This is a genomic window from Ruegeria sp. H8 (assembly GCF_056532905.1).
On record NZ_JBQFNY010000001.1, the window covers coordinates 1,187,483 to 1,245,153 of the forward strand.

A 57,671-nucleotide genomic window follows, 5' to 3' on the forward strand; every position below is an offset into this window, starting at 1 on the left:
CATGCATCGCGGGCAATGCCATCAAGGTATCCGCGCGCTGTTCTGACGGCTTCATGACAAAACGGTCATTTTCGTCTATTATAGAAGTCTCTCATTACAAAGACCCTCCGATTCCATCGGAGTTGATATTTGAACGACACGTTTTTCCACAGGCGGTCCCAAGTCGACTATTCGACCACCTCAGATTCCGGAGAGAGAAATGAGTGCTGACGAAAACGACAATCGCAAAGAACACGATTATACTGAAAGCGAAAAGACAGATCCGGAATGCCGGTCTGTCGATGACAGGCTGACCGCGATCGAGCAGCGCCTCGACCAGTTGATGCGCGTCATGGAACCAGGCCCGGAAGACAGGCTGGAAACCGTCGAACATCGCGTGGACGCGCTTTTGACATCCATCGAATCCCTGGGCGAGCTGGGTAATCATTCTTCTGATTTCAATCCCACGTCCACCGGTCCTGCCTTCGGCTTCGTTGACGCCGGCAGCATTGGCGCTCCGACGCGCCGCACGTTCAGCTGGGCCAAGAATTGCTGCAAGAATTGGTGCAGCATCCGTGCCAGCAGCAAAGGGTGCCATCCAAACGCCTGCTGAATGACAAATCCCGTTTGGCGGGGAAAATTGTTTTGTTCCATGTCTATTTCGACAACGCGGATTGAAGCGGCAATACAGTCCATTGCAGGGTCGATTGTTGCGGCCCCGATCAGAACTGATGCAATCGGACTAGGAAGCGCCGTCGCCGGAGAGGCGCTGGCATTGCTGGCGGCGGACAAGTTTCTGAAAGATGATCGCGTGCGACCCGCCGCGTCACGTCGCCTTGCGACCATCTGGGCTTGCGACCGAGACCTGCGCGGAGCCCCTGTTTCACTGTTCGATGGCCGCGCCGGCCTTGGGTTGCTGGCCTGCCATGCTCTGGACGCCAATCCAAACGATCCCGAAGCGCAACTGGCGCTTGACCGTGCCCTGCGTTCGGTTGCGCAACGCCTTCTCGAAGCCCCTTGGATGGGGCACTTCGATCACGTGTCCGGTCTTGCGGGCATATCCGTATTTCTGTGCGAACCAAAATCCCGGACGGCCCGTCTTGGGGGAAAGTCGCTGTGCCTGCGTTTGGCAGAGGAGCTTTGGAGGCACTCGGCGCGCACAGAACGGGGGCTTGCGTGGACAGAACCTTTTTCCTCTCCGGAAGACGAGACCGGCCCCCGGAAAACAACGCGGTACCTCGTCAACATGGGGCTGGCGCATGGTTCTCCCGGCGCCGTTCTGGCTCTGGTCCGCCTGGGTCGGCGGCACGCGTTCACGCCACGACAAATCGAAGACCTCAAAGACGCGGTCCTGTTTCTGCTTTCGCACCGGGGCGCGTTTTCAGACAGCGGTCTGTCATCCTGCTTTCCCTGCATGTCAGCGCTCAGTCATGCCTGGGAGGTACCGTCACGTCTTGCGTGGTGTTATGGCGACCTTGGTATCATATACACCGCGCTGGCGGCGGCGAGGCTGGTGGGTATGGAGGACGAAATACGCGATGTCGCATCGCGGGTTCTGGTATCCTGCGTCGAAAGACCTTTTAATGAGACGGGTATCAATGATGGCGGGCTGTGCCATGGCGATGCCGGAATTGTGGTGATGGCCCTTGCCATTCGATCGCTTTTTCCCAAAGCAAACGTCGATCCCCTGATCGAAAAGCACGCCGAACGGCTTTTATCCCTCGTTGAACGGGAATTGAGCCCGGACGGGCTTCCCGCGATCGGCGCAGGCTGGAAGACGTTTCAATCGACGGACCTTCTGACCGGGTCGAGCGGCGTTTTGTTGGCACTGCTTGCCCTAAGGGACACGGATTGCCTCGGATATCTGAAGTTCATGGGGCTGGATGTTGAACAGAATGTCCACTGTCCGTCCCATCCGGAACCGCACAGCGCTCGTCCGTTCCTTGGAATTCGTGTTTGTACGCGTTCACCGAAGCACGATCTTGGCGGAGTCACAAAAAGCACCCGAAAAAAGGATCTGGAAAAGCGTGCTTCAGATTTAATTCGCGATCCGTCCTTTGCCTTGTCGTTGTTCATAGCACGACCCGGTTTTTTCTCGAAGGTCATGCGGGAAATCGAGAAAGGCGAAGGCCTCTCCCCCGCAGTCCTCGGCACATTGTATCGGTTTGTTTACCGAATGTGTTTTCGCCCGACGCCGTTCGGCGCATTCGCGGCAGTGGGCACGGCAGTACCTGTTGCAGGCAAGGACATCGTAACCGTGGCAGACCACCATCTGGATATGGATCTGGACTGTGGGTTTTTGTCTCATATTGCCGCCGGACTCGCCGAAACGCAAAGCACGAGGGTGCGGTGCAATCCATCGGCCTGGTGGGAACAGGACGTTCTGCACTGGATAACCAACGGTGATCTCGACGGGCCCTGGAACCACGAACAGATCATTGCAGCGGCGGATTCCGATCTGGCAGAGTTCATCTTTGATGTCGATTCCGTCCCGATTTCCGATCTGGAAACGGCCCTCAAAGACCGCCTTTTCAAATCTGCCGTGACAATCTCGGATCTCTGTCGGTCCGAGGCTCTGATTCCACAGAAAGACCCAATACTTCTGGGGCATGACGCAACCGCCAGATCCCTGAAGCGGCTGGAAAGAGATATGACCGCCCGTCAAAAGAGAGGCTTGGCGGCGCTCGGGCGTGCTCTTGATGCCGCGCGTGAAACCCCTTCGATGATCGCGTTAAAGCAACTGGGGCGAACAGCTGACTCTTTCGCCCCGGGTTGGAGAGGTGATTTTCTGCATGTCGATGCGCATTGCGTCGGCACGTTGGAAACTCCACTGCGCGCGGTGCAGGCACTGACCGACGCATGGAATATTTTGGAAAAGATCGGCTTTCGCGTGCCAAAGCCAAACCGTTTTCTGGAATTTGAACGGCGTTTCCTTGACCGTTACGGTGACCGCGCCGTATTGCTGGGTCAGGCCGTGGATGCCGAAAGCGGGCTTGCATATCTCGGCATGCCGCTGCGAATGGATTTCGTTACAGGTACGGAGTCGTCAAGTGATGCCCCTAGGCAAAACCTTCAGGAATTTCCGCTGGAACCCGATTGGGACGCGCGCAAGTGGGTGCTTTGCGCGCAGGATATCGAGATCCTGCATGCCCGCAACACGGATCAGGCCCCTTTCGCCATCCAGGATGGCGTTCTTCTGAGCAAGGTAGGACGCAGCTCCGGGCACAACCCCGTCTGGACGGCCTATCCCGAAGGTATTTTCCCGGGCGGGCCCAAGGCGATTTTCGGCCGTTTCTCAAGGCGAAATCAGTTGATCGCAGACGCGTTGATGCAACACAGCCCCACGCGTGAAGAGGATTCGACAATTGTCGAAGCAGACATCCTGTGCGCCACGGACCCCCGGTCATCAAACATCCTCAGACGCGCCAGCCTTTCCCGGTATGTCATCGAGATCCTCGGCGACAGCGGGTTACCGCCCGAACTGAGGATTCCGCTGCACGATCTGTGGATTCGTTACGATGGCAGTCGGTTCCGACTGTTCTGGGGCAACCAAGGCGTCGAGGTCATTCCACAACTGCACGCTGCCCACCAAAGCCCTCCCGGGGCGCCGGCTGTCTATCTTCTGCTCATCGACATCGCCACGCACATGCGGCAACCGTCGGTGATCTGGTCGTGGCAATCGCAAAGCAATCGGAACCGGCTGCCCAGGGTCTGTGCTGGAAATGTGGTCCTTGCGCCGCAACGGTGGCGTCTTTGCATCCCGACACAGGTGGTCAGGTCGGGCAAAGCGGAATTCTGGCTGGAAGCCAACCGACAAAAACTGGAATTGCCGCGATACGTGGCCCCTACGGATGAGGCCAGCGACATGGCCACGCCATGGGATCTGGACAACCCCTTTTCCACTGCGAACCTGATCAAGACGTTGAAAAAAGGGCCGCTTTCGATCTGCGAGTACCTTCCAACGCCCAAGGATTGGTGGATCGACTCGCCGCATGGTCGATTGGCCTCTGAACTGGTTTATGCCCCAGCAAAGCCAGTTGATACGCCCTTTGTCGAATACGATGCCAACCCGACCGCATGGCAACCGCTGGGGCACGGCACTGAAGAGGCCGGGTCATGGTTGTATCTGCGGCTTTTCGGGGATGCCATGAAGCTGGAACAGTTCCTGAAACTGCAATCGAACAGGTTGGCGCTGTGGCAGAAACGCAATCTGATCGAGAACTGGTTCTTCGTAAGATATGCAGACCCGGAGCTTGAACTGCGCCTCCGCATCAAGTTTTCAAACGATCATGACAGAGTTCTGAGGAACCGGGTGCTTGTTCACTTGCAGAAAACGGCCGGTGGATTGGTGGACAGGTTTCTTGTTGACGAATACCTGCCTGAAACGGCGCGCTACGGCGGAGAACTGGGGCTCGGCGCATGCGAGAGGATATTCGGCGCCGACTCGATCACTGCGCTTGATGTGCTCAACGATCCGAAGATCAGCCGGTCCAGACGGTGGATGGCGTCGGCCGCCAGTATCGACGCCCTGTTCGAAGATTTGGAATTGCCTACAGGTGTTCGGCTGGCGATCTCCGAGCGCTGTTCGCAAAACTACGGCGGCGGCCCGGCGTCGTGCCGGATTGCGCGTCGTGCTATTGGAAAGGAATGGAAAAGTGCGTGTGTTGTTCTGAGTGAGCTCGGGGTGGGCAAAGGCATTCATTCGCGGCCATCGCGCTGGAACGCACGTGCGGCCAGGCTTCATCCGGATCTTGGACGCCTTCAGCGAGAAGAACAGGATGGCCGGTTGGGAAGCAGCTTGGCCGACGTTCTGGGAAGCCTCGCTCATATGTCCATCAACCGGATCCTCCACTGGGGAACCGCCGCGGAAGAGGCGGTCATCCACGAGGCGCTGTGTCGACATTATCGAACCAAATTGAGCCACGGGTGGAAATCGTCCTAAGCGGCATGCTCACGGCAGCGGGTTGGAACCTGAACCGTCCGCCCGAAACATGGGCTGTCCACACATACCCCCCCTGCCCCCGAATGAAGCACCCGGCGCATGGGGCAAGGCAACGCGAACGGTTGCGCTTTTGACCTACAGCGGGACACCACTGAACCTGGATCGCACTTTTACAGCACGCGGCGTTTTGGGACGTGTCGACTTACCGCGTAACCTGCAAGCGCCGAAAGCGATTTTGCTACGCCGCCCCGTGGCACGGGGCTTAGCGCTGCTATTGCCTGATCGCGGTATTCTTCAGGCAATTTCTGCCTCTTTATATGGCGCGCGGCCGGAGAAAGCTCTGCCAAAAACCGCGCAGGGTCGCGGTGACTGAGGAAAGCACGGACTGCCGCGCCCCCGGTTTGCCGCTGGGCTGCCTCGAGAACAGGCACGCTGAACAGGCCGCTCGAGAGGTCTGACGCAAATGGGGTGCTGCCCGGGGGGCGGTCCAGGGCCAGTTCATCCTCGGTCAGCAGGTAAGCCAGGCCAAGATTCTCGCCATAGTCGCGAAGGGCGTCTGACAGATCGTTTTGTTCGGCAAGCATCGCACCGAGTTCACAAGGCAGTCGGAAGAATGCAGCCATGCATTGCCGCATCTGCGCGATGCGCTTTTCGACCGCCAGATCCGGTTGCCATGCGGTCCGAAGCTCGGACACCCGGCCTTCACAGGCCGAGGCCATGGCACTCAGGATTGATGGCACCAGATCCGGGCAGTCCCGTGCGCCGACTTCATGCGCCTTCGCCAGAAGATAATCACCTGTGAGTATCCCAAGCTTGTCGCCCCAATTGGCCTTGGCGTCGGCTGCTACCGCCGCAGACTCGATCCCTCGAATGCCGCTTTGGGCAAGAAACCCCAGATACGCAAGTTCCAGCGCCGTGGCCGCGGCACGACGCCTTTTTGCCTCAACATCACCCAGATAGGACGTCAGCAAAAGCAACAGCGAAGGTCGAAACGCAACCATGTCAGCCCGCTTGCCCGCGAAGGACATGCGCGTCAGAAACGGCCAATCGGTGCGCACGATGTGATTGAGGCGTGCGCCCACATCGCGCAGGTCGTCCCCAAGCGGCATCTCGGGCACGCGTACAAGGGGCGACACGTCATCCAACATGGCGCTTTCCACATCACCGCCCGTGCCTTCAGGCACCAAAACGGCGCGGCGCAGCATGTTGTGGACCGGCTTTTCGCTTTCAAACGTATCGTCCAACACGCGCCAGATGAACTCGTATCGGCGGCTTGCGCGGTTCCCGAGCGTGAAGTACCCGGCAAAGCGATCCCCCAACAAAAGCGCATAGTCGTCTGCCGCCACCCAAGGGCCTGCCCCTGTGCGGAGACATCGATCAGTGGTTTGCGCCGCAAGCGCACCGGATTCCAGCGCAAAGCTAATTCCTTCGCCTGTAAACGGGCTGATAAGACCGGCGGCGTCCCCTACCAGCAACAGACCTGAATGGGCGGCGCGTTCCGGTGCGAAATCGAACCTCAGCGGTGCCCCCAAGGTCGTACCGGACAACTGAATGCCCGAATATTCCGGATAATCCTTTCGGAGCACGTCCAGAAATTGGTCGAACAATGTTCTGACATTGGTGTCAAACGCCCTGCAGAACAGCCCGACACCGACATTTGCAGTTCCCTTCCCCGTTGGGAATGCCCAGCCATAGGACGGCAACAAGTACCGGTCCGTAACATCAGTCAACGGCAGCATTATTTCCAGCAGTGGCGGAGTGTCTCCGCAGCCATCGACATAACCGCGAAGCGCGGTGCCATAGCCTTGTTCCGGTGTTTCCCGCAATCCCGCTGCTTTCGCCAATCGAGACGCGGCCCCGTCTGCGGCGATGACCATGTACCCGGTCAGAACCACTGTCGTGCCATCCTGCATCCGAGCGGTGACACCTGTGACAGTCCCGCTTTCATCCGTTACCAGATCGTCGGCACGGCATTTCGGCAAGAAAGCCGCTCCTTCCGCGCGGGCCTGACGCAAAAGACAGTCATCCAGTATCAAACGGGGTACAACCAGCCCATAGTCGTCTTCGCCCTCGTATCGAAAATCCCGGTGGCCCCTGTTGCGCATATGGACACGCACGCCTTCGACCTCCTGTTGATCTGTAAGCGCGGACAGGATGCCGAGGCGTTTCAGCTGAGAGATACCGGACCGGGTGATTCCGTCTCCACAGCTTTTGTCCCGAGGGAAATCCTCACGATCGATCAGAATGACCTTTCGACCTCTCCGCGTCAGCTCGATGGCGGCAGCGCTGCCGCCGGGCCCCGCACCGACAATGACGGCGTCCCATGTCTCGGCCGCGGCCTCCGCAGGTGTCGCAAGCGGCAGATCCTCGGCAAGAGGGCCGTAACCGTCCATGTCAGGCCCTCCTTTCGACCGAAAGCCGGGCGAGGTTTGCCAGCGAGGCGCGCAGCACATGATCGTCAAGCCCCGAGATGACCTGTACGGCCGCTTCGGATTTGTCCCGCGCCAACTGTTCCGTGGCTTCCACCGCGCCCGAATTGCGAATGATCTCTACAGCGCGCGAAATATCCGCATCCTGCATTTCAGCCAGCCTCAACCTGGCTCGCAATTCATCGGCGGCCTGACCGTTCTGACCCAGGCACAGGAGCACCGGCATCGTATAGGCCCCTTCGCGCAGATCAGAGGCGGACCCCTTTCCAAGTTCCGCGCTGCTTGCAATGTAGTCCAGAACATCGTCGCGCAGTTGAAACGCAAGGCCCAGGCACTTTGAATAGGTGATCAGTGCGTCTCGATCCTGATCACTTACGTCCGCCAACATCGCCCCCAACGATGCGGCGAGAACAAACAGCTCGGCCGTCTTGTCCTCGAGCATTTCAAGATGCTCTTCAATGGTCCAATCGGCGTTGTAGGCGTTTTCGGCTTCGCGCAACTGCCCCAGACACAGCGCAGCGCAGTGTTTGCCAGCCAGCTCAGAGGCCTTTGGGCTGATGGACTCCAACAGGTTTATTGCACGGGCCAGAATGAATGTTCCGGCGAAGCTGGCGATGGGCGAAGACCAGCGACGGTTCACGCTTTCCGCTCCACGCCGAAGTTCGGCCCGGTCCATGACGTCGTCATGATAGAGCGACGCCACATGGATCATTTCGACAGCCGCCGCCGCCTGAATTGCGCGGTTGCGGCCTTCTGTGTCGGTGAGGCTTCGCGCGGTAAGCAGCAGAAGAATTGGCCGCAACCGTTTCCCGCCAGCCCCGATAAGCCAGTGGGCTATCTCTTCGAATCCCGGCTGGTCCGAGGCGACGGCATCCAACATGGATGCTTCAACCTGGGGTATCGTGGCCCGGACCTGTTCGTCTTGCAACCAGTCAGACATCCGCAATCTTGCGGAACTGCGCCAGCGTCTTCTGCAAACGCTTCGACCTGAGCGCCGCTTCGGAGTTCCTGATGAAACTGTCGTAGCCCTCGTGCAATGCTGCGGACTCGGCGCGAACGACAATCTCACCACGGTGGAAAGCGTCCATTACGGTCATCCTGCCTTCGGATATGGCCACAAGTGCTTCCGGTGAAATCGCGCCGACGCCCCGGCCTTTCCCTTTGCGCTTTTGGCTCGGGTTGATGAGAACTTCACCGCTCATCACCGAAACTTCGACCGACCCCATACCAAAAACACCAACCGTTGCACTGGCGCCCTCGTACTGCTTGACCAGTTCAGCATATTCCTTCTTGGCGTCCGCCTTGAAACCCGCCAAAGCATCTTCGGCCAGTTTTTCAACTGCCTTTGCACCCTCTTCCGGCTGCATCCGCTGTTCATAGTCTGCCACGTTCGTATCCTCCGTTCCAAAATATCCAAATCAAACCGAGCCGACCGCCGCCCGAGCATCCACACGCCCGGCGCCCTGCTGCGTGGTCGGTGCGCCGATATCGACGGCGGTGGCCATGAGAACTGCCTTGATGTCAGCCGGCAGAAGTGTCGGGTTTCGCTGCAACATCAGCGCCGCGACCCCGGCGACATGAGGACAGGCCATCGAGGTGCCGCTGGCCTCGAGATGAAGCGGATCTATCACCGTCGCGCCGCCATTCATATCATTGCCGGTCGCCGATCGCGATGCCACGATATCCACGCCGGGGGCGGTGACATCCGGTTTGTCGCGTCCATCCGGCGTTGGTCCAGGACTGGAGAAACCGGCCATGTTGTCGCTGTCATCGCTTGCGCCGACGGTAATCACGCTCTGCGCAATACCCGGACAGCGAATGCGTGTGTCATAGGTGCCGCAACTGTCATTTCCCTCGTTGCCCGCGGCCACCACAAAGGTCACCCCGGCGGTCGAAGCCGCATCAGCGGCGACACATAAAACGCATGTTCCGTCCGGATCGACCCAATTGCCGTTTCTGTGGGAAAAGCCCCAGGAATTGGAAAGAACATCCATCCCGTCCGCGACGGCCTGTTGGATTGCCGCAACGCAGTTGGGAGCGTTCCCGCTGCCAAACTGATCCAGCAGCTTGTAGTCGTGGATCACCGCCCCCGTGGCGACACCACGGAACGTCGCGCCATTGCTGGCGACAACACCCGCACAATGCGTACCGTGCCCGTTCAGGTCGCCTAAGCCCTCGCCGGTAAAATCCTGTTGGGTGCCGAAATTTCCGGCAAGTTCGGGATGTGTCTGGTCCACGCCCGTATCCAGAACGGCAACATCCACTTCGGCACCGTTGATCCCGCTGGCTTCCACGACATCGGCATTGATCAGCGGACGACTGTTGTCCAGGTCGATCAGGATCTGGTTTTTGCAATGAGCCATCTTTAGGACATCGGCGCGCCCCGCGATATCCGTAAGGCGCTGGTCATCGGCAAGGACAACCAAACTGTGAGTCAGCCAAAACGACCGTTCGACCTCAATCCCCCGCTCTTCAAAGCTTTTGGCGATTTTGCCCACCACGTCTTCACCATGGCGTCGGTGTTGCATGATCGAACGGCGGCGCTGGCGCCGGTCGAACGCACGGGGCGGGCGATCCGGCGATGCCCTGCCGCTGCGCAGCGAGACCAGCACGCGATGCCGGGGGAGCTGGGCGGTTTCCGTTTGACCAAGCAGGGCGTTCAGGCGCGCCTCTTTTCGGTTGGCCAAGAGGTCGCGCAAGATAATGCTGTCCATCTTCGAAATGGACTCGCTGCCAAACTCGGCACGAAGCTTCTCGATTTCACGACGTTCCGCTCTTTCGAAGCGATCAACGTGTTCCCGGCTTAACTCGGACATTTCGTGCTCCTTTAGATCATGGTCTTGTGGGGTTTTCAGGAATGGCCTGACGTTTAGTGGAATGGGTGATCATCACCACGGAAGGATCGTTGGCCATTGTCGCGATGGCCCCGGGCGAAAGTTCAACGGCAACACTGTCTATCAGCCACAGTTCGGCAATCCCGTCACCGCCCAGGTTTTCCAGGGTACCGACCAGGGGCCGTGTGCGTCGGCGGAAATAATCTTCGCGTGCCTTCGTTTCGGCGCGCCGGAAAGAGGGCGCATTGCCTTCGGTGCCTGGCGCCAAGCGCAATATGACCTGCACCGAGTTCCCATCATCGCCGTCTGTTGCGGCCTTCGCCAATTCCGATTGCAGCTGCGTGTCCAGCTTGCCCCAAGCCGCCTCGGACAGGCCGAACGGATGGGGGCTGTTGGTTTCGGTCAAGGTTCTGTCCTCCGTGGTCGTCTCTGCACTGAACATGGCCGGTGCGACGGCACGGTCGAAGCGCGGGTTCACGACAATGCCGGGCCCCGGTTCAGGCTCTGCCGAAGGCGTACTGCGCGGGTGTTCCGGCCGGAAACACAGCTCGATCAACGCTGCTTCCTGCGCACGCATTGCGAGGGTCGCCATACCGCTCGCCTGAACCTCGATGACCTGTACCCCCTGCTGCTGCGTTCCTGTCTGGGTCGTCAGGACATTGCCCGCCGCATCAAGCGCGATGATCGTTATGGGCTTTCCGCCAGCAAAGCTCAACTTGAGGCGGGCCCAGTCAGCAACGACCGGCAGATGGGCAAAGACACCGGCGATGGAAAGCAACAGTTTGGGTGTGCCTTGCGGCTGGAACCCGCCAATGATCTGAAGAACGCTGCCCTTCGTCGGCAGGAACCGCACACCGCCGACGTTCAATACCGGATGGCGGGAAGGCAGTTTCTGGTCGCGAAAATCAATGCAACGTTCACGCGGGGGAATTTCCGGATCGGGCTTCGGCTGCTCCGGACAATGCGGCTGAATCGCGATGAAAGCGCAATCATCAACATAGCCAAGCGCATCGTTGCGCGGATCATCTCCGCTGAACTCCAGAAATACTGTCACGGCTTCGGCTTCCGCTGTCACGCGGCCCCGCAATTGCCGCCAGGCACCGTCCAGATCGCCTGTCCACCATTCCACCCAGGGCGCCCGCGGATCATCACCACCGCGCGGGTCCAACCCCAAAGCATAGCCGCCTGCGTTGCCAGCCTCCTTCGCGAACCAACACGAGAACTCATAATCCCATCCCGGGTTTGAGCCCAGCGATTGCCACAGCCCGACACGAAGGCCGCGCTGCGCGATGACCCGCTGGGACCTGTCCCCGGTCCGGACGATGCAACCTTCGCAGTCAAAGGCATCGGCGGGGATCGGGGCCAATTGCGGAACGGGATTTCCCTTTCCGGCGTGAAAGGCTGCCAAGTCGGTCAGCCATGCATAGGGTGTCCAGAACCGACCGACATTGCCCGCTGGAAGCGAACGGAAACCATCTTCGAAACCGGGGTTCAGCAAATGCACGACCCGGACGGTCAGGTCGTCCTGACCAAAGGCGCCATCGTCATCCATGACGGTACAGATGGCCCGGAAGTCACCACACTTTTCATAGATATGCGAGGCGGTCGCCGTGCCTTCGGCTGCCGGTGGTTCGTTCGTTTCCTCGATCAGGGCGGTGCGGGGTTCACTGCAATCGCCGAAATCCCACTTGGCCGTATGCGTGTCGCACCAGCCGGGATCCCGGAAATCGGCGACAAGCGTAATCGGTGTGCAGACATATGCATAAAGGTCAGGGCCAGCTTCGACCTCGGGCGGAACATTGGTAACGGTGACACGCAGGGTGTCGATGGCCTCGCCGCCGTTGACGTCGCGAATACGCACCGTGACGGTGTATTCGCCATTGTCGCACCAGGCATGGGTCACGGTCGACGTGCCTGTCGCCGCAGGAGGAGCATTGGTTTCAGAAATCACGCCGGGTTTGGGCGCGTGGTGATCACCGAAATACCACATGGACTCGTGGGTGTCGGGGTATTCGACATCTCGGAACCGTGCGACCAGAGTGACCTCTTCACCCTCCTGCACCGTCAGATCAGGGCCGGCATCCACTGTCGGCGGCACATTTTCGACGGTAACAAGCGAGAAACTGCGACTGCGCGCTCCGCCCGGCTGGTTGATCGTCAGCGCATGTTTTGCGGTGTAGACACCGCTTGCAGCATAGACATGCTGAATCGAGGGCAAGACCGCGGCCGGTGTTCCGTCACCCGGCAACCACTCGTACCCCGCGTCAGGATGTTCATTCGCAGCCGCAAGCGACATGGCCGATGCGGCCGCACCCGACCGTGCCCCGCCCGAATCCGCCGGGACGACATCCGTGGCTTCGCAACTGCTTATGACAGTGAAGTCTCCGGCAATTTCAAGACCGTCGGTATCAATCACGATGGGGTCCGAGAATACCGCTTCGACCCGCCCGATCCTGGCAAGGTTCTCCGGCCAGCCGGTGATACCCGTGACCGTATTCGTAACTTCATCTGACAGGATTTCACTGCCCATGCTTTCGGCAATTCCCCGGACGACAAGGGCCACGATCACAACGACCAATGCGCCCAGAATTCCGAAAGCGCCGAATGACAATATCGCGGCGATTGCCGTCAGCACCCAAAGCAGCACGGATTCTTCGGGATCGACATCGCTGTCGATTTCAAAGTGATCCATTTGCTGTCCACCGGTTGGGCCCAGCGAACCATTCGGCTGCCAGCGCAATCCGACATCATTAAAAAAGTCGGCATCCACATCAATGCTGCCCAGGATCGCGTCTACGACCGTCACCTTGCCCGATATTCTGATCGCCCCTGCCCTGAGGCTGACGTCCAAATCGGTCAGCCGGACTTCGCGCCCGTCAGGTGTAAAGGTCTTCGGAAGGTCATCATCCGACAATTCGGCTTCGATGCGCGCCGTTTCAATCGATGCTTCAACCTGGGCCGCGCTGATGGCAATTGCAAAATCCCTGTCAGCAGGAATGAAATTGGCAAGCCCGCCTACGTCACCGCCGCCATCATCGTTCAAGGCGATCGCCAGAAACTCGTTTGTCACGCCGACGGTGATGCTGTCGACTTCAAACTCTTCGTCCGTTGCCTCTGGTCCCCAGATGTAAACGAAATCGCGGGCCTCAAGATCCTGATGAAAAAAGTCGCCGATGAATTCTTCGATCTCGGCCACTGTCGGGGCCGCAATTGAAATCTCGCCCAGCCCACTGGCCAATTCCTGCCCCCGCGACACCAGTTCACTGGAAATCTGGGCGTCGAGGTCAATCGCGACCAACGGGATCGCCGCCAGTTGATCACGGTTGTCGATGTAATTGTCACCCTCTGGCCCATATTCAGGACCGGCGGGGGTGATCGCGTCCACGGTAACGGTGGCCGCGTTCAAATCCGTGCGGAATTCCGAACCGACCCGACTGAAAGGTGCCGTGATGTTGATCCGCGTTTCGATCCCCATGGGATCCTGCGGATTGAAAAAAAGCTGTACCGTCGGCCCAACGACAATGTTGAACATCCGTAGATAAACCGGCAGCGAAATTGTTATGTCACCGCCTGACACGGTGGTTTCAATATCGTGCGTCGCATCCGAGGCGTCGTTGAAGATTTCCGCATGGACATCCGTCGTCAACGCTCCCAAGGCGAATTGCAGCTCGGTCTCATCGATGACATGGGGGATGGAAGGAAAGGCCGGATCGATCGGTCCGCCGGGGCCGCCGTTCTCATAGGCTTTGTCCACGAATTCGCCTGCGAACAACTCGATATTGGACGCAATCGGATCGCCGCTGGTCAGCGTGGCGGACACCTGGTTGCGAGGCAGGCCATCCAACAGCCACCCCACATCCTGACGCTCGGGAATCAGACCGATCGGCGCAGCCGCAGCAAGATCGGCCGTCATCGTCAGCATTTGCGCCGATGGAACCGGGGGGTTTTCGATTTCGATCTGGATCAGGACACCAAGTTGAATTTCGGCACCGGTGATGTCCGGGCGCAAGCTGGCGTCCAACTGGTCTTCGGGAATCTGAACCGACCCGTCAGCTACGACAAAACCACCAAAGGTTTCACCTGCGGGAACATCCATGAATTCGGGAATGCGGCCTTCATCGCCGGGATCATCGTCGCATTCCGCGGACTTCCACGCCCCCCGAATGACCTTTCGCAGGACCTCTTCCGAGGCTTCGACGACAACTTGATATCCTCTTGTATTTGCCATCCTGACGTCCTCGGTGTGACGGCGCGAGGGAATCGCGCCCGGGTGTCTTCAAGCAGTGCCGGTGACAACGGCGCGGGGCGTGATATTGACCAGCCTACGTTTCCCGGTTCGCACGGCACGATACAGCGCCTCGGTCGCAAAGCGCGGTGTCGATGCATCAAGTTGCCGGTAGGCAAGTAACGGAGAGATGATTTTGTGCGCCTTGCCCAGTGCTTCCAGCGGATCGGAAATCTTCACGGGCTCAGTCAAACTTGGATCGATCCCGGCGACGGATTTGCCCTTGGCTTTCCTGGGAAACCGGCGCGCGATTTCCGATGCCTTGACCCTGGCCACCTTCACTTTGGAGGTGGAGTAGCGCACTTTTCGCATCGGCAAGGACAAGGGAGACAGGTCAGGGCGTTTCGAAGTATCATCGACCAGCTTCAACTCGTCGAAAAGTACCACAGCAAGATCGTGTTCCTGCCCGGGGTCAAATTCATGCCCGGACGCGGCGAAAATCTTTTTACGCAAACTTTTGCGTACAACGATCTGTTTCTTGGAAAACCGCGCTCTGTCCTCCAGCTCAAGTCGGCCAGACAGGTCCAAATCGAACCCAAGCTCCTCAAGCGCCAACACGGGGTTAATCAGCGCAGCACGAGCAAGCTCTGGGGTGACATTCAAACGGGCAGCAATATCATGCACTGCTGCTTGAACGTCCTGAAACGTAGCCATAGCAGCCTTCCAATTACGAAATAAACGTAACTCTTGAACGCTTGGAACTGATAGATAGATACTTTGGGAGTCTTCCTTCACGATATATTTTTAAAGCGATTCCGTCAATGAGCCGGAGAGGCCGCAAGGCTGACTTCAACCCGATCGCGTAACTTTATTTGTCGCGTCGCTGGTTTTATCGGACGGGTTTGTCGCGAGAAATGCAGCCCGGAATACAGGCCCTGACCATCTATCGACAATGGCAGTGCTGGACCTTCCCGCGCCACGGCGAGGGGTGGTGGTTTCAAGCAAAACCGCCAATCGTGACGCCGCCACATTGTGCAAGCATCCCGCGGCCCCACGCCTTCAATCCGTCCACAACACCTCGCGCCCCTCTTCCCCCGGACCACATCACCTGCCATAATGGGGGAAACTCAAAAACAAGAGCAGCACCCATGCCCGACGATCTGTTGACGCCAGAAGCGACCACAACTTATGACGCCTCCTCGATCGAGGTGCTCGAAGGTTTGGAACCGGTCCGCAAGCGACCTGGTATGTATATCGGCGGCACGGATGAACGCGCTTTACACCACATGGTGGCCGAGATCCTCGACAACTCTATGGACGAGGCAGTGGCAGGCCACGCCAACCGGATCGAGGTGGAACTGCACGCCGATTACGCCCTGACCGTGCGCGACAACGGGCGCGGCATTCCGATCGACCCGCACCCCAAGTTCCCGGACAAATCCGCACTCGAGGTGATCCTGTGCACATTGCACGCGGGCGGCAAATTCTCGGGCAAAGCGTATCAGACCTCGGGTGGTCTGCACGGCGTGGGCGCCTCGGTGGTGAACGCGCTGTCGGATTCGATGGTCGTTCAGGTGGCCCGCGACAAGCAACTTTATGAACAACGTTTCTCGCGCGGTGTCCCCTTGGGCCCAGTGGAAAAGGTCGGCGCCGCCCCCAACCGGCGCGGCACCACAGTCACCTTCCACGCGGACGACCAGATCTTTGGCCACCACCGGTTCAAACCCGCCCGACTGTTCAAGTCGATCCGCTCCAAAGCCTACCTGTTCTCGGGCGTGGAAATCCGCTGGAAATCCGCCATAGACGACGGCGAGACGCCCACCGAGGCCACCTTCCACTTCCCGGGCGGGCTGTCGGACTACCTGAAAGAGACGATGAATGGCTCGTCGACCTATGCCGAGCAGCCCTTTGCCGGAACCGTGGACTTTCAGGAGAAATTCGGAACCCCCGGCAAGGTCGAATGGGCGATCAACTGGACGCCCTCACGCGATGGGTTCATCCAATCCTACTGCAACACCGTGCCGACGCCCGAGGGCGGCACCCATGTGGCCGGGTTCTGGGCCGCGATCCTCAAGGGGATCAAGGCTTATGGCGAGTTGATCAACAACAAGAAAGCCGCCCAGATCACGCGGGAAGACCTGATTGCCGGGGGCTGCGCACTGGTGTCCTGCTTCATTCGCGAGCCGGAATTCGTCGGCCAGACCAAAGACCGCCTTGCCACGGTCGAGGCGCAGCGGCTGGTCGAAAACGCGGTGCGCGACCATTTCGACAACTGGCTGGCCGCCGACACGAAATCCGCCGGCGCGATCCTCGACTTCCTGATCCTGCGGGCCGAAGAACGCCTGCGCCGACGGGCCGAGAAGGAAACACAACGCAAGTCCGCCACTAAAAAACTTCGTCTTCCCGGCAAGCTGGTGGACTGTTCCAGTTCAACACGCGAAGGCACCGAACTATTCATCGTCGAGGGCGACTCGGCGGGCGGCTCGGCCAAAATGGGGCGTGACCGCAAAACGCAGGCCCTGCTGCCCTTGCGCGGCAAGATCCTCAACGTGCTGGGCGCGGCCAGTTCGAAACTGGGCACCAATGCCGAGATCAACGACCTGACGCAGGCGCTGGGCGTAGGGCTGGGCAGCAAGTTCAACCTCGACGATCTGCGCTATGACAAGGTCATCATCATGACCGACGCGGATGTGGACGGGGCGCATATCGCGTCCTTGCTGATGACGTTCTTCTTCACCCAGATGCGGCCCATGATTGACGCAGGCCACCTTTATTTGGCCTGCCCGCCTCTGTATCGTCTGACCCAAGGGGCCAAACGGGTTTACTGTCTGGACGAGGCCGAGCGGGATGAGTGGCTTGAGAAAGGTCTGGGCGGCAAGGGCAAGATCGACGTGTCCCGCTTCAAGGGTCTTGGTGAGATGGACGCCAAGGACCTGAAAGAGACCACGATGGACCCCGCGTCCCGGAAATTGATCCGGGTCACCATCGACGAGGACGAACCCGGCGAGACCGGCGATCTGGTCGAACGTCTGATGGGTAAGAAGCCCGAACTGCGGTTCCAGTATATTCAGGAGAACGCGCGGTTCGTGGAGGAGTTGGATGTTTGAGGGTAGGAACGTGTTGGCTTTGTGGACAGAAGGCGAACCTTCATAGCAGCCACGTTATCCCCAAGTTTGTTTTTCGTTGGTTAATCAATACCGGTGGAACTCCATTTTTACGGGCCGGAGCTAACCCAAATAAAAGGGTGCAGGATGGCGATAGGCACTACCTGTATTGCTCAGAATGCGAAACAACACTTTCAACGTGGGAGCAAAAAGCTAAAAAGCGACTGTTTGACGCTGCTACTGGAAGTGGTGAAATACCGGCAAAGTATGGCTCTTGGCTTTCTCGCTTTGCCTGCTCTCTAGCCCTACGAACTGTACAATCTCAGTTGTATCGAGGAATCGAAAACAAATATGATCCATCTTCGCTGGATCTTTTGTTTAAAGCCGAGAGAAGCTGGAAACAATTTCTTACCGGCTCGTCCAAGCATCCCGGAGAGTATAGCCAATACTTTCTCCACCTTGGGTATTTTGATGGCTTTAATGACCCATCTTTGCCGTCAAACTGGAATACTTGGGTAAAACGGTCCGTTGAAAGGGACACAATTTACACTCCAAGTGGCAGTTTTCTTGCCACTTACGTTAAGCTAGGTCCAATCATCTTCTTCGGCAAAATACGCGACGACAAGCAGATTTTGGGGAAAAGCTTCGTGCGCTGTTCAGAGGGCGAGTTTCCGCTTCCTGACACCTTGTTGAACTCTGCGACATGGAGTCTGTTTAAAGATAGAGCGTCATCGGCGCAAAAAATCTTGAGTGCTATGTCGGAAAAACAAAAACAACTTGTTGGCAGACAAATCTTTAAAGACCCAGAAAAATTCTTGAACTCAGGCTTGGCGGAAGCATTGCTTCAGGACTTCGAGCAATTTGGCGGAAGTTGACAATCGTAAAATTGGCGCGTGTGCTATCACGTCAACTGTAACGAAATGAGTGAACATCCCTTCTACCTCAAAACTAACCTCGCGCCCGCCTTGGGGGGCGGGTTAGGCGCGTGCTTGATGCCTTGCATCAAGCTTGGCCGGATAGGAAGACGCACCAACACCACACGCGTCCTCAAAAAACCAAAACCTACTGCAATTCAAACGCCTTCGGTTTACAAATCAAACCAAGACCCGGCTTCCCCGTGACATGCTGGCTTGGATTTAACGATTAAGGATTTGCAATGGCCCGCCTTTATGACAGTCGAAAACGTGTTCTCGTAACCGGTGGGGCCGGGTTTCTGGGCTCGCATCTGTGCGACAGGCTTCTGGATCAGGGGCATGAGGTTTTGTGCGTCGACAACCTGTTCACCGGCACCAAGCGCAACATTGACCATCTGCACAACAACCCGCGGTTCGAGTTCATGCGCCATGATGTGACCTTCCCTCTGTTTGTGGAGGTCGACGAGATCTATAACCTCGCCTGTCCTGCCTCGCCCGTGCATTATCAGCACGACCCGGTGCAGACGACCAAGACCAGCGTTCACGGTGCGATCAACATGCTGGGTCTGGCGAAGCGGCTGAAATGCAAGATCTTTCAGGCCTCAACCTCCGAGGTCTATGGCGACCCGACCATCCATCCGCAGACCGAAGATTATTGGGGCAACGTCAACCCGGTTGGCCCGCGATCCTGCTATGATGAGGGCAAGCGCTGCGCCGAGACCTTGTTCTTCGACTATCACCGGCAGATGGGGTTGGAGATCAAGGTCGCCCGCATCTTCAACACCTACGGGCCCAGAATGCACCCGGCAGATGGGCGCGTCGTGTCGAACTTCATCATGCAGGCCCTGACGGGTGATCCGATCACGATCTTTGGCGACGGTACGCAGACCCGGTCTTTCTGTTACGTGGATGATCTGATCGAAGGGTTCATCCGCCTGATGGAGACCGGCTCAGACGTCACCGGCCCGGTCAATCTGGGCAATCCCAACGAATTCTCGATGAACGAGTTGGCCCGCGAAGTGCAGGCCCTTGTGGGGGCCGAGACCCCTGTCAGTTTCAAGGAATTGCCAGAGGATGACCCGAAGCAGCGCCAGCCCGATATCACACTGGCGCGGACCCTGCTGGGCTGGGAGCCTAAAGTGCAACTGAAAGAAGGGCTGCACGCAACCATCCGGTATTTCCGAGACCTTCAGGCCGAAGTCGGGACCTAGGGCCAAGGCCCGGTTTAAGATCCGGGCACGCCCCCAGCCCCTGTCCTGCCCCGGCGCTTGCAGAACCTTTGCAAGGCATCGCCTTATTCGAAATCTGCCTGATCCAGCAGCGTATAGGTGAACTTGTTGCCAAACGCGTCGCGCCCGGCTTCGCATTTCAGCAGAAACTCGGCAAAGTGACGCTGATCGGCGAATACCTGACACCCGGCGGAATAGATCGTATTCGCAGTGTCATCGTCACCGTTGTTTGGCCCCTTGTGCAGATTTATGCCGAACATCCCGCTTTGAGGATTAACAAGGTTCAGGTTTCCATCCCTGTTGTTGTCCCGAAACACGGTAACATTTCCCAGCCTTTGACACAGCGCCTTGTGGCCTCCGGGCCGGCCTCGTTTATGAATATCGATCTTGTAGCAGGACCGATATTGCCCCGGCGCCAGAATGGCCGTCCCATCCGGGTTTATCGGGTTCTTCAGGTAGTGATCGCTGGGATCGGCAGTCATCGGGTAATAGGCAATATCCCAAACGCCAAGAAACCGGTGGAACACCGTCATGACATCATCGAATTTCTTGGGTGAAACCGGGTGGGCGCGAATGCCCACTATGTTCAGGTTCCAATCGACAGTTGGGGTGTCGAAAACCACAAAACCCTTTTGGGACATGACATCCATAATCGCTTGCACAGAGGGTCTGAACATCTCTCAATTCTCCTTAAACAATGCGGCCATGTTACCACAGAAGTGACCGACCGTAAAAATCGCCCCCTTGGCTTGTCGCTGCGCGTGTAGGATTTTCGTTGCCTAACCCGTTGATCTCGTTCAAACTTGCTGAAACAAGAAACCATGATTGAGGTCCGGGCGTCCAAACCCTTTTTGATCGACAACAGATTTGCAGGACGAGAGGACGACATGAAAACACTGACCTATGGGCTGGCCTTTGCCATGCTGGCGACCCAGGCCCCGGCGCAACAGACGCTCAGCCTGGCATCTCCGATCCCGGACGGGGCGGAAACACGGTTTTGCTATTACAAGGGGCTGGCTTATTCACCGGATTCCTTCATCGTGATCTTTGGCGACAACACCGTGACTGACACGATCAACACGCGCGAGGAACGCCTGCTGCGATGTGTAAGCAGCGACAAGGGCACCATGCACTGGAAGCCACAAAGCACGTTTCAGGTCGGCCGCTAAGCCAGAAATATCACTGTCGCCCGGGGCTTCTTAGCCGGATCAGACTGCCATTCCGATCAGGGCGACACCCACGGCCATGAGCACCGCGGCCCCCAACCGTCGCGCCCGGTTGCCTTCCTTGAGGAATACGAACCCGATCAGTGCAGCAAAGATGACCGAAGTTTCCCGCAGCGCCGAAACCGCGCCCAGCGGTGCAAAATTCTTGGCGTACAGTACCAGACCATAAGCTGTCATCGATACCAGCCCGCCAAGAATGCCGATCATCCACACTTTGGCTGGCAGGTCTTTCAGGGTCGCACGTTTCCGCACCCCGACAAATCCGGCAATGAACAGGTGCAGAAACGCCCCCCACGCCCAATAGCTGAGCGTGTTGCCCGACAGCCGAACGCCGATCCCGTCAACGACCGAATAGATCGAAATGCAGAACCCGGTGCCCAGCGCAAACATCAGTGCGCTGCGCCCAACGCCCGAGCGCAGAGCTTTCCAACTGCTCAGCTGGATACCCACTCCAATCAGGGCGATACCGGTCCAGGCCTGAAAAGGCAGCACTTCTCCGACCAGGACCATTGCCCAAAGCGAAACCAGCGCCGGGACAATTCCACGGGCGATGGGGTAGACCACGCTCAGATCACCATGCTGATAGGCTTTTCCCAGCATGAAGTAATAACCGAAATGCACAACGGTCGAGAGCAGGATGTAAACAAAGCTCTCTGGGTTTGGCAGCGGCAGAGCCATCACCATGACCGCCGCAGGCAGCACTTGACCCAAAGCGACCAAACCCAGCATGGAAGTTCGATCCGCCGCTGTCTTCACGATAGCATTCCACACCGCGTGCAGCAAAGCAGCCGACAGAATAATAAGGACAACGAACAGGGTCATGTCCGGACCTTTCCCGCAGAGATTTCGCGCCAAAAGGGTCAACTGCCCCATTCAATTGGCGCCATGTCTGCAAAGGATGGATCGTTGTCAAGCCCGTTTCAGGTCACCTGGGTTGTCAGCCATGTCTCGATCTTCGAGGCCGGCCCTTCCCAACCCGGCTCCATGAACAGGAAATGCGCATGATCTTCGACCAGCAAAAAGGTTCCGCGATCCCCATAGCGCGTTGCCAGTGCGCGGCAGGTATCGGGGTTAACAGCCCTGTCTTCGGCACCCGAGACCACCAGAACCGGGCAGTCAACCTTGTCGAAATCAACCTTGATTGCATGATGGTCATCGAACATCCAAAAGAACATTTCAAACATCACGCGCCCGCTTTCCGCGCCCAATTGATCGAATACAGCGTGCTGCTGCGCCTCATCCATCTTGTTCAAAGCAAACGGGGCCATCAAATCAAACCCGACCCGCATCGGCTGCTTCCAGAATGGGCCGCCTTCCATCAAGGTGCGCGGTACAGCCCGTTCATCATCGGTTTCGGGTAAGGTGCCCCAAGGCGCGTTGGGATTGATCAGAACGATGGCACTGGCCAAACCACGAGACGCCACTTGTTGCGCCACCACCCCAGCAATGGCATGCCCCAAAATGACAGGTTTGCGGTCCAGTCCCTGTACAAAATCGGCGATGTCGTTGGTGTAGTCCATGACACTGGCATCGGTCAGACCCGGGTCGGGGTCCGCTTTCGGGTCACCGTCATGGTAACGCAAGGCAGGAACGTGAACCGTCCAACCTCGGTCCCGAAAGAAGGTCGCGTAATCCTGCATGCACCAAGGTCCGGCAAATGCTCCGTGGATAAGAACGATTTCTTTGGTCATCGAAGTCCCCCCTGCGCTGCCTACAGTATGGGGATATGGTAAGACGTTACAACTGCCCGTGATCCCTGTTGCAGGTCGAAGCACAGGTCCTAAGATTGGACGCATGAGTTTTGTGACCGACAATCAATTGCCCCTGCTGATCCTGTTCTTTGTCATCGGCTCAATCGGCACTGCCTTTCTGTTTCGCAAACCGGCAGGGCACCGGGCGTGGAAACTGGCTGATCTGGTATGGGTTGTGCTGGGTGGCATCGGGGCATTGGTCGCTGTCTTGGCCGGGCTTTACACCTCGGACAGCTCGCGACTGGACCGACAGATCGACGTGGCCTATGCCGCGACGCTGGCATTTGACAGGGATGCGGCCCGGTTCCGCCTGCGGTTCTGTGATCCGGCCTATGATCCGGATACCGCCGTATTATGCGAAAAAGTTGAGTTACTTTCAGCTTCGACCGCCAGCAACTCGGAACTGCCCCTGTTCATCGCGGTCACGAACGAAGTGGCCCCCCTACAGGGGCTTCACTTCCTGGTTGGGGGTCAGTCGAAGGACGAAAAGGACGAAATACGTGACATGGCCGCCAAAGCCGATGCCTTTGACATCGACCAGTTCCTAGTCTTCACATCACTGGACGAAAACACACAGACCGCCATTGACAACATGCGTCGCAAGGTTCCCGCGATTGCAGGCGACTATCTGATACTTGCGCAGAGCTACGATGACCTGATCGCGCAGGTCGGGAAGCTGAAAGAAGAATGGGAATACCTACAGGACAATGCTCATATTCTTGTCCTGCAAATCGTTGCCCTATGCCTTGTCAGTTTTGCGGCACCGTTTCGGTTGGGGAAATCCGTGGTCGAGTTGCGCACCACGCTCAGCGACGATACGTCTGCGCCAAAGCTTGCGGGTCAGCCCCAAGAAAGTAACGCAGAAGAGTCCACAGGTTCCGAGAACCGCGCCGAATCCAGCCCGCCCGCTCATACCGCTCCGCACTCGTAAAGGCGCGTGTGTTCAGAACAGTTACCTTTGGCAACGCGCGCACCAAAGCCACATCTTCCATCAACGGCTGGTCGGGAAACCCGCCTGCCGCTTGATAGGTGTGACGCGGAACCAGCAATCCCTGATCTCCGTAGGGCAATCCCAGCATCCTGCTGCGCAGATTGGCCCAGCCAGCCACCCAGGCCGGCGCGATCCCGCGCGCGCGGAACGCCAGTTGAAACGCAGCAGGTTTGGCTGAAGGCAGGTGGGCGCTGACGGTCTCGCTCCACCCCTTTTGCAGCACTGTATCCGCATGAAGAATCAGCAGCCAATCCCCTTTGGCCTGCGCGCACCCTCGGCGCAGCTGGCCGCCTCGGGATGGGGGGCCGGTCACGACCGTCGCACCGGCCTCTTCCGCAATATCCGGCGTGTGATCGGTTGAGCAGGCATCGCTGATGATCAATTCCCGGATCAACCCGGCATGCACCCCTTCCATCAAAGCCCCAAGACATTCGGGCAAAGCGTCGGCAGCGTTGAGGGTCGGGACTACGACGGTAATAGGCGCGGGCACGTCTGATAACCTCTGGTCTTGGCATCGGGACTTCCTATATCACGAGGTCTGAGGAAATGACGAGGACCAAGCCATGCCCACCCGCCGCATTCTGCGCCTGTCCGGCTCGGATACCGAAAGCTTTTTGCAGGATCTGATTACCAACGACATTAAGGGGTTGGACAACGGGCTGGTCTACGCTGCTCTGCTTACTCCGCAGGGAAAGTACCTGGCGGATTTCTTCCTGAAACGAAATGACGACAGAGTTCTTCTGGATGTGGCCGAACACCTTGCGGATGATCTGGTCAAACGTCTGACGATGTACAAGCTGCGAGCGGATGTGACGATCGAGGGAACCGATCTGAACCTGCAACGCGGCACCAAGGCTGCGCCGGAAACCGCCCTGCCCGATCCCCGCCACCCGGACATGGGCTGGCGCAGCTACTCCCCCGAACCCGAGGGCGATGATGGAACCGACTGGGATGCACTGCGCGTCCGGCACTGCATTCCCGAGTCAGGCATTGAACTGACCCCGGACAGTTACATCCTGGAATCTGGCTTCGAAGCGCTGAATGGCGTGGATTTCAAAAAAGGATGTTATGTCGGGCAGGAAGTGACCGCGCGCATGAAGCACAAAACCGAATTGCGCAAAGGTCTGCGACGCGTCGTTGTCCAGGGCTCGGCCCCGGTGGGGACCGAGGTCAGTGCAAATGGCAAACCTGTCGGAACATTGTACACACAGGCCGGCGGAAACGGGATCGCGTATCTGCGATTTGATCGTGCAGGCCCTGAGATGCAGGCCGGAGACGCCACAGTGCGCCTGGAGGACTGAGCCCACCTTGTTGCCAAATCGGCACGACCCGCGCATCAGCTTGTATCGAAAAGTTTGAACCCGTTGTCCTGCACTGCCAAAGTGCAGGCAAACAGGACGAACCGGATACCCGCATGTTTCGACTTTATTCCGCGATCTGGCGCGCCAGTGCGGGGCGGCAGATCATCCTCATCATGCTGTCCGTCGCAATTGCGGGCCTTGCCGCCGTGCCGCTTGAGTTTCAGCGCGACATCGTCAACCACCTGACATCCGACGATGTCGGGACCGAAAAACTGATCCAACTGGGCATCGGCATGATGGCCGTCATCCTGCTGAGCCTCGCCCTGAAATGGGTACTGGGCTATCGCGCCGGAACCTTGGGCGAAGACATGATCCGGCTGATCCGCCAACGCCTGCTTTGGCGTTCGACCGACCTGAAGGATTCAGACGAAGGCCTGCGCAAAGGCACCATGACCACCGCCATTTCAGCCGAAGCCGAAGAGTTGGGCAAGTTTGCCGGTGGAGCCTTTTCGGATCCGGTCGTTCAGATTGGAACGCTGATCAGCGTCATCGGCTATATCTCGTCCACGCAACCAGGTCTGGGGCTGATTGCGTTGTCAATGATCGTGCCGCAAATCATCATCGTTCTGGTCTCGCAGCGCAAAGTGAACACTTTCGTGGCGGAACGGGTTCGCATTCTGCGCGGTGCCACCGACCGACTGACGACCGAGGATATCGAAGCCGTCGAGCGGGATATCAACATCATGTTCGATGACATTTACGACACGCGGCGGCGGATGTTCCTGTGGAAACTTTCGGCAAAGTTCCTGCTGAGCGTGATCAACGGGGCCGGCACCGTCGGCATCCTGATGCTGGGGGGATATCTGGTCTTGCACGGCAAAACGGATGTGGGCACCGTGGTGGCCGCCACCAGTGGGCTCAGCCGCATTCAGGGACCCACTGCCTTTCTGATCGCATTCTATCGTCAGGTCAGCGCCAATCGTATCAAATACGAATTGATGCTGGAATTGTTCGGCCCGGATCCAACCCGCTATCGCTATCGACCCAACGCATAAGAAAAGACCGCGCGGCGGGTGCCTGCGCGGCCTGATACGTAACGTGACGAAACGTCACGCGCGTTCGGAGTATTCCATCGTTTCCGTGTTCACGACGATCATTTCGTCCTGGCCGATGAAGGGGGGAACCATGACTTTCACGCCATTGTCCAGCACCGCGGGCTTGAACGAGTTCGCCGCCGTTTGACCTTTTACCACCGGTTCGGTCTCGACGATTTTGCAGGTCACTTTCTGCGGCAGCGTCGCGTTCAGCGCCTCGCTTTCGTAGAACTCGACAACAATGGTCATGCCATCTTGCAGAAACGGACGGCGGTCACCCAGCAATTCTGCTGGTAATTCAATCTGTTCGTAGGTTTCTGAATCCATGAACACCAGCATTCCGTCGGATTCGTACAGAAATTGCTGATCCTTTTGCTCCAGACGCACGCGTTCGACTTTGTCCGCCGAGCGGAAGCGTTCGTTCAACTTCGAGCCATTGCGCAGGTTGCGCAGCTCCACCTGTGCAAAAGCTCCGCCTTTGCCCGGCTTTACATGGTCAACCTTGACCGCTGCCCACAGGCCACCGTTATGCTCAAGCACATTGCCGGGGCGAATTTCGTTCCCATTTATCTTGGGCATTACATAAATCCTTCACAAACGGTTGATGCATCAGTTGCGGTCCCTATATCTGGCGGGATCACACCTGACAAGACAACGACACCTAGTGCTGCAGGTGCAGCGAGCCATGCAAGTGACGCAACGCAACTATGCATTTTAGCTGTATCCGAATCGCACCTAATCGGTCATAAGGACCCTCACGCCGAAAATGCAAGAGCAAGAACAACAAGGAAGACGAGATGAGAGATTTCGTTGACGGCACTGCCTTTAACAATGAGCAAGGCAATCGTGCGCGCAAACTTTTCGCGGCCGTTGTCCTGGCTGCGCTTGATGATGCTATCGCCGATGACAAGAAATACGGCAATGGCCCCGAACAAATCGCCCGCTGGGCGCGTTCGCGCGATGGGCGCGAAGTTCTGTCCTGCGCAGGAATTGACCCGAACGAACGGGTTGTCAGCGGATTGATGGAATTCGTTGGACGCGGCGTCCGTACCTCGGTCGCCCTGTCGCGGGAAGAAAGCGAACGCCGCAACGCTGCACAGCAGGCCGAAGCTGCCTGAACCAAGGTAGATTTGGATTGAACAAACGCGCTCTGCCTATCAGAGCGCGTTTTTCTATGCCTGATCGTCAGGCATGAAGCCAACGGCTCAAAAGAACAACAACCATTGCCGCACCACCCAGAATTCAGCCGCCAGCATGGTTGCGAACAGGGCTTTGCCCCAAACCGGCAATCCACGCTGCCAAAGCAGAACATATGCAGCCAGACAAACAAAGGCTGACACCGGAGCCACCCACAAGGCATGATGGTCGCTGTCCCAATAGCTGACAGGGCTGTGGAACACCCAGTCGCTGATGGGCCAGAACTGTGGCCGTCCGTCGCCCGCATGAAGCAGGAAATCTGTCGCAAGATGCAACAGACCCGCCGCTGCACCGACAGCCAGAACATGCCAACCTCTCCAGACTGCCAGCAGGAATGTCAGCCCCCAGAGGATAAAGGAGTTGTCTATGGCGAATACGGTCTGCCACGCCGGGGAAAAGTAAAGCTGCCCGAAGACCACCTGCTCGGGGATGCCCAGAACAAACAGGGACACGCCCGCCATCACGTATAGGGACAGATCCGGCAATAACGCTCCCACGAGCGCGGCCCAGAGGATACGTCCTTGCGGCGGCCGGGCGAACACGGCAGCCCCGATCAAAAGATGCGCAGGCGTATTCATCCGGGGCTTTCCCTTTCGGCTCAAATCAGATCATCTGCGCCCAGACTTATAGGAGACAAGGCATGGTTCGCGCCATCATGATTCAAGGGACCGGCAGCAACGTCGGAAAATCGGTTCTGGTGGCGGGGCTGGCGCGCGCCTACACGCGCCGGGGCCTTCGGGTCGCGCCGTTCAAGCCGCAAAACATGTCGAACAATGCAGCCGTCACTGAAAACGGCGGCGAAATTGGCCGCGCGCAGGCCCTTCAGGCCCGTGCGGCAAAGCGGGCAACGCACACGGACATGAACCCTATTCTTCTCAAACCCGAGACGGATACCGGCGCGCAGATTATCGTTCAGGGACAGCGCGCTGGCACGATGAAGGCCGGTGACTATCGCAAGGACAAATCCAAGCTGCTAGGCGCAGCGCTGGAAAGCTTTGACAGGCTCTGCGCCGACGCTGATCTGGTTCTGATCGAGGGCGCTGGCAGCCCGGCTGAGACCAACCTGCGCAAAGGTGACATCGCCAATATGGGATTTGCCCGTGCAGCGGACATCCCTGTCGTTCTGGTCGGGGACATTCATCGTGGCGGGGTGATTGCACAGATCGTTGGTACTCAGGCCGTTCTGGACGAAGGCGACGTGGCGCAGATCAGGGGTTTTGCCATCAACCGCTTCAAGGGCGACGTGTCCCTGTTTGACGAAGGCCGTGATGATATCTCGGCCCGAACAGGCTGGCCCTGCCTTGGGGTCGTGCCCTGGTTTCACGACGCCTGGAAATTGCCGGCCGAAGACATGATGGACATCCGTTCCCATACCGGCGGCGCGTGCAAGGTCGTTGTGCCCCAACTGGAGCGTATGGCCAATTTCGACGATCTCGATCCGTTGTCTGCCGAGCCCGGCGTGAGCGTCGAGGTCATCCCCGGCGGGCGTCCCCTGCCCGGCGATGCGGATCTGGTTCTGCTTCCCGGCAGCAAGTCCACGATCGGAGACCTGAGCTATTTCCGTGCACAGGGCTGGGATATCGACCTGTATGCACATGTTCGCCGCGGTGGACATGTCCTAGGCTTGTGCGGCGGCTATCAGATGTTGGGCAAGACCATTTCCGATCCTGATGGCGTGGACGGCCGGCCGGGCAAAGTTGATGGATTGGGGTTGCTGAACGTCGATACCGTAATGGGCGGGCAGAAACAGGTCATCCTGCGTTCCGCCCATGCCCTGCCAGACCGAGAACCGGTCAGCGGATACGAAATCCACATGGGCCATACCGACGGCCCTGACCGCGCCCGCGCATGGCTCGAGATCGAAGGCAGACCAGAAGGCGCCACCAGCAGCAACGGCCGGGTCAAGGGCAGCTATCTGCACGGAATTTTCTCGTCAGACGCATTTCGTGCCCGCTATTTGTCAACGCTGGGCGTGACGTCGGACATTGCCTACGAAGACGGAGTCGAGCGGGCGCTCGATGATCTTGCCGATCATCTGGAGCGCCACATGAATCTTGACCTGATGCTGAGCCTGGCCCAGCCACCACAGCGTGGCTGAATCTTATCCCAGATCTTTCGCGGCGAGCGCGCGCGCGATTTCCCGCCGCACCATTTTGCGCACGTTTCGCGTGATCCGCTCGCCCATTGCGCCTTGCAATTCCTGGCGGACAACTTCCGCGATCAGCTCACGCAATGTTTCTTCATCCAAATCCGTTGTCGAAACGTCTTCAACGACTTCAGTGGCACGATCGGATTCAGCCGGTCGTCCCGCCCGGATGAACTCTGCGTTTTGTATCGAAGCGGACTCGGGCTGAGGATCGTCTGTATCTTCCTGATCAGTCAGAACGACGGTCCTTGCGGCCGCAAACTCCTCTTCGACGTTCCACGGTAGGGAATGCGTCGGTGTGCCGGAATAGGCGTCTGCGCTGTCGCCATCCGGCTCCCATTGATCCTCGGTTTGCGCAATCGCCGCTTCCAGCGCTTCGATCTTGGCACTCAGGCTGATCGCGGGATCATCGGTTGAGCCGGTTTCCGCGGAATGTCCCTCAGTCGCGTCATCCGCAGTGTTGGCAGGATCACCTGCCCTGACGATGTCGCAGGCACGCAGCAGCATCGGCTTGGCCGAGTCGGCAACATCAGCAGACGGCTTGGCGGGCGTGACCTCGGGCTGAGCAGGTTTGCTGATGCGCAGCGCGTCCGTCAGCACCAAACGCCCCGGCTTGCGCGTTGCACCCTGTTGATCCGAGGAGGATTTACCGCGACTGTCTTCACTGACCAGACGTTTGACCGAAGACAGAACGTCTTCGATCCCTGCTTTCACGACATTATCAGACATTGTTCTCTACCGCTCTATCGTTGGATCGAGTGTAGCCAAACAATCCGAGCCCTACAACAAATAGTATTGCCGGTTAGTCCCGACGCAACGCTTTGAGGACTCGATCCAGATCCTTGCTCTGTTTGCTGACACGCGCGGGGGCTTTCTTGACCAGATTATAGTACAAAGTCGGGTCATAAATCTGAACCGCCAGGCCAAGACGTTCTGCCGTCAAAAGGCCCTGCGCCTGCAACAGCTGATACGCTGCGCGCGATCGTTCCGTTCGCGACGCCACTTCGGCCAGCTGCGCGTCCAGCAAATCCTGCTGAGCATTCAGAACGTCCAAAGTGGTCCGGGCACCCAAGGTCGCTTCTTCCCTGATGCCGTCAAATGCAACCTGTGATGCACGAACCCGTTCCGTCGACGCCCTGAGGCTGGCACTGGCTGCCTGGAACGCTGCATACCGGTCCGTAACGCCCTGTGTGATATTCTTTTGTACGTTCAGAAGATTCGCACGAGACGCATCCCGGTTTGCCATAGCGCGCCGCACATTCGCGGCCAACCGGCCACCGGCGTAAATCGGCTGTGTAAAGTCCAGCGACACGGTCGCGTCATTCACATAGTCGTTGTTGTCATAGCTTTCACGCACACCCGCATCAGCATTCAAACTGACATTCGGCCCAAGGTTGGCCCGCTGCTGCTGTACAATCAGATCAAAAGCGCGGACTTGATGCTGCGCCGACAGAATCGCCGGGTGGTTGCGTTGCGCGAGGCTAATCGCTTCTGCCTCGCTCCGTGGAAGATTGGGCAGGCTGGGTTGACCGGCCGTCCTCCCTGGCGCCTTGCCGACCGCATTGACATACTCAGCCTGCGCAATGCTCAGTTCACCACGAGCGACCGCCAGATCAGCCTGAGAACTTGCCAACTGCGCCTCGGAAAGCGCCACGTCCGTACGCGTCACTTCGCCAACTTCGAAGCGATCATTTGATGCGCGAAGCTCTTCCGCCGAAACATCCACGTTGTTCTGGCGAATTGCGACTGTTTCTTCCTGTAGCAGCACGCCCAGGTAAGCATTTGCAGCGCGGATGAGCACCTGTTGCTCAATGTCGATCAAGGTTTGCCGGGTCGACAGAACCGTCTCCTGCGCCGATTGCTTGCCCAGAACCGAAGCGCCACCATCATACAGAAGCTGAGTTAGCCCCAGACCGGTGAAAAACCGGGACGGCTCGGTCGTTGTGACCACATTGCTGGTCCGAGACCGGGTATAATCCTGGCTGACCTGTACAGTCCAGTTGATGATCGGTCGCAACGCGGAAAGCGCGATCGCCACATCTTCATCTGCCGCGCGCAGCAGCGCCCGGTTCTGCTCCAGCAAGCCGCTTGTATTATACGCGCCGATGAAGGCGTCTGTTATGTTGTCAGCCCACGCCGGACGCCCTGGCATAACGCTGATGGCAAGTCCTGCGGTCACTGCGAATGCCCTGACCAGCTTGCCTGTCGCTGAACCACGCATACCGAAATCCTCTCAAACGAAATTACACTGCCCTGAAGGCAGTTTGCGGTCTTCTTTTCAACTAATCAAGGCGCCAGCAGAATCTATCGGCGAACTATAGCGAAAATGCACACTCCGCCGAAAAGCTCTCTAGTATCGGTGCACTGGCGTTGAACGCATCCCGCCAGCTGACCCGGCCTCCGGTCTTTCGACCGATCCGCACGGTTCCAAGATTGCCTTCAACAAACAGGCATGCAATCCGGCCATGTTCCTTGAGCTGATCCAACAGAGCGTCGGGAATCCGTTCAACACCGCCCTGCACCATGATCGCATCGTAAGGACCGTGCTCAGCCGCACCCTGATCCAAAGGACCGACGTGGATAATGGCATTGTCCACATCGGCCTCAGCCAACAGGCTTTGCGCCTCGGACGCCAGCGAGTCGTCGCTTTCCACACCAACGACCAACTGGGCCATACGCGCGGCAACCGCAGTGGAATACCCCGTCGCCGGAGCGATATCGAGAATCATCTCGTCGTTCGAAATGTTGAGCGCATCCAGCATTTTAGCAAGCGTTCTCGGCTCGAGCATACAGCGACCGTTGCCCAGATCGATCACACTGTCGGCATAGGCGGCCTCACGCTGTGCGTCAGGCACGAAGTTTTCGCGCGGGACGTTCAGCATCGCCTCAATGATCGGGAACTTTGTAACATCCGAAGGCCGGATTTGCGTATCAACCATAGTGCGGCGCCGGGCAGCGAAATCTGTCATAGGATCTCTCGAGTCATTCCCAAAGTTACCCGGCTTTTGCCACATCCTGAACTGCCCAGCAACGGCCCTGTTGACGCAACCCCCCTGCGCCTGCGCGTTTACGGTTGCGGGCTTCGGCAAATTTCAATCTCGTCGACAAAATTGCGCGCAATCCTCTGGACGCCCCTATGGAAAGCTGCTAAAACCCCACGCACACCACGGCAAGTATTTGATTTTGCTTGAAAAGGCGAGTTGGCGGAGTGGTGACGCAGCGGATTGCAAATCCGTGTACACCGGTTCGATTCCGGTACTCGCCTCCAATACCTCCAATGACTTACGGTACTTTGTCTTTCTTCGAGGTCCAGTATCCAACCAAAATTTGGATTTTTCGTGTTTCGATCTGGTTCTGTTCCATCCGACTGCGAGCATTCTTGGCATATGCCGCCAGCTTGCGTTCAGGCAACACCTCGCCGTACTTCCTTGGCATCTTCATCTCGAAATGATCAGAATTGGTGACCTGAACCATTGGTCCCAGCCATTTGGGTACAGACCTTTCTTGTAGTCAGATTGCGATCAGGGACGGCCAAGCAGGCCCATTGCGCGGTTCAGGCAGCCGCAGAATGGTGCCGCAAACAAAGCTGTCGGATTGTCTGTCGTCCATGGCTGGAATTGACCTGCCATTACCTATGCTGCTTCGACCTGGTTGGAACGGCATCGCGCCGGTACGAAACGTGCTGACTTCTTCATGCAATTTGTCCAATCCTTCTTTCTGACGCGTTCGTCAAATGGGGTTCCCGAAAGCATTGCTCACACAGCAGCCTTTGAGCAATTTTATGTCTCAACATCGCCAAAAAACGAAACTTCATGACAACTCGGGAAGGATGAACTAGGACTCTAACAAAGAAAAAGTTCTGGACGTATTGTGGAACACATTGCCTTTACCTTCGAGATGGGGGTCGTTTGCACCCTGCTGGCATTCACCGTTTTTCTGTTCGTTTCCGAGATCATAAGGATCGACCTTTCCGCCATATTGGTTCTGGTTCTCATAGGCTTGCTCAGCTACGCGCCCGGGCTGGGAAATCTGGCGGATGTCACCCTTCTGTTCGACGGCTTCGCATCCAATGCGGTCATCTCGATCATTGCGGTCATGATCGTCGGGGCCGGTCTGGACAAGACGGGGATCATGAACAAGGTGGCTGCCGTCATCCTCAAATACGGTGGCAAATCCGAAGGCAGGGTTGTACCAATCATTTCCGGCACCGTTGGCGTCATATCCTCGTTCATGCAGAATGTCGGCGCCGCTGCTCTGTTTCTGCCGGTTGTCAGCCGAATTTCCACACGGTCGGGCATACCGCTGTCGCGCCTGCTCATGCCGATGGGATTCTGCGCCATTTTGGGCGGCACCATGACGATGGTGGGGTCGTCTCCTCTTATCCTGCTGAACGATCTGATCCTGACGGCAAATGACAGTCTGCCGGCCTCTCAGAAAATGGAGCCCTTCGGCCTGTTCTCGGTCACGCCGATCGGTGCGGTTCTGATCCTGACGGGAATTGGATACTTTCTGCTGTTGGGACGCTGGGTTTTGCCCGAGGCTGAAGGGCCTGACAATACGGGTACCGGACAAGGGACACAGGAATACCTGCAAAGGGTCTATGGCCTCAAAGCCGATGTGTTCGAAGTCGTGGTGCCCGAGGACAGCCCCTTGGTCGGCGAGATTCTGGCCGACATCAACCACGAAAACCACCTGTACATCATTTCCACCTTCTATCGCGGCAAAACCTCGATGGTTCAGGTTTTGACAGCGGAAATTGCAGCGCCGTGTCGGCTGGCCATCGTCGGCCGCCGTTGGGAGGTCGAGAAGTTCGCCGAGAAATATGGGCTGACCGTTCTTCCGGATTTGGACATTTTCGTCGAAGAGTTCGCCCCAACCAATGCAGGCGTGGCCGAGGTGGTCATCACGCCCGACAGCAAGCTGATCGGCAAATGCCCCCGCGAGCTTTTGTTTCGCAAGACCTACGGGATGTCGCTGCTGGCCATTCACCGCGGCGAAGAGACGCTGAGCCATGTCGAGACCGAGGATCACGAATCCACTCAGATCGGGCTCGAAAAGTTTCAGGCGGGCGACATGCTTGTGGCACATACCAGATGGGACAACCTGATGCGGATCAAACGAGATCCGGATTTCGTCGTTGTGACGACGGACTTTCCTCAGGACGAGCTGCGGCCGCAAAAAGTCGGCTGGGCCCTGGCATTCTTCGCCATTTCGCTGTCGTTGATCCTGTTCACGGATGTCCGGCTTTCACTCTGTCTTCTTACCGGCGCGGTGGGCATGATGCTGACCCGTGTGCTCAGCGTGGACGAGGCATACCGCGCGGTCGGATGGAACACCGTATTCCTGCTCGCCTGCCTCATACCTTTGGGACAAGCCGTGCAGAACACAGGCACGGCCGCGTGGATCGCGCAGCAGATCATGATAATTCTGGACGGCTGGCCGCTCTGGTCGCTGCAAACCGGCATCGCCGTTCTGGCGACGGCCTTTTCTTTGGTCATGTCCAATGTGGGGGCCACAGTTCTGCTGGTGCCTCTGGCGGTATCGATTGCGGTGGCGGCGGGTGGAAACCCGGCCGTCTTTGCCCTGACGGTCGCCATATCGACCTCGAACAGCTTCATCATCCCAACCCATCAGGTAAACGCGTTGATCATGGGTCCGGCCGGATACAAGGTGATGGATTTCGTCCGCTCCGGCGGAATAATGACGGCGCTGTTTCTGGTCGTCTCGCTGCTCATGATAAACGTCATCTATTAGCGCAAGAGGATCCAGGGGGTTCGGTGGTCTTTACCCATCATCTGGACAGGTTCAGTCGATCAACAGTTCGCCACAGTCTACGCCCCTTGCTGAGATACCTTTCGTCGCCCGGCCCATCTCAGGCTGGGTCCCGGCACACCATGCCGCCCATCGGCGCCCACAGGTCGCTTTCCATGCCTCTGCATAATTGTTGCGCGCGACTCGCTTGACAAGCAGGCCAGCGGTGCCGCATGTCCCTTTCGTTGGTGTCGGTGACAGCCGATGAAAAGGGAATGCGTCAACGGTCTTGCCGCCAAACGCAGCCGCCCCCGCGACCGTGAACGGAGAGGATGCCCAATGCCACTGGCTCGAAAGCCGGGAAGGCGGGACATCCGACAGAGGCCCGCCTCTGGCATCCGCAAGCCGGGAGACCTGCCAACAACCGAAGTTGAAACCGGGCGGGGTGTTCCGGTGTCGGGTCCATGACCAATCGTGGCCCGCATGAAACCCCGTCCCCCGCGAAGAGGATTTGGGGGGATGAGAGACATGACCGAGACCGCACCAGTCGAGTTGCTGGTCTGTACCACCTGCCGTCGCGGCCTGCCTGTCGAAGATGACGCGCAACGCCCGGGCGCTTTGTTGCACAAGGCCCTGGAACAGGCAGACCTGCCCGACGGTGTCACCCTGAAAGCCGTTGAATGCCTGTCAAACTGCGATCAAGGCTGTTCGATCGTGTTGCGCGGGCCGGGCCGCTGGACCTTCGTGTATGAAAACCTGAACGAAACAGATCATGTCGACGTCATCGTCGACGGCGCGACCAAGTATCTGGCCACTGAAGATGGTTTGGTGAAATGGCGCGAACGCCCCGAACATTTTCGCAAGAACTGTGCCTCGCGCATTCCCCCCATTGGAGCCTGACATGTCGAACCTCGAAAAACTCCCCGTCACAGTGATCACCGGCTTTCTGGGCTCGGGCAAGACCACTTTGGTGCGTCACCTGATGCAGAACCCACAGGGCAAGCGCCTTGCTGTCGTGGTCAACGAGTTCGGCGATGTAGGCGTCGATGGCGACATCCTGAAATCCTGCGCCATTCCTGATTGCCCGGCGGAAAACATCATGGAACTGGCCAATGGCTGCATCTGCTGCACCGTGGCAGATGATTTCATTCCCACCATCGAGGCCCTGATGGCGTTGGAGCCGCGCCCGGATCATATCCTGATCGAAACCAGCGGTCTGGCCCTGCCGAAACCGCTGCTCAAGGCATTCGACTGGCCTGACATCCGCTCGAAGATCACCGTCGACGGCGTGATCGCCTTGGCCGATGCCGAGGCTGTGGCCGCAGGCCGTTTCGCGCCCAATGTCGAAGCGGTGGACGTCCAGCGCATGGCCGATGACTCGATCGACCACGAAACGCCCCTGTCCGAGGTGTTCGAGGATCAGATCTCGTGCGCCGACATCATCCTGCTGACCAAGCCCGACCTCGCCGGCCCCGAAGGCGTGGCCAAAGCGCGCGAGATCATCGCCGCCGAGGCGCCGCGCCCCCTGCCCGTCGTCGAAGTGGCCGAAGGTGCCGTGGACGTGCGCGTTGTGCTGGGTCTGGAAGCCGCCGCCGAGGATGACATGGACGCCCGCCCCTCGCATCACGACGGCCATCACGATCACGAGCATGACGATTTCGAAAGCATCATCGTCGAGCTGCCCGAGCAGACCGATCCGGCCCAACTGATCGCCAATATCGAACGCCTCGCCAATGAACTGAACATCCTGCGCGTCAAAGGGTATGCCGCCGTTCAGGGCAAACCCATGCGCCTGCTGGTTCAGGCGGTCGGCGCGCGGGTACGGCACCAGTATGACCGCCCGTGGGAACCCGGTGAAGACCGTCGTTCGCGTCTGGTCGTCATCGCCGAGCATGACGATATCAAAGAGGCGGAAATCCGCGAAATCCTCGTGGGTGTGCGTGAGGCTGCCGAGTAAGACACATGCACGTCGTCTTCCGCGAAAGCCACGGGCTCGAGGAAACCGAGACCCCAACCGATCTGGGCCAGAGCCCGGCGGATCTGGTGGTGCTGTCCTTTTCGGACAGCGATCTGGGGGCTTTCGCGGCTGGCTGGCATCGCGGCGGCGGACCGGAAGGGCGAATGCCGACCCTGCGGCTGGCGAATTTGACGGCGTTGAAACACCCGTTGTCGGTCGATACCTATGTCGAGCAGACGCTGGAGGGCGCCAAGGGCATTCTGATCCGGCTGATCGGCGGCGTCCCCTACTGGCCTTATGGGTTGCAGCAGGTTCTGGCGCTGGCGCTGGCCAAGGGCATCGCGCTGGCAGTGCTGCCCGCTGACGGGCGCGAGGACACGCGGCTGGATGACTATTCCACCCTGCCGGTCTCGACCCTGCGACGTCTGGCGCATCTGTGCGATACCGGCGGCGAGGTCGCGGCACAGGCGGCGCTGGCACAGATGGCTTTGGCGGCGGGGCTTTATGCCGGTCCGGTGATGGGCGCCAAGACCTTGCCCGAATGTGGCACGTGGTGTCCGGATCGCGGCGTAGTCCCGGTGGAAACCGCGTTCGAAAGCAAGGCCAAACGAATCCTCGTCACCTTTTACCGCGCTTACCTGACCTCGGCAGACACCGCCCCGATCGCCGCCCTGATCCACAGCCTGCGCGCCCGTGGATACGCGGCGGTGGGCCTGTTTGCCCCGTCTCTCAAGGCGCCCGTGGCCGCCGACTGGTTGCGGGAACAGGTTGTTGCGCTGAACCCATCGGCCATTGTCAACGCCACCTCGTTTTCGGGAAAAGGTGCGTCGGGAACGTCGCCTCTGGACGCGGCAGGCGTGCCGGTGTTTCAGGTCGCTCTCGCCACCTCGCGCCGCAAAGCCTGGGCCCAGGCGGAACGCGGTTTGTCCCCCGCCGATCTTGCCATGCATGTGGTACTGCCCGAGGTGGATGGACGGATCTCAGCAGGAATCGCGTCTTTCAAGGAACCCGGCAAACGCGATCCGCATCTGGAATACGCGCGCTTTGCACATCGGCCCGAACCGGACCGGATCGAAGCGATCATCGACCGTGTATCGGGCTGGCTTGCACTGAACGACAAACGCAAGGCAGATCAGATTCCTGCGTTGGTCCTGTCCACCTATCCCGGCAAAGACTGGCAGATGGCCCATGCGGTTGGCCTCGACGCGCTGGCCTCGGCCGAGGCGATGCTGTCCGATCTTGACGAAGAAGGCTATGACATCGCGACTGGCGAGCCGATTGCCGACACTCTTCTGGGCGCACGGATTTCGTGGTCGCTCGGGGATTATCAGGTTGCGCTTGCGGAATTGCCCGAGACCCTGCGCGCCGGTCTGCACACCATTTGGGGCGCGCCCGAAGATGATCCGGCCTGTGCCGATGGGGCCTTCCATTTCACCGCGCTTCGGCGCGGCAAGGCGCTGGTCGCGCTGCAACCCGAACGCGGCACGCCCGAGTTGCGGGATGACGACTATCATGACCTCTCGCGCACCCCGCGCCACGGTTATGTCGCCTTCTATCTGTGGCTGCGCAAAAGGTTGGGTGCCGATGCGCTGATCCATATCGGCGCGCATGGAACGCTGGAATGGTTGCCCGGAAAATCGGTCGCCTTGTCTGCCGATTGTTGGCCCGACGCGCTGATCGGCGATCTGCCGGTGATCTACCCGTTTATCGTGAACGACCCGGGCGAGGCCGCGCAAGCCAAGCGCCGGATCGGAGCCGTCACGCTGGGCCACATCCCGCCCCCGATGAAGGAAAGCGGCACGCCGGATCGGATGGTGCGGCTTGAATCGCTGCTGGATGAGTTTTCCAACGCCGACGGGCTTGACCCCAAACGCCGCGACCGCTTGCAGGAAGATATCCGAGATGAGGCGCAGGCGATAGGGCTGGAAAGCGATCTCGGCCTCGATCAGGCAACCTGCACCGCCGAGGCCATCACCCGCATCGACCGCTTTGTCTGTGACATCAAGGAAAGCCAGTTTGGCGACGGGCTGCACATCTTCGGGCGCGTGCCCGAGGTGACGGGCAGTTTCGATCCGGCCCCTTCGGCCCACGCCGAACGCGACGCGCTGATCAAAGCGCTCGAAGGCAAGCGGATTGATGCCGGGCCTTCGGGGTCCCCCTATCGTGGCCGGTCAGATGTTCTGCCCACCGGGCGGAACCTTTACACCACCGATCCGCGGTCGGTTCCGACCCGTGCGGCCTATGCTCAGGGTGTGAAACTGGCCGAAGAACTGGTGCGGCGCCATCTTCAGGAAGAAGGCGATTACCCGAAGGGGCTGATCGTCGATCTGTGGGGGTCAGCCACCATGCGCACGGCGGGCGAGGAATTCGCCATGGCCCTGCACCTGCTGGGCGTCAAACCCGTGTGGGACAAAGGGTCCGAGAGGGTTTCCGGCATCGAGGTTCTGCCGATCACCGACCTGAGCCGCCCACGTCTGGACGTGACCCTGCGGGTCTCGGGCCTGTTCCGGGATGTTTTCCCGACGCTGTCCGCCTTGTTTGGCCAAGCGGTTCGCGCATTGGCCGCGCGCGATGAGGCAAGGGATTGGAACCCCTATGCCGGGCAGGAGCCGGCAGCGCGGGTCTATGGACCTGCGCCGGGAAGCTATGGCGTCAATATGACCGAACTCTCCGAAGTGTATACCGACGAGGCCCGTGCGCAGGCCGGTGAAGCGTGGCTTGAGGCCAGTTCTTTTGCATTGGAAGGCGAACACATCTCGCAGGACAAGGACGGCATAACCCAACGCGTCGCAAATGCGGACAGCTTTGTCCACTTGCAGGACCTGACCGAAACCGATCTCCTTCTGGCCAACGATTATGCCACGCACGAGGCAGGCTTTGCCGCCGCCAAGAAGATCGCCGGCGGAACCGCGCAGCTGTACCATCTGGACAACACCAACCCCGAAAACCCGCGTGCCCGCACTTTGCGTGAAGAAATCAGCCGAGTCGTCCACGCCCGTGCCGCCAACCCCGGCTGGATCGCCGGAATGCAACGCCATGGTTTCCGGGGGGCGGCTGAAATCGCGGCAACGCTGGATCATATGGCCTCTTTCGCGCATCTGTCCGGCACGGTCGCACCGCATCTTTTTGACCTTTACCACGATGCCACGCTGGGCAACGAAGAGGTCGACGCGTTCCTGCAAGAGGCCAATCCCAAGGCGCGCCAGGCCATGCAGGACCGGTTCCGCGCGCTGCTTGAGGCCGGGCTTTGGAACACGCGCCGGAACTCTATCCGGGCTGATCTGGAGGGATTGAGATGAGTGCACCAATTGTTCAGGGCTGGTGCCCGGGCGCCCATCGTCCGATGATGTCCGGTGACGGTCTGGTCGTCAGGGTCAGGCCCCGGCTGGCGCGTCTGGAGGCCGATCAGGCACTGGGACTGTGCGATCTGGCGGACCGCTTTGGCAACGGCTCGATCGATTTGACCAATCGCGCCAATCTGCAATTGCGGGGCGTGGAAGAGGAAGACCATCAGCCTCTGCTCAAAGAGCTTGCCGCGCTGAACCTGCTGGATGCGGAACCCGGTATCGAAATACGCCGCAATATTCTGGTTACGCCGCTCTATCAGGCGGGCGATTTGACTGCTCGACTGACCCATGAACTGATTGACCGGCTTGCGGAGCTGCCGGCCCTGCCGGCAAAGTTCGGCTTTGCAATCGACACCGGCCCCGAACGTCTGCTGGCGTCGGATTCGGCCGATATTCGCCTGGAATCCGGTGCAGGCAGCCTGATCCTGCGCGCTGACGGGTGCGCAACCGGGCGGAGCGTGACCGAGACCGACGCCATTGATCACGTGATCGCGCTGGCAATGTGGTTTGCCGAAACCTACACACCCGAGACACGCCGCATGGCGCGTGTCATCGACGCCCTGCCGCAGGAATGGCAAGGATGTGCGCCCGGTTCCGTTGGCGCAAAGCTTCAACCGGGCCGCTGTGAACTGGGTGCCCTGTACGGCGCGGCTTTTGGGTCGCTGCCTGCGCGCAAGCTGTATGACCTGATCGAGGACAGCGGCGCTTGCGCCCTGCGCGTCACCCCGTGGCGGCTGATCCTGCTGGAAGGCGGGGCGGCGATACCTGCCCCGGCCTTTGTCGAAAATGGAACCGATCCGTTGATGACCACCGACGCCTGCCCCGGCGCGCCGTTCTGTCCGCAGGCGCAGGCCGAGACGCGCGACATCGCCCGGGCGTTGGCTTCGCGGGTGTCCGGACGCCTGCATGTTTCGGGCTGTAGCAAGGGATGCGCTCGCATGGGTCCTGCCGACATCACATTGGTGGGCGCAAACGGACGATTTGATCTTGTCAAACAGGGCCGCGCAGGGGATGAGCCCAGCCAACGCGGGCTCGACCCGGAAACACTCATGACTATGGACTTCACCTGATGCCCTATACATACGAAACCGATGGCGCGGCGATCTACAAGGAAAGCTTTGCCACCATCCGGTCCGAGGCTGATCTGGCCCGTTTTGATGCCGATGAAGAGCAGGTTACCGTTCGCATGATCCACGCCGCGGGTATGGTCGGACTGGAAGAGTTCGTGCATTTCTCGCCCGGCTTCGTGCAGACGGCCCGCACCGCATTGGAAAATGGCGCACCGATCCTGTGTGATGCGCGCATGGTCAGCGAAGGTGTCACCCGTTTCCGCCTGCCCGCCGACAACCAGGTGATCTGTACCCTGCACGATGAACGCGTACGCCCGCTGGCCGCCGAGATGAGCAACACCCGTTCCGCCGCTGCGCTGGAGCTGTGGCGGCCGCATCTGGAGGGTGCGCTGGTCGCCATCGGCAATGCGCCCACCGCACTGTTCCATTTGCTGAACATGCTGGAAGACCCGGATTGCCCGCGCCCTGCCGCGATCATCGGCTGCCCGGTTGGCTTTGTCGGCGCGGTGGAATCCAAGGATGCGCTGTGGCAGGCGCAACCGGTGCCATCCTGCATCGTCAAAGGTCGTCTGGGCGGCAGCGCCATCACGGTGGCGGCCATCAACGCCATCGCAAGCCGGGCAGAATGAAGATGGGCACCATATACGGTGTGGGCCTTGGCCCCGGCGATCCGGATTTGATGAGCGTCCGGGCTGATCGCCTCCTGCGCAATGCAAAGCATGTGGCGTATTTCCGCAAACCCGGTCGCAGTGGTCAGGCGCGCAAGATCGTCAACGGGATGATCCCCGAAGGCGCGGTCGAGTTTCCCATGGAATATCCCGTAACCACCGAGATCCCAGTGACAGACCCGCGTTACAACGAATTGCTGGCAGCATTCTACGAAGACTGTACAAGGCATCTCAAGGCCCTGTCAGAACGGGGTGAGGACGTGGTTGTTCTGTGCGAGGGCGATCCCTTCTTCTATGGCTCGTTCATGCACCTTTACAGCCGACTGCGCCAAGACGCGCCGGTTGAAGTTGTACCCGCCATTACCGGCATGTCCGGAGCCTGGACCGCGACCGGAGACCCGATCACCTGGGGTGATGACGTTCTGACCGTGCTGGTTGGCACCCTGCCCGAGGACACGCTGGCGGAACGCATGGCTCTGACCGATGCGTTGGTCGTGATGAAAATCGGACGCAACATCGACAAGGTGAAGCGCGCTCTGAAGACCGCTGGCCTGTATGACCGGGCGTGGATCGTGGAATATGCGCAGATGCCGAACCAGACGGTGACAAAGCTGTCCGAAGCCTGCGAGAAGATCACCCCGTATTTCTCGATCATCGTCGTGCACGGTCAGGGGCGGCGACCATGAGCGGCTGGGTCAAGATTGCCGGTCTGGGGCCGGGTGACGAGGCGCTTGTTACACCAGAAGTAACAGCCGCGCTGGCCGAAGCCACCGATGTTGTGGGCTATATCCCATATGTGGCGCGTATTGCCGAGCGCCCCGGCCTTACACTGCATGCCAGTGACAACCGGGTCGAAATCGACCGCTCGCAACACGCGCTGCAAATGGCTGCCGATGGCAAACGGGTGGTCGTTGTATCCTCGGGCGATCCCGGCGTGTTTGCCATGGCGGCGGCCGTCTTCGAAGCACTGGAAAACGGCCCTGCGGAATGGCGCGACCTTCAGATCGATGTGCTGCCGGGGATCACGGCGATGTTGGCTGCATCCGCGCGCGCGGGCGCCCCGATGGGGCATGACTTCTGCGCCATCAACCTCAGCGACAACCTCAAACCATGGTCATTGATCGAAAAACGCCTGCGCCTTGCCGCACAGGCGGATTTCTCGATGGCCTTTTACAATCCGCGCTCGAAGTCCCGCCCGGAAGGCTTTGTAAAAACGCTGGAAATCCTGCGTGAAGAGTGTGAGCCCGAACGTCTGATCTTATTCGCCCGCGCCGTATCGCGGGCCGATGAAGAGATGCGCATTTCGACACTGGCCGAAGCCACGCCCGACATGGCGGATATGCAGACCGTGGTGATCGTGGGGTCATCCCGAACGCGCGTCATCGAGCGCGATGGCGCACCCATCGTTTACACCCCTCGCTTCACCCCTGATGAGGGTCAGGGATGAAGCAGCCAGTCCAGAACCTGTGCGACCTGCGAAAACTCGGTCCGCTTCGGCAGAACCGGGCGGTCGATCATCAGCACGGGCACGCCCAGCGCCCGCGCCGCGTCCAGCTTGGCGCGCGCGCCCGTGCCGCCTGCGTTCTTGGATACGACCAACTGCGTGCCGTGGCGCTGCATCAGCGCCCGGTCGTCAGCTTCGGTAAACGGCCCTCGGGCAACGACAACCTCTGCGTTCGGCAAGGGCACAGTGTCGGGGTCATCCACCAGACGCAGCAGGTAGCGGTGCTGGGGCTGGGCGGCAAAGTCTTCAAGGTGCATACGGCCAACGGCGAGGAAAACGCGCCGGGCTTCGCCGGACAACGCGTCGACAGCCGCTGCAATGTCCGGGACGCGATACCAGTTGTCGCCGGGCTGCGGTGTCCACGCCGCGCGTGTCAACGCGGCCAATGGCGTCCGCGTCGCGGCGCATGCCTCGGTCGCGTTCCGGCTCATCCGGGCCGCAAATGGATGGGTCGCGTCCACGACATGGGTGATGGCGTTCTCATGGATATAGGCGGCCAGACCTTCCGGACCGCCGAAACCGCCAACCCTTACCGGCAAGGGCTGCGGACGCGGGTTTTCCACCCGTCCAGCGTAGGAATACACAGCCGCAATCCCTTGTTGCGAAACAGCTTTGGCCAGCGCGTTGGCCTCGGTCGTGCCGCCAAGGATCAGGAGGGTTGTCATGTCTGAATCTCCGTGGCTGACCGTTCTGGGACTGGGCGAAGATGGGTTTGATGGCCTGTCGCCAACCAGCCGTCAAGTGCTGGACCGGGCCGAAGTGATCATGGGGCCGCCGCGCCACCTGTCATTGCTGCCCGAAACAGGGGCGGAACGTGTCGAATGGCCTGTGCCGTTCTCGGAAGGGCTGCCGATCCTGAAGGGATTGCGTGGCCGGCAGACGGTTGTTCTGGCCTCGGGCGATCCGTTCTGGTTTGGCGCGGGTTCGGTCATTGCGCGCAATTTCGATGCCGGTGAATGGACCGCCCTGCCCGGCCAATCCACCTTCTCGCTGGCCGCTGCCCGGCTCGGCTGGCCTTTGGAAAGCACCCTGACCTTCGGCCTGCACGCCGCGCCGCTGACCCGTTTGCGTCCTCATCTGGCACCGGGAGCGCAAGCGATCCTGTTGCTGCGTGACGGAAAGGCCGTGGCGGAACTGGCACGGTATCTGACCGAGACAGGCTTTGCCGACTCGGCCCTGCATGTGATGCAGGCGCTGGGTGGTCCGCGCGAAAGCACCCGAACAGTCACGCTGACCGAGGCGCTGTTGGGTACGTTCGACCATCCGGTCTGCGTCGGTCTGGAGGTTTCCGGTGCAGGACCTGCCCTTTCCAAGGCGTCTGGCAAGCCGGACCACATCTTCGAGACGGACGGACAGATCACCAAACGCCCGATCCGCGCGCTGACACTCTCGGCGCTTGCTCCGCAACGGGGCGAGCACTTGTGGGATATCGGAGGGGGCACCGGCTCGATCAGCATCGAATGGCTGATGTGCGATCCGACCCTGACCGCGACCAGCATTGAACCCCGTGCTGACAGGGCTGAGCGCATTCGTCGGAATGCCGATGCATTGGGTCAGGATCGGCTGAACGTCATCCATGGCACCGCGCCCGCTGCGCTGGACGGGCTGGAACTGCCCGACGTGGTGTTCATCGGAGGGGGGCTTGATCCAGACCTGCTGCACTGGCTGCACCAGAACCTGCCGTCCGGAACCCGCCTGGTTGCCAATGCCGTGACTTTGGAAAGCGAGGCCACATTGGCCCAGTGGCATGAGAAACTGGGCGGAGAGCTTCTGCGGATCGAACTCGCTCAGTCGGCGCCGCTTGGACCGCGCCGCGGCTGGAAATCCGCCTATCCGGTCGTGCAGTGGAGCGTGACGCTATGATCGTTGCCGGTTTGGGATTCTCGTCCGCCGCCACTGTTGACAGCTTGCGCGCCGTATTTGACACGGCGGCCGCAAACCACGATGTCGCCGCCCTGGCAACCGTTGCCGACAAGGAAGGTCATTCGGCCCTGACGACCTTTGCCGAAGAACTGTCACTTCCCCTGCATTTCGTTGCCGCCGCCGATCTGGCCGGTCAACGTACACTCACCTGCTCGAACCGCAGCCGCGCAACCTATGGCACCGGAAGCGTGGCCGAAGCATCCGCATTGGCGGCCGCCGGAAAATTTTTTGGCCCGGGTGCGCGGCTGCTTTCACCCAGACAGATTTCAGACGACCGGCTGGCGACCTGCGCCATAGCCATCGGAGGACAGACATGACCGTTCATTTCATCGGCGCCGGACCGGGCGCCGCCGACCTGCTGACGCTGCGCGGGCGCGACATCATCGCATCCTGCCCCGTTTGCCTTTATGCGGGTTCCCTGGTTCCGGAAGAAATTCTTGGCCACTGCCCCGAAGGCGCAAGGATCGTGAACACCGCGCCAATGGATCTGGATCAGATCATGGCCGAGATCGAGGCCGCACATCAGGCCGGCCAGGATGTGGCCCGTCTGCATTCTGGCGACCTGTCGGTCTGGTCGGCGATGGGGGAACAGATCCGCCGCCTCAAGGAAATGGGCATCCCGGTCAGCGTGACCCCAGGCGTTCCGTCCTTTGCGGCGGCTGCGGCGGCTTTGGGAACCGAGCTTACTCTGCCCGGGCTGGCGCAATCCGTGGTTCTGACCCGGACGCCGGGCCGTGCATCTTCCATGCCTGAAGGCGAGACGTTGGAGAATTTCGCACGCACAGGGGCGACACTTGCCATTCATCTGTCCATCGGCAATCTGGACAACGTCATTGCCGATCTGACCCCGGCCTATGGGGCCGACTGTCCGGTCGCCGTAGTCTATCGCGCGAGCTGGCCGGATGAACGGATCATCCGGGCAACGCTGGGAACGCTCAAAGACGCGCTGGATGACAGCATCTCGCGGACTGCGTTGATCATGGTTGGTCCGGCGCTGGCGGGCGAAGGTTTCAACGAAAGCTGCCTGTATTCGAAAGATTACGACCGTCGCTATCGCCCGCAAAGCGCCGAGAGCCCATGGTCGAGCTGGAGCCATGGTGATGATTAACCCTCCGGGCCTTCTGATTTCAGCACCGTCCTCGGGCACGGGCAAGACAACGGTCATGCTGGGCCTGTTGCGCGCTCTGGCCGAGGATGGCCTGACCGTTCAACCGTTCAAGAGCGGACCGGACTATATCGACCCCGCCTTCCACCGAGCCGCGTCCGGGCGGGCTTCGTTCAATCTTGACAGCTGGGCGATGGGCGATCCTTTGTTGAACGCGATCTCCGCGCAGGCCGAAGGCGCCGACATCGTGGTGGCAGAAGGTTCGATGGGCCTGTTCGATGGCGTGGCCAAGCCGGGTGAGTTGGGTCATGGGTCCAGCGCCGAGACCGCTGCGCGGATGGGTTGGCCGGTTGTGTTGGTGCTGGATGTCGGCGGCCAGGCGCAATCTGCGGCGGCAACCGCGCTGGGGTTCAGGATGTACAACCCCGATCTGCCCTTTGCCGGCGTCATTCTGAACCGCTGTGCCAGCCCCCGGCACGAGCGCCTGACCCGGCTGGGGATGGAACGCGCAGGCCTGCCGGTTCTGGGTGTGCTGCCGCGCCGAGGCGATCTGACCCTACCCGAGCGGCATCTGGGGTTGATCCAGGCCGTCGAACACCCGGATCTTGAAAGCGCCATCGTGGGCTATGCTGCATTTCTGCGGGAACATGTGGATCTCGAGGCGATCAAACGGGCGGCTTCCTCAGGCCCCATTGGGCCATCGTCAGACGCGCTGCCGCGCCCTCCGGCCCAGCGGATTGCATTGGCACGGGATGCGGCTTTTTCTTTTACATATCCACATTTGCTGGAAGGCTGGCGCACCGCTGGGGCCGAGATCCTGCCCTTCTCGCCGCTGGCTGATGAAGCCCCGGCGGCGGATGCCGATCTGGTCTGGCTTCCCGGCGGATACCCTGAACTGCATGCCGGGACGTTGGCTGCCGCCCAAACGTTCCTTGCGGGTCTGCGCAAGCACGCCGAAACAAAGCCTTTGCATGGTGAGTGCGGTGGATACATGGCGCTGGGTCATGCGCTGATCGACAAGGATGGCGTGCGGCATGAAATGGCTGGCCTGCTGGGGTTGGTGACGTCGTACCAAAAACGCAAATTCAACCTAGGCTATCGCAAGGCCGAACTTTTGGCCCCGATGCCGGGATATGCGCGGAATGCGGCGCTGCGCGGGCATGAGTTCCACTATTCCTCGATCGTGGATCAGCCTGACCCGCCGCTGGCCCGTGTGTTTGATGCCGAAGGCGCAGAGGGACCTCAGACCGGCTCTGTTCGCGGCAATGTCACAGGTACGTTCTTTCACCTGATTGCGGAGGCAACTGCATGAGCGGATTTGTCTCTTTCATCGGCTCGGGCCCCGGCGATCCGGAACTGCTGACGCTGAAGGCCGTCGACAGGATGAAAAAAGCCGATGCGATTTTGTTCGATGACCTCAGCAGCGGGCCGATTCTGAGCCACGCGCGCGAAGACGCCGATCTTGTGGGCGTGGGCAAACGGGCAGGTCGCCCCTCGCCCAAACAGGACCATGTCAGCCGGTTGCTAGTGGACTACGCCCAGACCGGCCAACATGTCGTGCGGCTGAAATCCGGCGATGGCGGCATGTTCGGGCGACTGGAAGAAGAACTTGTTGCCCTTCGTGAGGCGGGCATTGAATTCGAGATCATCCCCGGCGTACCGTCTGCCGTGGCTGCCGCAGCTGCTGCAGGCATCCCACTGACGCGTCGTCTAACCGCACGGCGGGTGCAGTTCGTGACGGGACATGACGTCAGTGGCGCGTTGCCGAACGACCTGAACCTGACAGCCTTGGCCGATTCTCAGGCCACCACTGTCGTATTCATGGGCAAACGTACTTTCCCGCTTTTGGCAGAAGCGCTGCATTCACACGGCCTGCCTTTGGATACGCCTGCTTTGATGGCTGAATCTGTTTCGACCCCGGATCAGAAGCTGACGCGCGCCACCATCGGTGCCCTGGCCGAACAGCTGAAATCCGAGATCGGCACGGCTCCCGCCTTGATCCTTTACGGGCCGCTGGCGGAGTTCGAAGATGATTGATCTGAGCCTGATTGGCATCGGCACCGGCAACCCGGATCACGTGACCTTTCAGGGGGCGCAGGCGATCCGGTCGGCCGATCTGATCCTGATCCCCCACAAGGGCGAAAACAAGGCCGATCTGGCCGGGCTGCGTGAGGACATCATCGATCGGGTAACCGAGACACCGCCAAGGATAGCCTATTTTGACATCCCAAGGCGCCGGGCGGATGACGGCTATCTGCGTGGCGTGGACGAATGGCACGACGCCATTGCGCTGCGCTGGCAAGAGGCGATCGCGGCCCACCCGGAGGCGCAGAACATTGCGCTGCTGATTTGGGGCGACCCGTCCCTGTATGACAGTTCGCTGCGCATTGCGGCGCGGCTGGACCCCAAGCCCAACACCAGGGTGATCCCGGGCATCACGGCCTTGCAGGCTTTGACCGCGGCTCATGCGATCCCGATCAATGACTTGGGCGCACCCTATGTCGTGACCACCGGGCGTCGTATCCGGGATGAAGGCTGGCCTGAAACAGCTTCGAAAGTCGCCGTCATGCTGGACGGGGAATGTTCGTTCCAGTCCCTCAGAATGGCAGAGTATGACATCTGGTGGGGGGCCTATGTGGGCATGAAAGAAGAACTGCTGATCAGCGGCCCTTTGGATCAAGTCGCGCAGCGGATCCTTGACACGCGCGCCCGCGCCCGAGCTGACCATGGCTGGATCATGGATATCTACTTGCTGAAGAAACGCGACGTGCAGCAGCGCGCGGCGAACACGGATTCGTGACTGCGCAGAACGCTCAAGTCTGGCACACAGGTCAGAGCAAGATACCGGAGACGCGTTGATGAAAGCCTTCATTCCCCTGCTCTGCCTGATCGCGTTGCCCCTGTGGGCTCAGAATGCGCCCGAGGGCTGGGCCGAATACCCAACCCAGAAACCGTATGCAGAACTGGTTGACGCAACCAAAGCCGCGATCAAGGAAAACGGGCTGATCGTCGTGACTCAGGCGGGCCCGACCAAAGCGGCGGCAGCACGTGGGATTTCGATTCCCGGAAATCGCGTGATCGGCGCTTTCAACAATGACTACGCCGTGCGGGTTCTGGAAACCTCGGTCCACGCGATGATCGAGGCCCCGATCCGGTTTTACATTACCGAGAACAAAGACGGGACGGCAAACCTGTCGTATAAAACCCCCAGTTTCGTCTTTGCGCCCTACGCCTCGGAAGGCGGTCAGAACCTGATGGATATTGCCGCCGAGCTTGACTCGACGTTTCAATCGATCGCTGAACGCGCAGTCAAATAGTCACACTGGCGTGAACCGCCTTGCGTCCGGGAACGTCCTCCGCAATCTGCTTGAAACGGTTTTATCGGAGCATGACTGATGCAAGACCCCTCGCCCCGCGCTGCGGATATTCTGGCCCAACGCCTTTATGAAGCGGGGTGCCGACACGCATTCGGGATGCCGGGGGGCGAGGTCCTGACGCTGGTCGATGCGCTGGAAAAGGCTGGGATCACCTTTCATCTGACCAAGCACGAAAACTCTGCCGGGTTCATGGCCGAGGCCGTTCATCATCGCGACGGTGCACCTGCAATTCTGGTCGCCACTCTGGGTCCGGGCGCAATGAACGGGATCAATGTGGTGGCGAACGCTTTGCAGGATCGTGTGCCGATGGTCGTTCTGACCGGATGCGTCGATGCGGACGAAGCGTTGACCTATACCCATCAGGTCATGGATCACAGCCGGGTTTATCGCGCGATCACCAAAGGCACTTATACGCTGACAGCCAAAGGCGCGGATATCATTGCCGACAAGGCGGTGTCGCTGGCCATGCAGCCACGACCCGGCCCGGTTCATATCGATGTCCCGATCTCGGTTGCCGACACGCCTGTTACCGGCGTGAAACGCCGCCGGCTGGCCAAGGTCGCGCCGGTCAGCCCCGGTGGTGAATGCCTTGAGAAGGCCCGCCGCTGGGTGGCCGAGGCCGAACGCCCCATCGCCATCATCGGCCTGGATGTCCTCTATGACGACTCGCGCAGTGTCGTGCAGGCGTTCCTGGAGCATTTTGGCATTCCTTTCGTAACGACCTACAAGGCCAAAGGCGTCGTGCCCGAGGATCACGCGCTGTGTCTGGGCGGCGCGGGGCTGTCGCCGCTGGCTGACAAGCATCTTGTGCCTCTGATCGAACAATCGGATCTGGTATTGTGTCTGGGATATGACCCGATCGAAATGCGCCCCGGCTGGCGTGAGATCTGGGATCCGGAAGAAAAGCGCGTCATCGATATCTCTGCCGTGGTCAACGACCACTACATGCATCAGGCTGGATTGAACCTTGTTGCCCACACGGGCGAGACATTGGAGGCAATAGCCAAAGGCAACCCGGCCCGTGAAACATGGCCGGGCAACGAACCCGAGCAGATCAAAGCCGCGCTGGCAAAGGACTTCCCCACCGATGAAAGCTGGGGGCCCGCTGCCGTCATTGTCGAAACCCGTGCTGTCCTGCCGCCTGAAACGCTGGCCACGGCCGACAGCGGCGCACACCGCATTCTGCTGAGCCAGATGTGGGCGTGCAGCGAAGAACGCGGGCTGATCCAGTCCTCGGCTTTGTGCACGATGGGATGTGCCGTACCCATGGCCATTGGCCTGAAACTGGCCGAACCCGACCGCCCGGTGATCAGCTTCTCGGGGGACGCGGGGTTCCTGATGGTTGCGGGCGAGTTGTCGACAGCGGCTGAAATGGGCGGCAACCCGATTTTTCTGGTCTTCGTGGATGCCAGCCTTGCCCTGATCGAGTTGAAACAACGCCAGCGGCAGATGGGCAACACGGGCGTCGATTTCGGCCATCATGACTTTGCCGCCATGGGCCGGGCCTTTGGCGGCAATGGCCATACGGTTCGTAACAGGACAGAGTTGCGCGCCGCACTGGAAGCTGCTGTAAAGGCTGAGACATTTACGGTGATTGCCGCTGAAGTTGAGCGTGGAGGCTATGATGGCCGCATCTGAAGGCCCGTTGAAGGGTGTCAAGGTTCTGGACCTTAGCCGGATCCTGGCAGGCCCAACATGCACACAGCTTCTGGGCGATCTGGGCGCAAGCGTCATCAAGATCGAAAACCCGGCAACCGGGGGCGATGACACGCGGCAATGGGGCCCGCCCTACGTGAGCGATGCCGAGGGCAACCGCTCGGATCTGAGCGCCTACTTCATGTCTGCCAACCGCAACAAGAGATCCGTCGCGCTGGATATCTCCTCGGCCGAGGGTCAGGCGGAAATCAGGCGCTTGGCGTCACATGCGGACATCCTGATCGAGAACTTCAAACCGGGCGGGCTGGCCAAATACGGGCTGGACTATGCCACCCTGTCGCAAGAGTTTCCAAGCCTCGTATACTGTTCAATCTCGGGCTACGGCCAAACAGGGCCGAATGCCAGCAAGCCCGGCTATGACCTAATGGCGCAGGGCTATGGCGGGATCATGTCGCTGACCGGCGATCCCGAGGGCGCGCCCATGAAGGTGGGTGTTGGCATCGCCGACGTGATGTGCGGGATGTATGCAACCGTGGGTATCCTGGCCGCGCTGCGCCACCGCGACTTGACCGGCGAGGGCCAGCAGATCGATCTGGCGCTGGTGGATTCTCAGATCGCCTGGCTGATCAATGAAGGTGTCAACTATCTGACGTCAGGCAATGTTCCGCAACGACGCGGAAACGGGCACCCCAACATCGTCCCTTATGACGTCTACGAAACCGCCGATGGGCACGTGATTCTCGCGGTTGGAAATGACGGCCAGTTCAGAAAACTCTGCAACTTCATCAATGCTCCTGAACTGGCAGACGATCCGAGATTCGCGACCAACCCGGCCCGATTGGAGCATCGTGACGCGCTGAATTCGATTCTTCGCCCCGCTGTGAAGGCGCTGGACACCCAGACCGTCATTTCCGGTCTGGAGGCTGTCAAAGTGCCCGTAGGCCCGGTGCAGACGCTGGATCAGGTGTTCAACACGGAACAGGTGGCCGCAAGACAGATGCAGATTGCCATGCAGGCCCAGCCGGGTCAGGTCAACCTGATCGGGAATCCTCTGAACCTGTCTCGGACACCTGTAACATATCGTAACGCCCCGCCGGTCTGTGGGGCCGATACTGAGGCTGTTCTGAGCGCCGAAAACCCGTTCGAGGATTGAAATACTTGCACATTTAGGCGGCAAGTCGCTGAAACATGCCCTTGAATCGGCGGTTTTTTTCATCTTTTTCGCACACGTCATTTCACCAATTCGAGAGCAGCGTCGATACTGTTACGCCCTTCTCGCACACTCTGGTACATCGAACAGTGTCAAATATCGCAATCAGATTGGACCCAAGTATGAAACAAGACGTTTTCGGACAGATGAACACCCTGACCCAGCCGGCGGCCGTCGAAGCGTGGAATGGTGTTCTGCTTGGGTTCATGGCTCATGCCGCTGTCACGCCGCAGCACTTGGGCAAAGTGCTGGAACTCGAGCCCGACTTCGCGCTGGGTCAAGCGGTCAAAGGTCTGTTCATGGCGCTGCTTGGGCGGCGCGAGATGATGGCGGTTGCTGTCGAAGCGCTGGCTGCTGCCAACGCGGCGATGAAACGTCAACCTGCAACTGAACGCGAACGTCTCTACGTGGATGCGCTGGCCCTGTATCTGGCCGGACAGCAGGCACAGGCGGTTCAGAAATTCGAAGCGATTCTGCGTGACCATCCGCAGGACACGCTGGCGATGAAACTCAGCCATGCGACCCGCTTCGTTCTGGGTGATGCAAACGGGATGCGCCGCTCGATCGAGCGGGTGATGCCCGCATATGAGCCGGACCACCCCGGGCGCGGCTATCTGCTGGGCTGTCATTCCTTCGCGCTGGAAGAAACAGGCGCTTATGAAAAGGCCGAAATCGCGGGTCGTCAGGCGCTGTGGATGGTGTCCGATGATGCCTGGGGCCTGCACGCGGTGGCCCATGTCCATGAGATGACGGGCAATGCGCAGCTGGGCCTTGACTGGCTGGCCGGGCGCGAGGCGGCCTGGGCCCACTGCAACAACTTCCGGTACCACGTGTGGTGGCACAAGGCACTGATGCATCTGGATCTGGGTCAGGTCGATCATGTGATGGAGCTGTATGACGCCCATATCCGCAAGGACAAAACCGACGATTACCGGGACATCTCGAACGCAACGTCACTTCTTTCCCGGCTTGAGCTCGAAGGCGTGAGTGTCGGAAATCGCTGGGAAGAGCTGGCTGATCTAAGCGCCGCACGAACGGAAGATGGCTGTCTGATCTTTGCGGATCTGCATTATCTGCTGGCGCTTACCGGTGACAATCGCGCCGATGCCACGGCCAAGATGCTGAACCGCATGAACAAGGATGCGGCCCGCGCCGACGACGACACCACCCGCCGCATGGCAGACCCCGGTATCGCTGCGGCCATGGGCCTAGAGGCCTTTGGTGACGGCCACTATGGAACGGCGTTTGATCATCTGCTGGCGGCGCGCGATTCCATGCAACTGGCCGGTGGCAGCCACGCGCAACGTGATGTATTTGAACGCATTACCATTGATTCCGGCCTGCGCGCGGGTCGCCTGGACGCGGTGGAACGCATTCTGGATGACCGTCGCGCCAAGCGCGCCGGGGGCGAAGACAATTATGCCATCGCGCGTCGCGCCCTGATCGACGCGGCCCGCGACAGCGGTGACGTCCAAAGCGTCCCCGCCGAATAACAAGAAGACCAAGAAGGACAGAAAACGTATGGCGACTATATCGCCCGCTTCTGATTTTGTACCCGCTGCGGCCCCGGCCGCAGCCCCTGCCAGTGCGCGTGACCCGCGTCTGGATTTCTATCGCGGCATCGCGATGTTCATCATCCTGATCGCCCATATTCCCAACGATCCCTGGGCAAAGTGGATTCCTGCCCGCTTTGGGTACTCGGACGCGACCGAGATTTTTGTGTTCTGCTCGGGCATGGCCTCGGCCATCGCCTTTGGCGGGGCATTTCTGCGCAAGGGATGGTGGATGGGCACCGCCCGAGTGGCCTACCGCATCTGGCAGGTCTATTGGGCGCATATTGCCCTGTTCTTCTTTGTTGCAATGACAATGGCCGCGTTGGATCAGACCGGCGCGTTCGAGAAAACCTATGTCTCGTCGTTGAACCTTCAACATTTCTTCAATGATCCGGCCCCGCAAATGGTCGGGATTTTCACACTGACCTATGTGCCGAACTACTTCGATATCCTGCCGATGTATCTGGTCGTACTGGCGCTTATGCCGCTTTACATGGCGCTCTACCGCGTCAGTTTCTGGCTGATGGCGGCAGTTTGCGTGGCCATCTGGTTCATCGCACAAACCGGCGCGCTTGCCCTTCCCGCAGAACCCTGGTCCGAGCGCCAATGGTTCTTCAACCCCTTCGGATGGCAATTGCTGTTTTTCACCGGCTTCGCCTTCATGCGCGGTTGGATTCCGGCCCCGCCCGTGTCGAAATCCTTGATCTGGGTGGCGATTGCCTTTGTCGTGTTGTCAGCCCCGTTCGGGTCATGGAAAGTCTTCACCTGGATCAACACGGCTGCACCCGAGCTTGGCGCAGTGATCCGCAAGGGCTGGCCCTTGACCGAAGAGCTGCGTGGCAAAACCGAGTTCGGCCTTCTTCGATATGTCCACTTTCTGTCGCTGGCCTATCTGGGATGGGTTGCAGCGGGCGAACACGGCCACCGCCTGATCGCGACGGGTCATGGTGTGGGCGCACGCATCTGGCAATTCCTGCTGGCCGTCATCACCAAGGTCGGCCAGCAATCCCTTGCCGTTTTTGTGTTTTCCATGGCCGCGGCCCGGCTGATCGGCGTCGCGCTTGATCAGGCTGGGCGGGATGTCGCCACTGTCTTTATCGCCAACATGATTGGGTTTGCGATGATCATCGGCGTTGCCTATCTGGCAGCTTGGTTCAAGTCACAACCCTGGAAGTCGAAGAAATGAATTTAACCCGTCGCGCATTCCTCGTCTCGACGACTGCTTTGGCCTTCGCCCCATCCGCCTATGCGACGGGCGGTGAGACGCCTTTTGACCGCGACTATGTGATCGAGATGGCCCGCGATCTGGCCAGCCGCCCCTATGTGGAACGCGAGATGGTACCGCAGGAATGGCAGGACCTGACCTATCAGCAATACCGTTCCATCCGGTTCCGGCTTGACCGGGCGCTGTGGTATGAAACCGAGGCGCCCTTCAACGTGGATTTCTTCACCCCCGGCCTGTATTTCCCGCGCACCGTCAAGGTGGAAACGGTCGAGAACGGCATGACCAAGCCGGTCGCCTTCGATCTGGATATGTTCGACAAGTCAGAAGACGTGCCGCAACTGCCGATCGATGACACGCTGGGCTTCTCGGGCCTGCGTCTGCGCACTGAAATGCACCGCCCGGGCAAGACAGATGAATTCTGCGTCTGGCAGGGGGCCAGCTATTTCCGCGCCATTGGCCTGCACGAGGTTTACGGACTGTCCGCGCGGGGTCTGGCGTTGAAAACCGGCGACCCGGATGGTGAGGAATTTCCCGAATTCATCCGTTTCTGGCTGGAACGTCCCGAACCGGGCCAACGCAACATGGTCGTGCACGCATTGTTGGACAGCCCCAGCGTGACCGGCGCCTATCGTTTCAACGTCACGGCGGGCGCGGATTGCTTCATGGATGTCGAGGCAACGCTGTTCCCGCGCGAAGACCTGCCCCATGTGGGCATCGCTCCGGGAACTTCGATGTTCCTGTTCGACCAGACCAACCACAGCCGGTTCGACGATTTCCGCCCTGCTGTGCACGACAGCGACGGGTTGATGATCCGCAATGGCGCGGGCGAGGTCCTGTGGCGTCCACTGGCCAATCCGACCCGATTGCAGGTCTCATCCTTCGTCGATACAAACCCGCGCGGGTTTGGTCTGATGCAACGCAAACGAGAGTTTTCGGACTATGCCGATCTCGAGGCCAATTACCACAAGCGCCCGGGCCTGTGGGTTGAGCCCCAGGAAGACTGGGGCAAAGGCTCGGTCACGCTGGTCGAGATCCCGGCAGATCAGGAAATCTATGACAACATCGTCGCCTATTGGCGTCCGGCTGAACCCTATGCGGCAGGCAGTCAGGTTGATCTGTCCTATCGCCTGATCTGGGGCGAAGAACCCCAGCGCACACCGATGCCGCGCGTGATCAACACCGCGATGGGCGAGAACACCTTTGGCGAAGGCCGGCTGGCCGTCATCGATTTTGAAGACAGCGAGCTGTTCGAGGACCTGGGCGCAATCACGGTCTTTGTGGATTCGCCACATGCGGAAACTTCGGAAGGCGTCTTGCAGCGCAACCCGGATACCGGTGGTCCACGCCTGGCGTTTTCATTCCAGCCCGACGAACGCAACCATGTCGAGTTGCGCGCACAATTGTTGAAAGACAAACAGCCCGCCTCGGAAGTCTGGCTGTACCGTTGGACCACATGAGCCGCGATCTGCATATCATGCCGCCCGAGGCCCCTCTGGCGATGCCGGCGCAGAATTTTGGCGCACGGTTCCGGGATGCCGATGCGCCTTCCGGTCAGCACAAATCATCTGCCGGATTCTGGCGCGCGCTGGCCTTTTCGCCTGCCATGGCCGCCACTCTGGCGTTGCTGTGGGTTATGTGCGACTGGTTCGGCGCGGAAGGCATAAACGTGGTCGAAGCCATCCTTTTGGCTTTGATTTCGTTCAACTTCTTCTGGATTTCCTTCACCGTCTGCACCGTTTTGCTGGGCATGGTGTCGCTGGCGAAACAGGAACGGCCCGAGCGCCGGACCGCGGCGCAACCCCTGCGGGTGGCCCTGCTGACCCCGGTCTACAACGAAGTCCCCTGGAACGTGTTGGGCAATGCCCGCACCATGCTGGAGGATCTTCAGGCGCGGGGCGGCAAACACCACTATGCCATGTTCATCCTGTCGGACACGCGCGATCCCGAGATTGCGGCGCAGGAA

48 protein-coding genes, 1 tRNA gene and 1 riboswitch (1 of these 50 cut by a window edge) are annotated in these 57,671 nt (G+C 59.5%); of the genes, 32 read left to right on the forward strand and 17 right to left on the reverse strand.

The window, feature by feature from the left end:
- The first annotated feature begins 199 nt into the window (after positions 1 to 199).
- On the forward strand, positions 200 to 592 hold the full coding sequence (locus ACR0A2_RS05890) for a hypothetical protein (RefSeq protein WP_480834364.1): 393 nt from the start codon (positions 200 to 202) through the stop codon (positions 590 to 592).
- Between the two features lie 39 nt (positions 593 to 631).
- Entirely contained in the window at positions 632 to 4,921 is a 4,290-nt protein-coding gene (locus tag ACR0A2_RS05895) for a thiopeptide-type bacteriocin biosynthesis protein (RefSeq protein ID WP_480834366.1), read from the forward strand.
- A 170-nt stretch (positions 4,922 to 5,091) separates the two neighbouring features.
- On the opposite strand, the gene ACR0A2_RS05900 is transcribed toward ACR0A2_RS05895, so the two are convergent.
- From ACR0A2_RS05900 to ACR0A2_RS05925, 6 genes are read right to left on the reverse strand one after another with little or no spacing between them, the layout of a single operon-like run.
- Complete coding sequence (locus tag ACR0A2_RS05900; RefSeq protein ID WP_480834368.1) at positions 5,092 to 7,314, reverse strand: geranylgeranyl reductase family protein; 2,223 nt, start codon at positions 7,312 to 7,314, stop codon at positions 5,092 to 5,094.
- A gap of 1 nt (position 7,315) precedes the next feature.
- Positions 7,316 to 8,290, reverse strand: coding sequence for a polyprenyl synthetase family protein (locus ACR0A2_RS05905; RefSeq protein ID WP_480444673.1), 975 nt, complete (start codon positions 8,288 to 8,290; stop codon positions 7,316 to 7,318).
- Positions 8,283 to 8,738 carry a hypothetical protein gene (locus ACR0A2_RS05910; protein ID WP_152457484.1) on the reverse strand — a complete coding sequence of 152 codons (456 nt, stop codon included), beginning with the start codon at positions 8,736 to 8,738 and terminating at the stop codon, positions 8,283 to 8,285. The genes ACR0A2_RS05905 and ACR0A2_RS05910 overlap by 8 nt, the downstream gene beginning before the upstream one ends.
- A gap of 30 nt (positions 8,739 to 8,768) precedes the next feature.
- Positions 8,769 to 10,166 carry a S8 family peptidase gene (locus tag ACR0A2_RS05915; protein WP_171639774.1) on the reverse strand — a complete coding sequence of 466 codons (1,398 nt, stop codon included), beginning with the start codon at positions 10,164 to 10,166 and terminating at the stop codon, positions 8,769 to 8,771.
- A gap of 16 nt (positions 10,167 to 10,182) precedes the next feature.
- Complete coding sequence (locus ACR0A2_RS05920; protein ID WP_480834371.1) at positions 10,183 to 14,412, reverse strand: PKD domain-containing protein; 4,230 nt, start codon at positions 14,410 to 14,412, stop codon at positions 10,183 to 10,185.
- A 48-nt stretch (positions 14,413 to 14,460) separates the two neighbouring features.
- Complete coding sequence (locus tag ACR0A2_RS05925) at positions 14,461 to 15,204, reverse strand: hypothetical protein (protein WP_480834372.1); 744 nt, start codon at positions 15,202 to 15,204, stop codon at positions 14,461 to 14,463.
- A gap of 353 nt (positions 15,205 to 15,557) precedes the next feature.
- On the opposite strand from ACR0A2_RS05925, the gene parE reads away from it, so the two are divergent.
- The 3 genes from parE to ACR0A2_RS05940 all read left to right on the forward strand — a co-directional run bounded on the left by parE (position 15,558) and on the right by ACR0A2_RS05940 (position 19,638).
- Positions 15,558 to 17,516 (forward strand): DNA topoisomerase IV subunit B, encoded by a 1,959-nt coding sequence (parE, locus tag ACR0A2_RS05930; RefSeq protein ID WP_480834373.1) that lies wholly within the window; start codon positions 15,558 to 15,560, stop codon positions 17,514 to 17,516.
- Positions 17,513 to 18,388, forward strand: a complete 876-nt coding sequence (locus ACR0A2_RS05935; protein ID WP_480444668.1) for a hypothetical protein — start codon at positions 17,513 to 17,515, stop codon at positions 18,386 to 18,388. Before parE ends, ACR0A2_RS05935 begins: the two co-directional genes overlap by 4 nt.
- Before the next feature lie 281 nt (positions 18,389 to 18,669).
- Positions 18,670 to 19,638, forward strand: a complete 969-nt coding sequence (locus tag ACR0A2_RS05940; protein WP_480834374.1) for a UDP-glucuronic acid decarboxylase family protein — start codon at positions 18,670 to 18,672, stop codon at positions 19,636 to 19,638.
- A gap of 83 nt (positions 19,639 to 19,721) precedes the next feature.
- Here ACR0A2_RS05940 and ACR0A2_RS05945 read toward each other — a convergent pair whose 3' ends face one another.
- Complete coding sequence (locus ACR0A2_RS05945; protein ID WP_171170427.1) at positions 19,722 to 20,333, reverse strand: hypothetical protein; 612 nt, start codon at positions 20,331 to 20,333, stop codon at positions 19,722 to 19,724.
- Between the two features lie 210 nt (positions 20,334 to 20,543).
- Here ACR0A2_RS05945 and ACR0A2_RS05950 point away from each other — a divergent pair, with 210 nt between their 5' ends.
- Positions 20,544 to 20,825, forward strand: coding sequence for a hypothetical protein (locus ACR0A2_RS05950; RefSeq protein WP_152457476.1), 282 nt, complete (start codon positions 20,544 to 20,546; stop codon positions 20,823 to 20,825).
- A 39-nt stretch (positions 20,826 to 20,864) separates the two neighbouring features.
- On the opposite strand, the gene ACR0A2_RS05955 is transcribed toward ACR0A2_RS05950, so the two are convergent.
- From ACR0A2_RS05955 to ACR0A2_RS05965, 3 genes are all read right to left on the reverse strand, one after another.
- A complete protein-coding gene (locus tag ACR0A2_RS05955; protein ID WP_480834376.1) occupies positions 20,865 to 21,704 on the reverse strand; it encodes an EamA family transporter in 840 nt (279 codons plus the stop codon).
- Positions 21,705 to 21,802: 98 nt separating this feature from the next.
- Positions 21,803 to 22,573, reverse strand: a complete 771-nt coding sequence (locus tag ACR0A2_RS05960) for an alpha/beta hydrolase (protein ID WP_480834378.1) — start codon at positions 22,571 to 22,573, stop codon at positions 21,803 to 21,805.
- A gap of 866 nt (positions 22,574 to 23,439) precedes the next feature.
- Positions 23,440 to 24,114: a TIGR04283 family arsenosugar biosynthesis glycosyltransferase gene (locus ACR0A2_RS05965; RefSeq protein WP_480834379.1), complete on the reverse strand. Its 675-nt coding sequence runs from the start codon at positions 24,112 to 24,114 to the stop codon at positions 23,440 to 23,442.
- Between the two features lie 73 nt (positions 24,115 to 24,187).
- On the opposite strand from ACR0A2_RS05965, the gene ygfZ reads away from it, so the two are divergent.
- Together ygfZ and ACR0A2_RS05975 are read left to right on the forward strand one after the other, a co-directional pair.
- Positions 24,188 to 24,925: a CAF17-like 4Fe-4S cluster assembly/insertion protein YgfZ gene (gene ygfZ, locus ACR0A2_RS05970; protein ID WP_480834381.1), complete on the forward strand. Its 738-nt coding sequence runs from the start codon at positions 24,188 to 24,190 to the stop codon at positions 24,923 to 24,925.
- A gap of 113 nt (positions 24,926 to 25,038) precedes the next feature.
- The gene (locus tag ACR0A2_RS05975) at positions 25,039 to 25,980 is read left to right on the forward strand and encodes an ABC transporter transmembrane domain-containing protein (RefSeq protein WP_171119462.1); all 942 of its coding nucleotides are present in this window, start codon (positions 25,039 to 25,041) and stop codon (positions 25,978 to 25,980) included.
- Positions 25,981 to 26,034: 54 nt separating this feature from the next.
- Here ACR0A2_RS05975 and efp read toward each other — a convergent pair whose 3' ends face one another.
- Positions 26,035 to 26,598: an elongation factor P gene (gene efp / locus ACR0A2_RS05980; RefSeq protein WP_152457470.1), complete on the reverse strand. Its 564-nt coding sequence runs from the start codon at positions 26,596 to 26,598 to the stop codon at positions 26,035 to 26,037.
- A 218-nt stretch (positions 26,599 to 26,816) separates the two neighbouring features.
- Between efp and ACR0A2_RS05985 the strand changes: the two genes are divergently transcribed.
- Complete coding sequence (locus ACR0A2_RS05985; RefSeq protein WP_037310273.1) at positions 26,817 to 27,137, forward strand: DUF6280 family protein; 321 nt, start codon at positions 26,817 to 26,819, stop codon at positions 27,135 to 27,137.
- Between the two features lie 87 nt (positions 27,138 to 27,224).
- Here ACR0A2_RS05985 and ACR0A2_RS05990 read toward each other — a convergent pair whose 3' ends face one another.
- On the reverse strand, positions 27,225 to 27,794 hold the full coding sequence (locus ACR0A2_RS05990; RefSeq protein WP_480444656.1) for a cobalamin biosynthesis protein CobQ: 570 nt from the start codon (positions 27,792 to 27,794) through the stop codon (positions 27,225 to 27,227).
- A 62-nt stretch (positions 27,795 to 27,856) separates the two neighbouring features.
- On the opposite strand from ACR0A2_RS05990, the gene ACR0A2_RS05995 reads away from it, so the two are divergent.
- Positions 27,857 to 29,314, forward strand: a complete 1,458-nt coding sequence (locus ACR0A2_RS05995) for a cobyric acid synthase (RefSeq protein WP_480834383.1) — start codon at positions 27,857 to 27,859, stop codon at positions 29,312 to 29,314.
- A gap of 3 nt (positions 29,315 to 29,317) precedes the next feature.
- On the opposite strand, the gene ACR0A2_RS06000 is transcribed toward ACR0A2_RS05995, so the two are convergent.
- The 3 genes from ACR0A2_RS06000 to ACR0A2_RS06010 form a co-directional block, all read right to left on the reverse strand.
- Entirely contained in the window at positions 29,318 to 30,091 is a 774-nt protein-coding gene (locus tag ACR0A2_RS06000) for a hypothetical protein (RefSeq protein ID WP_480618757.1), read from the reverse strand.
- A 73-nt stretch (positions 30,092 to 30,164) separates the two neighbouring features.
- Positions 30,165 to 31,583, reverse strand: a complete 1,419-nt coding sequence (locus tag ACR0A2_RS06005; protein WP_480444650.1) for a TolC family outer membrane protein — start codon at positions 31,581 to 31,583, stop codon at positions 30,165 to 30,167.
- Positions 31,584 to 31,677: 94 nt separating this feature from the next.
- Positions 31,678 to 32,331: a protein-L-isoaspartate O-methyltransferase family protein gene (locus tag ACR0A2_RS06010; protein ID WP_171228412.1), complete on the reverse strand. Its 654-nt coding sequence runs from the start codon at positions 32,329 to 32,331 to the stop codon at positions 31,678 to 31,680.
- A gap of 225 nt (positions 32,332 to 32,556) precedes the next feature.
- On the opposite strand from ACR0A2_RS06010, the gene ACR0A2_RS06015 reads away from it, so the two are divergent.
- Positions 32,557 to 32,630, forward strand: a tRNA-Cys gene (locus tag ACR0A2_RS06015).
- Between the two features lie 14 nt (positions 32,631 to 32,644).
- On the opposite strand, the gene ACR0A2_RS06020 is transcribed toward ACR0A2_RS06015, so the two are convergent.
- A complete protein-coding gene (locus ACR0A2_RS06020) occupies positions 32,645 to 32,836 on the reverse strand; it encodes a hypothetical protein (protein WP_480618775.1) in 192 nt (63 codons plus the stop codon).
- 423 nt (positions 32,837 to 33,259) lie between these two features.
- On the opposite strand from ACR0A2_RS06020, the gene ACR0A2_RS06025 reads away from it, so the two are divergent.
- From ACR0A2_RS06025 to cobJ, 8 genes are all read left to right on the forward strand, one after another.
- Entirely contained in the window at positions 33,260 to 35,116 is a 1,857-nt protein-coding gene (locus ACR0A2_RS06025) for an SLC13 family permease (protein WP_171228874.1), read from the forward strand.
- A gap of 226 nt (positions 35,117 to 35,342) precedes the next feature.
- Positions 35,343 to 35,549, forward strand: a riboswitch (cobalamin riboswitch).
- A gap of 92 nt (positions 35,550 to 35,641) precedes the next feature.
- Complete coding sequence (locus tag ACR0A2_RS06030) at positions 35,642 to 36,013, forward strand: DUF1636 family protein (RefSeq protein WP_152457464.1); 372 nt, start codon at positions 35,642 to 35,644, stop codon at positions 36,011 to 36,013.
- A 1-nt stretch (position 36,014) separates the two neighbouring features.
- Complete coding sequence (gene cobW, locus ACR0A2_RS06035) at positions 36,015 to 37,070, forward strand: cobalamin biosynthesis protein CobW (protein ID WP_480834385.1); 1,056 nt, start codon at positions 36,015 to 36,017, stop codon at positions 37,068 to 37,070.
- A 5-nt stretch (positions 37,071 to 37,075) separates the two neighbouring features.
- Positions 37,076 to 40,369 (forward strand): cobaltochelatase subunit CobN, encoded by a 3,294-nt coding sequence (cobN, locus tag ACR0A2_RS06040; RefSeq protein WP_480834386.1) that lies wholly within the window; start codon positions 37,076 to 37,078, stop codon positions 40,367 to 40,369.
- Positions 40,366 to 41,487, forward strand: coding sequence for a cobalamin biosynthesis protein CobG (locus ACR0A2_RS06045; RefSeq protein WP_480834387.1), 1,122 nt, complete (start codon positions 40,366 to 40,368; stop codon positions 41,485 to 41,487). Before cobN ends, ACR0A2_RS06045 begins: the two co-directional genes overlap by 4 nt.
- Positions 41,487 to 42,116 (forward strand): precorrin-8X methylmutase, encoded by a 630-nt coding sequence (locus ACR0A2_RS06050; protein WP_480834388.1) that lies wholly within the window; start codon positions 41,487 to 41,489, stop codon positions 42,114 to 42,116. Before ACR0A2_RS06045 ends, ACR0A2_RS06050 begins: the two co-directional genes overlap by 1 nt.
- Entirely contained in the window at positions 42,113 to 42,841 is a 729-nt protein-coding gene (locus ACR0A2_RS06055; RefSeq protein WP_171206609.1) for a precorrin-2 C(20)-methyltransferase, read from the forward strand. The genes ACR0A2_RS06050 and ACR0A2_RS06055 overlap by 4 nt, the downstream gene beginning before the upstream one ends.
- Positions 42,838 to 43,602 carry a precorrin-3B C(17)-methyltransferase gene (gene cobJ / locus ACR0A2_RS06060; RefSeq protein WP_480834390.1) on the forward strand — a complete coding sequence of 255 codons (765 nt, stop codon included), beginning with the start codon at positions 42,838 to 42,840 and terminating at the stop codon, positions 43,600 to 43,602. The genes ACR0A2_RS06055 and cobJ overlap by 4 nt, the downstream gene beginning before the upstream one ends.
- On the opposite strand, the gene ACR0A2_RS06065 is transcribed toward cobJ, so the two are convergent.
- A complete protein-coding gene (locus ACR0A2_RS06065; RefSeq protein ID WP_480834391.1) occupies positions 43,593 to 44,324 on the reverse strand; it encodes a cobalt-precorrin-6A reductase in 732 nt (243 codons plus the stop codon). The genes cobJ and ACR0A2_RS06065 overlap by 10 nt on opposite strands.
- Here ACR0A2_RS06065 and cbiE point away from each other — a divergent pair.
- The 13 genes from cbiE to mdoH all read left to right on the forward strand — a co-directional run.
- Positions 44,323 to 45,522 carry a precorrin-6y C5,15-methyltransferase (decarboxylating) subunit CbiE gene (cbiE, locus tag ACR0A2_RS06070; RefSeq protein WP_480834393.1) on the forward strand — a complete coding sequence of 400 codons (1,200 nt, stop codon included), beginning with the start codon at positions 44,323 to 44,325 and terminating at the stop codon, positions 45,520 to 45,522. The genes ACR0A2_RS06065 and cbiE overlap by 2 nt on opposite strands.
- On the forward strand, positions 45,519 to 45,899 hold the full coding sequence (locus tag ACR0A2_RS06075; protein ID WP_480834394.1) for a cobalamin biosynthesis protein: 381 nt from the start codon (positions 45,519 to 45,521) through the stop codon (positions 45,897 to 45,899). Before cbiE ends, ACR0A2_RS06075 begins: the two co-directional genes overlap by 4 nt.
- Positions 45,896 to 46,690, forward strand: coding sequence for a precorrin-4 C(11)-methyltransferase (cobM, locus tag ACR0A2_RS06080; RefSeq protein ID WP_480834396.1), 795 nt, complete (start codon positions 45,896 to 45,898; stop codon positions 46,688 to 46,690). The genes ACR0A2_RS06075 and cobM overlap by 4 nt, the downstream gene beginning before the upstream one ends.
- Positions 46,677 to 47,999: a cobyrinic acid a,c-diamide synthase CobB gene (locus ACR0A2_RS06085; protein ID WP_480834397.1), complete on the forward strand. Its 1,323-nt coding sequence runs from the start codon at positions 46,677 to 46,679 to the stop codon at positions 47,997 to 47,999. Before cobM ends, ACR0A2_RS06085 begins: the two co-directional genes overlap by 14 nt.
- Positions 47,996 to 48,724, forward strand: a complete 729-nt coding sequence (cobA, locus tag ACR0A2_RS06090; RefSeq protein ID WP_480834398.1) for a uroporphyrinogen-III C-methyltransferase — start codon at positions 47,996 to 47,998, stop codon at positions 48,722 to 48,724. The genes ACR0A2_RS06085 and cobA overlap by 4 nt, the downstream gene beginning before the upstream one ends.
- Positions 48,717 to 49,487, forward strand: a complete 771-nt coding sequence (gene cobF / locus ACR0A2_RS06095; RefSeq protein ID WP_480834400.1) for a precorrin-6A synthase (deacetylating) — start codon at positions 48,717 to 48,719, stop codon at positions 49,485 to 49,487. Before cobA ends, cobF begins: the two co-directional genes overlap by 8 nt.
- A 58-nt stretch (positions 49,488 to 49,545) precedes the next feature.
- Positions 49,546 to 50,004 carry a DUF302 domain-containing protein gene (locus ACR0A2_RS06100; protein ID WP_480834401.1) on the forward strand — a complete coding sequence of 153 codons (459 nt, stop codon included), beginning with the start codon at positions 49,546 to 49,548 and terminating at the stop codon, positions 50,002 to 50,004.
- A 78-nt stretch (positions 50,005 to 50,082) separates the two neighbouring features.
- A complete protein-coding gene (locus ACR0A2_RS06105; protein WP_480834402.1) occupies positions 50,083 to 51,702 on the forward strand; it encodes a thiamine pyrophosphate-binding protein in 1,620 nt (539 codons plus the stop codon).
- Positions 51,689 to 52,873: a CaiB/BaiF CoA transferase family protein gene (locus ACR0A2_RS06110; RefSeq protein ID WP_480834403.1), complete on the forward strand. Its 1,185-nt coding sequence runs from the start codon at positions 51,689 to 51,691 to the stop codon at positions 52,871 to 52,873. The genes ACR0A2_RS06105 and ACR0A2_RS06110 overlap by 14 nt, the downstream gene beginning before the upstream one ends.
- A 179-nt stretch (positions 52,874 to 53,052) precedes the next feature.
- Positions 53,053 to 54,423 (forward strand): tetratricopeptide repeat protein, encoded by a 1,371-nt coding sequence (locus ACR0A2_RS06115; RefSeq protein WP_480834404.1) that lies wholly within the window; start codon positions 53,053 to 53,055, stop codon positions 54,421 to 54,423.
- A gap of 28 nt (positions 54,424 to 54,451) precedes the next feature.
- The gene (locus ACR0A2_RS06120; RefSeq protein ID WP_480834405.1) at positions 54,452 to 55,669 is read left to right on the forward strand and encodes an OpgC family protein; all 1,218 of its coding nucleotides are present in this window, start codon (positions 54,452 to 54,454) and stop codon (positions 55,667 to 55,669) included.
- Positions 55,666 to 57,165 (forward strand): OpgD/OpgG family glucan biosynthesis protein, encoded by a 1,500-nt coding sequence (locus ACR0A2_RS06125; RefSeq protein ID WP_480834407.1) that lies wholly within the window; start codon positions 55,666 to 55,668, stop codon positions 57,163 to 57,165. Before ACR0A2_RS06120 ends, ACR0A2_RS06125 begins: the two co-directional genes overlap by 4 nt.
- Positions 57,162 to 57,671 carry the 5' end (the start) of a glucans biosynthesis glucosyltransferase MdoH gene (gene mdoH / locus ACR0A2_RS06130; RefSeq protein ID WP_480834409.1) on the forward strand. It continues 1,362 nt past the right edge of the window, so 510 of the gene's 1,872 nt are visible here — the first part of the coding sequence; the start codon lies at positions 57,162 to 57,164; its stop codon lies off the right edge, out of view. The genes ACR0A2_RS06125 and mdoH overlap by 4 nt, the downstream gene beginning before the upstream one ends.

Coding starts and splice junctions, on each gene's coding strand:
- ACR0A2_RS05975 (WP_171119462.1), top strand. CDS start 25,039: ATGTTTCGACTTTATTCCGCGATCTGGCGCGCCAGTGCGGGGCGGCAG.
- ACR0A2_RS05890 (WP_480834364.1), top strand. CDS start 200: ATGAGTGCTGACGAAAACGACAATCGCAAAGAACACGATTATACTGAA.
- ACR0A2_RS06025 (WP_171228874.1), top strand. CDS start 33,260: ATGGGGGTCGTTTGCACCCTGCTGGCATTCACCGTTTTTCTGTTCGTT.
- cbiE (WP_480834393.1), top strand. CDS start 44,323: ATGTCTGAATCTCCGTGGCTGACCGTTCTGGGACTGGGCGAAGATGGG.
- ACR0A2_RS05945 (WP_171170427.1), bottom strand. CDS start 20,333: ATGTTCAGACCCTCTGTGCAAGCGATTATGGATGTCATGTCCCAAAAG.
- ACR0A2_RS05895 (WP_480834366.1), top strand. CDS start 632: ATGTCTATTTCGACAACGCGGATTGAAGCGGCAATACAGTCCATTGCA.
- ACR0A2_RS05950 (WP_152457476.1), top strand. CDS start 20,544: ATGAAAACACTGACCTATGGGCTGGCCTTTGCCATGCTGGCGACCCAG.
- ACR0A2_RS06125 (WP_480834407.1), top strand. CDS start 55,666: ATGAATTTAACCCGTCGCGCATTCCTCGTCTCGACGACTGCTTTGGCC.
- ACR0A2_RS06085 (WP_480834397.1), top strand. CDS start 46,677: ATGGTGATGATTAACCCTCCGGGCCTTCTGATTTCAGCACCGTCCTCG.
- ACR0A2_RS06050 (WP_480834388.1), top strand. CDS start 41,487: ATGCCCTATACATACGAAACCGATGGCGCGGCGATCTACAAGGAAAGC.
- ACR0A2_RS06075 (WP_480834394.1), top strand. CDS start 45,519: ATGATCGTTGCCGGTTTGGGATTCTCGTCCGCCGCCACTGTTGACAGC.
- ACR0A2_RS06000 (WP_480618757.1), bottom strand. CDS start 30,091: ATGTCTGATAATGTCGTGAAAGCAGGGATCGAAGACGTTCTGTCTTCG.
- ACR0A2_RS06105 (WP_480834402.1), top strand. CDS start 50,083: ATGCAAGACCCCTCGCCCCGCGCTGCGGATATTCTGGCCCAACGCCTT.
- ACR0A2_RS05990 (WP_480444656.1), bottom strand. CDS start 27,794: ATGAATACGCCTGCGCATCTTTTGATCGGGGCTGCCGTGTTCGCCCGG.
- cobM (WP_480834396.1), top strand. CDS start 45,896: ATGACCGTTCATTTCATCGGCGCCGGACCGGGCGCCGCCGACCTGCTG.
- ACR0A2_RS06005 (WP_480444650.1), bottom strand. CDS start 31,583: ATGCGTGGTTCAGCGACAGGCAAGCTGGTCAGGGCATTCGCAGTGACC.
- ACR0A2_RS06030 (WP_152457464.1), top strand. CDS start 35,642: ATGACCGAGACCGCACCAGTCGAGTTGCTGGTCTGTACCACCTGCCGT.
- ACR0A2_RS05955 (WP_480834376.1), bottom strand. CDS start 21,704: ATGACCCTGTTCGTTGTCCTTATTATTCTGTCGGCTGCTTTGCTGCAC.
- ACR0A2_RS05900 (WP_480834368.1), bottom strand. CDS start 7,314: ATGGACGGTTACGGCCCTCTTGCCGAGGATCTGCCGCTTGCGACACCT.
- ACR0A2_RS05985 (WP_037310273.1), top strand. CDS start 26,817: ATGAGAGATTTCGTTGACGGCACTGCCTTTAACAATGAGCAAGGCAAT.
- ACR0A2_RS06055 (WP_171206609.1), top strand. CDS start 42,113: ATGAAGATGGGCACCATATACGGTGTGGGCCTTGGCCCCGGCGATCCG.
- ACR0A2_RS05905 (WP_480444673.1), bottom strand. CDS start 8,290: ATGTCTGACTGGTTGCAAGACGAACAGGTCCGGGCCACGATACCCCAG.
- ACR0A2_RS05960 (WP_480834378.1), bottom strand. CDS start 22,573: ATGACCAAAGAAATCGTTCTTATCCACGGAGCATTTGCCGGACCTTGG.
- ACR0A2_RS05920 (WP_480834371.1), bottom strand. CDS start 14,412: ATGGCAAATACAAGAGGATATCAAGTTGTCGTCGAAGCCTCGGAAGAG.
- cobF (WP_480834400.1), top strand. CDS start 48,717: ATGATTGATCTGAGCCTGATTGGCATCGGCACCGGCAACCCGGATCAC.
- ACR0A2_RS06100 (WP_480834401.1), top strand. CDS start 49,546: ATGAAAGCCTTCATTCCCCTGCTCTGCCTGATCGCGTTGCCCCTGTGG.
- ACR0A2_RS06065 (WP_480834391.1), bottom strand. CDS start 44,324: ATGACAACCCTCCTGATCCTTGGCGGCACGACCGAGGCCAACGCGCTG.
- cobA (WP_480834398.1), top strand. CDS start 47,996: ATGAGCGGATTTGTCTCTTTCATCGGCTCGGGCCCCGGCGATCCGGAA.
- parE (WP_480834373.1), top strand. CDS start 15,558: ATGCCCGACGATCTGTTGACGCCAGAAGCGACCACAACTTATGACGCC.
- ygfZ (WP_480834381.1), top strand. CDS start 24,188: ATGCCCACCCGCCGCATTCTGCGCCTGTCCGGCTCGGATACCGAAAGC.
- cobJ (WP_480834390.1), top strand. CDS start 42,838: ATGAGCGGCTGGGTCAAGATTGCCGGTCTGGGGCCGGGTGACGAGGCG.
- ACR0A2_RS06115 (WP_480834404.1), top strand. CDS start 53,053: ATGAAACAAGACGTTTTCGGACAGATGAACACCCTGACCCAGCCGGCG.
- ACR0A2_RS05915 (WP_171639774.1), bottom strand. CDS start 10,166: ATGTCCGAGTTAAGCCGGGAACACGTTGATCGCTTCGAAAGAGCGGAA.
- ACR0A2_RS06120 (WP_480834405.1), top strand. CDS start 54,452: ATGGCGACTATATCGCCCGCTTCTGATTTTGTACCCGCTGCGGCCCCG.
- efp (WP_152457470.1), bottom strand. CDS start 26,598: ATGCCCAAGATAAATGGGAACGAAATTCGCCCCGGCAATGTGCTTGAG.
- ACR0A2_RS06010 (WP_171228412.1), bottom strand. CDS start 32,331: ATGACAGATTTCGCTGCCCGGCGCCGCACTATGGTTGATACGCAAATC.
- ACR0A2_RS06020 (WP_480618775.1), bottom strand. CDS start 32,836: ATGGTTCAGGTCACCAATTCTGATCATTTCGAGATGAAGATGCCAAGG.
- ACR0A2_RS06110 (WP_480834403.1), top strand. CDS start 51,689: ATGGCCGCATCTGAAGGCCCGTTGAAGGGTGTCAAGGTTCTGGACCTT.
- ACR0A2_RS06045 (WP_480834387.1), top strand. CDS start 40,366: ATGAGTGCACCAATTGTTCAGGGCTGGTGCCCGGGCGCCCATCGTCCG.
- cobN (WP_480834386.1), top strand. CDS start 37,076: ATGCACGTCGTCTTCCGCGAAAGCCACGGGCTCGAGGAAACCGAGACC.
- ACR0A2_RS05940 (WP_480834374.1), top strand. CDS start 18,670: ATGGCCCGCCTTTATGACAGTCGAAAACGTGTTCTCGTAACCGGTGGG.
- cobW (WP_480834385.1), top strand. CDS start 36,015: ATGTCGAACCTCGAAAAACTCCCCGTCACAGTGATCACCGGCTTTCTG.
- ACR0A2_RS05995 (WP_480834383.1), top strand. CDS start 27,857: ATGGTTCGCGCCATCATGATTCAAGGGACCGGCAGCAACGTCGGAAAA.